Genomic DNA, 57,671 nt, shown 5'->3' on the forward strand with positions numbered 1-57,671 from the left:
CACTTTTACCTTTTAAATATCCCATAAAACTAGCTACACTCATTCGTGGTGGAATACTTACTAACATATGGACATGATCTGGCATTAAGTGGCCTTCTATTATTTCAACGCCTTTATATTGGCATAGTCTATGAAAAATCTCTCCCAGACTACTCCTATATTGATTATAGATTATTTTTCGTCTATACTTAGGTGTAAATACAATGTGGTACTTACACATCCATTTTGTATGTGATAAACTGTGAGCTTTTTGCGCCATAGTCTTAACTCCTTCCGCTTTACAATTGGCTTGAACACCTATATTGTAACTCGTTTGGAGTTTTTTTGTTATGACGGTATAACCTTCGATGCGCACCCGCATAGCGGGTGGTTTATCTGTTTCGCACCTTCGGAGCGAAACGGACTTAAAGTCACATAATGAGAGGAACGACACCAGTCGCCCCTCTCAGGAGATTTATGAAAAAGAAAAGTTTTAGGATGTTTATAGTATATAGCGACTTACTTAAACTTTCCTTAAGCTTCTATTTTTTCTTTACGTTCTTTGATTTCCATAAATGTCTGTCCGAAAATCTTTAACTCTTCAAGGATCTCATAGTCTCTCTTATTACGAACATCAAAAGTAATCTCAACTTTCCCCTTGTTGTCACTAATTCTTGCCTTTAAATGCGTCTTAGAGATAGCTTCGAAATAGTCTTGAGTCAAGAAGAATTTAAGAGAAGCTTTTTCAAAACGAACAATAATACTATCATTCTTACGATCAACTAATTCTGCAAAGGCAGCATCTAGATATGCCTTAACCAGACCAATCTCAATGAGATAGGCAACCTGGTCTGGATATTCTCCAAAGCGGTCAATAAGATCATCTTGAAGGTCTTGATAGTCTTTCTGATTCTCAATTTCTCGAATCCGCTTATAAATTTCAATTTTTTGACGCTCGTCAGAAATATAGTCGGTTGGAAGATAAGCATCAATTTGAAGATTGAACTCTGCATTTCCTTTACGGCGAACTTGAGTTTTACCTTGACGTTTATTGATAGCTTCTTCCAAGAGTTGCGAGTACATTTCAAATCCGACTGAGTCAATGAAACCACTTTGAGAAGCACCAAGAATATTTCCTGCACCACGAATCGATAAATCACGCATGGCAATTTTAAAACCTGACCCCAGTTCAGTAAAGCCCTTAATAGCATCCAAACGCTTCTCAGAGACTTCTGTTAGTACTTTGTCAGGACGATACATGAGATAAGCATAAGCAATTCGATTACTACGTCCAACACGACCTCTTAGCTGATAAAGGGTAGACAAGCCCATATGGTCTGCATTCTCAATAAAAAGAGTATTAACGTTGGATATATCAATCCCTGTCTCGATAATGGTTGTAGCTACCAGAACATCGTAATCACCATTCAAGAAGTCTAGGAGGGTGTTCTCTAGCATCGACTCACTCATCTGACCATGTACAAACCCGATACGTGCTTCAGGGACCAACTCATGTAGTTCAGAAACTTTTTGGTCAATGGTTTCAACACGGTTATAAATATAAAAAACTTGACCACCTCGGTCCATCTCTCTTAGAACAGCTTCTCTAATAAGACCAGGATTGGTTTCCATCACATACGTTTGAACTGGATAACGGTTGGTAGGCGCTGTCTCAATAATCGACAAGTCACGAATCCCCAACATAGACATATGAAGCGTACGAGGAATAGGTGTCGCAGTTAGAGTAAGGACATCAACCTTAGCTTTCAACTCCTTAAGTTTCTCTTTATGCTTCACGCCAAAACGTTGTTCTTCATCAATTACTAGCAAGCCTAAGTCAGAAAACTCAACATCTTTAGACAGTAGGCGGTGGGTACCAATAATAATATCAATACGCCCTTTAGCTAGATTTTCAATAGTCTCATTCTGCTCTTTTTTACTTCTAAAACGACTAAGTTCATCTACTTCAACGGCATGATTTTCAAAACGCTCTTTAAAATTCAAATAGTGCTGATGGGCGAGAACTGTTGTAGGAACTAGAATAGCAACTTGCTTACCATCGTTGACTGCCTTGAAGGCAGCACGCATAGCTACCTCTGTCTTACCAAAACCAACATCACCAACCAAGAGACGATCCATGGGTTTATCTGACTCCATGTCTGCCTTAATTTCTTTGATAGAACGCAATTGATCCACTGTCTCAGCGTAGGCAAAATCATCTTCGAAATCTCTTTGATTATCATCATCCGGTGAAAATGCAAAACCTTTAAGTTGACTACGCTCGGCATAGAGTTTTAAGAGATCATCGGCAATATCCTCTACCTGCTTGCTTACTTTTTGCTTGGTCCTTTGGAAGCGCCCATCATTGAGTTTATTAATTTTGGGCTCTTTACCATCTGCCGACACATACTTAGAGAGACTCTCAATCTGCTCAACAGGTAGAGAAATTGTAGCTGCATCCTGATATTGGATAGTCAGATAATCACGATGCACCCCTTTAATCTCAATGGTCTCAATACCTTTAAATTGTCCGATACCATGAGTCTGGTGTACAACATAATCACCTTTTTCAAGTTCATTGTAATCTTTAAGACGCTCAGCATTGGAAACATGACTGGCACGCACACGACGTTTCACTTTTTTATGGAAAATCTCACGTTCAGTAACTAGAACAAGCTTTTCATCCGCAAAGTAAAAACCATTTGATAAGTTTCCTAAAACTAACTGAGGCTTATTAGGTATTAAATCTTGAAAACTACTAAGAGGTAAATCTAGGTCGTATTCTTCCAAGGTTTCCTTCAAAGATTTGAGCTGCTTCTCAGATCCTACTTGTAAAATAACTGTCGCCTTATTCTTGGTATAGCGATGTATTTCATCAACTAGAAGTGGAAACTGGTTAAAGAACTCCTGCATAGGGTATTGCGTGAATTGATACAACTTATCAAATTTAAGATTCCCCAGTCCCTTATGAAAATTTGAAAAGAAACTAGCAGGATGATAGTTACGCAAAGTCTTAAATGAATCCACAAAGTAATTTAGATGACTTAGCGACTTACCTTGTTGAAGATCCTCAGTTAAAAGATTAGCCACCTCCAATTCAAGACGCCCGTGGCGGTCCACTATTTTATGAAAATCATCAATGAATACAGGAGTCCCCTTGGGCAGATAGTCAAATAAGGTATAAGCTTTGTCATAAAAGAGAGATAGAAACTTACGCAAATCTTTATGACGGTGACCATCAATCGTTACTGACAGAACTTCTTCAAGATAAGCCTTATGAGGACCTTCTGACTTTGAGACTTCACTTTCTAGGGCCTTCTCAGCACGTTGGTAATCTTCTCTTGTTAAGATAATATCATCTGCCGGTGATACGATAACATGCTCTAAATTGTCTAAAGATTTCTGACTATCACTATCAAACTGACGAATGCCATCAATCTCGTCTCCAAAAAATTCTAAACGGTAAGGTAGCTCTGCAGTCAGTTCATAAATATCTAAAATATCGCCCCTGCGACTAAACTCACCAGGTGAGAAAACCTGTTCTACTCTTTGATATCCAATATTACTCAGATGCTTACTAAGAGCTTCTAAATCATGTTCCTCCCCTAGTGCTAAGTCAATACGAGAGTCTTTATAAACCTTAGGATTAGGCAAATGTAACTTAGTACCAACTAAACTCGTAACTAAGATTCCACTTGCCTCTTTATCCATTAAAAAATTAAGACTTTCGAGACGAGAATGGGTCTTTTCTGGTGAAGCAAAGATAAATTCAGCAGCTGATACGTCATCTGCAAAAAAGGAGTAAACCTTGTCTTCTCCTAAGATAGCTGACAAGTCTCCTGTCAATTGCTCAGCTTCATTTTGTGTTGAGGTGACTATTAAAATCTTTGGAACCTGTTCAGAAAGAGCGGATGCCATGACAACTGCCTTGCTCGAACCAGAAAATCCCATTAACAGTTGTCGACTTAATAATGACACCTTATCTCGCCATTCAACCAATTGAGGATTTTCCTCAAAAAGATCTAAGATTGTATTAGCCATTATAACGCCTCATGGTGTCTTCAAAATCATTTGTTTTAAGGTAATGATTCAGTGCGGCCTCTACCTTGTCTAAAGTCAGCTGTATTGTGGCATAATCATCCTCATTAAATCTTCCAAGAACATGATTAACGACTGTCATACCTTTTTGTGGACGACCAATGCCAATTTTTATACGATCAAATTCTTGAGTTCCGGTTTCAGCAATGATAGATTTAATACCATTATGACCACCTGCTGAACCTTTTTGACGAAAACGGATTTTTCCAACTTCCATATCTAAATCATCATAAATGACGATAAAATTTTCGATTGGAATATTGTAATAAGCCAACAATGCTCTAACGGCTAGACCTGATAGATTCATAAAGGTTGTTGGTTTAACAAAATAAACTTTCTCACCGTTTAAGAAAGTTGAAGCCACTTCAGCCTTAAAGGTCTTTTCCTCAGAAAATGTTAACCCTAACCCCTTAGCAATAAGGTCTATTGCCATAAAACCAACATTGTGACGTGTCTCATGGTATTTTGAACCTGGATTGCCCAAACCAACTACTAATTTTGTCATTATTTCTCCTCTTTGATAGACAGCAAAAGGACTGAAAAATACTTTTCAGCCTGGTGCATTATTTTTTTATTTTCTATACGTTAAAGCGGAACTCCATGATGTCACCATCTTGAACAACATAATCTTTTCCTTCTTCACGAAGGCGTCCAGCTTCCCTAACAGCTTTCTCAGATCCATAGCTAATCAAATCGTCATAAGACATCGTTACAGCCCTGATAAAGCCTTTCTCGAAGTCAGAGTGGATAATTCCAGCAGCTTGTGGGGCTTTGATACCACGCTTAAAGGTCCAAGCTCTTACTTCTTTTTCACCAGCAGTGAAATAAGTTCCAAGACCAAGCAAGTGATAAGCTGCGCGTGTCAGTTTATCAACACCAGACTCTGTCAAGCCGAGGTCTTCCAAGAACATCTCTTTATCCTCATCATCCAACTCAGAAATTTCTTCTTCAACACGAGCTGAGATAACGACTACTTCTGCATTCTCAGTTGCTGCAAACTCACGAATTTGTTTAACATACTCAATATCATCTGGATTTGAGACTTGATCCTCATCAACATTTGCCACATAGAGCACCGGTTTTGTTGTCAAGAGGAAAAGTCCCTTTACAATTTTTTGCTCTTCCTCAGTAAAATCAATCGTACGAGCTGACTTGCCATCTTCCAGCACGGGCTTAAGTTTCTGAAGAACATTAAACTCTGCCACAGAATCTTTATCTTTTTGAGTACGGGCAACTTTTTCAACACGGGCATAGCGTTTGTTAACTGACTCAAGGTCAGCCAAAATCAATTCTAGGTTGATGGTATCAATATCAGCCATCGGATCAACGAAAGCATCCTCACGCCCTTGTTCACGCATAACATTTTCATCATCGAAGGCACGAACAACATGGACAATCGCATCCACTTCACGAATATTGGCCAAGAACTTATTTCCAAGACCTTCACCCTTTGATGCTCCTTTTACAATACCTGCAATATCTGTGAACTCAAATGTGGTTGGAACTGTCTTTTTAGGGGTAATAAGTTCAGTCAATTTTGTCAAACGCTCATCTGGTACTTCAACCATACCAACGTTTGGATCAATTGTTGCGAAAGGATAGTTAGCAGCTTCCGCACCTGCTTTTGTAATTGCATTGAAAAGAGTTGATTTACCAACGTTAGGCAAACCAACGATACCTGCTGTTAAAGCCATTAATATTTTTCTCCATAAAAAAGTAATTCAGTTAATTATAACACAAAAAATGTTAAAAATTGGCAGCTTCCTTTTGACAATTAGAAAAAGGAAGAAATAACAAAATGAGATCTTTTGGGGTAACTTTGACACCCTGCCAATATAGGCAATCTTCAGGATGCAGACCTCATCCTTAAACCTAGTTATAAAACTTTTTTTAGTTTCTTTTCAAAATCATGACGACTCATCATGACCACATGATCACAATTGGTACAACGAATCTTAATATCAGCTCCAAGACGGGTCACTTCCCATTCATTGGCTTTTTTTCCTGTTGCTTTGATAGTACAAGCATGAGGTTTTTTCATTTCAACGAAACTTCCAAGTTGGTACATAAAATCCCTTTCTAGTAAAAAAGTTATCCACAGTGGATAACTTTTTCGATTTTAGTTTGTTCTTACAGGTGTAATCAATTGAATAAAGTTTTCACTATCATCTGCTGGCGTCAAAGTAAATGGACGTACTGGTGAGATGAAACGCACACGTACAGTCTCACTCTTAAGTGCTTTTAAGGCGTCAATCAAGTATGTTGGATTAAAACTAATAATCAAATCACTACCCGAAACATCCTGCACATCAATGTCTTCATTGACTTTTCCGACTTCCGGAGAGTTAACATGAGCGCTAACATTACCATTAACGATTTCGAGTTTGACTGTTCCACTTTGACTTGCATTTGAAATCAGATAAGAACGCTCCATAGCAGAACGGAGGCTTGCAGTTTCAAAAACAACTTCAGTTTCAAATGAATCTGACAAGAGACGATTCGTATCTGGATAATTTCCTTCCAGTAAGCGTGTATAGAAAGAGATGGTTTCACTACGGAAAAGAATTTGATTAGCTGAGAAGAAAACTTCCAAGTTATCAATATCATCACTAAAGACTGCTGATAATTCTTTTAGAGAGCGACTTGGGATTACAACATCAAAATTATCTGCAGAATGCTCTAAAACAAGTTGGCGTTGGCTCATACGATGAGAATCTGTTGCTACAGCCTTTAAATCATTGTGGTTGGAAAGGACAAAGTGAACTCCGGTTAAAATTGGACGACTTTCTTGCGTACTTGCTGCAAATGAAGTTTCAGAAATGATGGATTTTAATACCTTAGTATTCATCATTAATGGGGTTAAGCTATCAACTTCTTGAATACGTGGATATTGTTCGACATCTTTCCCCTTTAGAGTAATTTCAGATTTCCCACTTTTTAGTAATACTTGGTATTGTTCGATTTCTTCAAAAGTAAGGGTAACATCAGGTAGGCTTGAAACAACATTAATAAAAAAGTTTGCTTCCAAAAGGATAGTACCTGATTGGGTAATCAATAAACCTGCATTTTCTTCTGAAACGGAAATGCTGTTTTCAATTGAAATTTGACCATTTGAACCAGTCAAATAGATTCCCTCACTAGTTACCTCGATTTTTATGGTTGATAGAATTGGGATAGCATTTTTAGAGGAAATAGCTCGTCGAGTTGTATGAAGTGCTTGTAGGAAATAAGCTTTATTAATCGCAAATTGAATCATGATACTCCTTTATTTTATTAGTATTATTTTAGTAGTAGTAGTAGGTCTTGTGGACACTGTGCATAAGTTCAAAATTCATAGATTTAGCAAGGCATAGGACTTGTGCACAGCTTGTGGAAAACTCTGAATTTTTTTGTTGACTTATCCACAAGGGTCATTTTATCTTATTTTTGATGGTATCAATTTCGATACGTAAACTGTCATCTTGAGAAATCATATTTTTGATTTTGTTATAGGCATGTAAGACTGTTGAGTGGTCTCTTCCCCCAAATTCTTTCCCAATTTTAGGAAGAGAGTTGTCAGTCATTTCACGCGCAAGATACATGGCAACCTGGCGTGCCAAGACAATATTTTGTGTTCTTTTGGTCGCCTTAATCTCCTTGACAGTAACATTATAAAACTTACCTACCTCAGTTTGGATATCTTCAATAGGAATGAGAGTTAGCTTAGGTCCATCCATTTTACGTGCACGAATGGCTTCTGCCGCTACTTCTACTGTGATAGTATCTAGTTGACGGACGTTAGCAACTAAACTAATATCTTTTAGGGCTCCTTCTAAGTCACGGACATTTGAGTCAAACTGGCCAGCTAAATATTCAATAGTTTCAGATGGAAAATGATAATCGTAGTCCATAATCTTATTGGTCAAAATAGCAACTCTAGTTTCAAAGTCAGGGGGTGTAATATTGACGGTTAATCCCCATTTGAAGCGCGTGACGAGACGTTCTTCCATCTCATTTAATTGATCTGGGTTACGGTCGCTAGTCAAAACGATTTGCTTGTTATTGTTGTGCAAGACGTTGAAGGTATTGAAAAATTCCTCTTGGGTAGCTTGTGTTGATTTTTTTGCCAGTGATTGGATGTCATCAATCAAGAGGACATCTAGATGGCGATATTTTAATTTTAGTTCATCCATTTTGTCTAAACGGATGTGTACGACGAATTCATTAATGAAATTTTCAGCAGTAATATATTTAATGCGAGCTTGAGGATTATCATGTAAGACTTTGTTACCAATGGCATTGAGCAAGTGAGTTTTCCCGAGACCAGGTCCTCCGTATATAAATAGAGGGTTATAAGTAGCTCCTGGTGAATCAGCTACAGCTAAGGATGCAGCTACTGACCAACGATTTTCATCTCCTTGAATAAAATTGTCAAAGGTATACTTACTATTTAAGTCTGAGTTCAATGTAGGAAGAGCAGGCGATTGCAAATCCTTATTACTGCTGAAGTCATTAGTGGTTACGTTTTGATGTACTTGATTTAAGAGTGCTTCATCAAAGACATATTCAATCTCTATTTTACTATTATAGACTTCAAATCCTGCCAGTAAAATGACAGACTGCATGTTTTTTTCCCAGAATAGTTTTTTGACCTCTTCAAGCAGAATTGTAGCAACGTTATCTTGAACTTTGATGAGCTTGGTATCTAGAACATAATAATCAAAAGTGGCTTGTGTAAGCTCCTCTTTGGCCAGCTCTAAGAGCTTATTCCAAAAAAATTGCTCTTTTTCTGTCATTCCATCAATTCTCCTTTTATATTCTTATCCTCTGATTCTATCATAAAATAAAAAAGTTTTCCACAGGTCTAAAAGAGAAGCAAGCTACGGTTATCAACAACCTAAAAAAGATAATCCACATTGTGCATATGAGTTTTCCACAGTCTGTGAATAAAAAAAGAAACCCTTTATTTTAAAAGGGTTTTTACGTTTATAATCTGTGGATAAGAGTGTATTTCTTATCGCATAAATTCACAGGTTAAATAAGTTTGTTGATAAGTCTGTTAAAATCTTCTTCTGACGAAAATTGTATCTTAATTGTCCCTGAGTGATTTTTATGATAACTAAGAGTCACAGGGAGGCCAAGTGATTTCTCAAGTTCTTTTTCTTTATCTTTTATATGTATATCTTTCTTTAGTTTTTGCTTTCTAGGTAGCTCCTGAAGTCTTTTTTCTAGAGTACGAACCGACCACTTTTCAGTAAGGACTTTATGAAAAATGTTTAATTGCTTTTCAGGATTTTGAATAGCTAAGAGCGCTCTGGCATGTCCTTGACTCAATTTTCCATGCTCGATACTCAGTTGAATTTCTCTAGGTAGTTGGAGGAGTCTAAGAGCATTACTAATATATGGCCTAGATTTTCCCATGGCTTTGGCCAGCTCCTCGTGGCTATATGATAACTCACTAATTAAATTATGATAGGCTTTTGCTTCTTCAATAGGATTTAGATTTGACCGCTGTAAATTTTCAATAATGGCTTGTTTACGGCTATCTTGGTCTGTTATTTCTTTTACAACTGCAGGGATTTCTGTCATTCCTAGACGTTTACAAGCTCGTAAACGTCTTTCTCCAGCAATTAGTTCATAACCAATAATATCAGATTTTCGAACGATGATGGGTTGTATTAAGCCATTTTCAGCTATTGATTGACTAAGCTCTGTTAACTCGTCATCTGAGAACTCTAGGCGAGGTTGAAAAGGATTAGGATAGATTTCCTGTATAGGTAAAGTTTTGAGTTGTTCTGACATAGCGTTCCTTTCCAAAAAAGACCTTTACATTATTGTAAAGGTCTTTTGACAGATTTGTCAATGATTAATCAGATAAGTCTTCTGTAGATTTTGTTAATTTAAGTTCCTCAGTCTTCTTATCTTTACCACGATAGAAGGTTACCTTAATGGTATCACCAATACTATGACTATAAAGATTTGTTTGGATATCTGTTTTTGAAGTAATTTCTTTGCCGTCAATTTCAGTAATAACATCATTTTCTTGGAGTTTACCGTCAGCTGGCATACCTTTTTGAACACTGCCAACAACAACTCCAGATTTGACATCATCAGGTAAATCTAATTTAGAAGTTGCACTGCTAGAAAGGTTACTAAGATCAACCATTGATATTCCTAGAGCTGGTCGTGTTACTTTTCCATTTTTCTCCAACTGATTAATGATTTCGACAACATCATTAGATGGGATGGCAAATCCCATACCTTCTACGGCGCTTCCAGCCACTGCTGAAGTTGATGAAATTTTACTTGAGTTAATACCGATAACTTGACCTTCAATATTGACAAGTGCGCCACCTGAGTTACCAGGGTTAATGGCAGCATCTGTTTGAATAGCGTTTGTTGAGACCGTCTCACCATTATCATTTTGCATGGTTACAGTGCGGCTCAGGCTAGATACGATTCCCTCAGTTACGGAGTTGGCGTACTCAGTACCGAGTGGACTACCGATAGCAATTGCCTTTTCCCCTACTGTTAGTGAGTTTGAATCTGCAAATTCTGCAACCGTTGATATTTTATCTGAGGAAACTTTGACAACTGCTAGGTCAGAATAAGTATCTTTCCCAACGAGGTCACCAGTAATTTTTGAACCATCTGCAAGCATGATTTCAAGCTTTTTAGCGCCATCAACAACGTGGTTGTTAGTTACGATGTAAGCCTCTTTTCCATCTTTTTTATAGATGACTCCAGACCCCTCACCGGCTACCTGCAAGCCATCAGAATCTTTTGATTTTTCTTGGCTGGAATCAGAATTATCACCCCCACCAAAAATACGTCCGTAAAGATTGTTTAGAGAATCTGATGATGATCCTTCTTGATAATTGATAACAGAAACAACGGCATTTTGCACTTTCTTAACGGCCTTAGTTGTATCTGTTGTGTTACTATAGACGGTTTTAGCTGTTTTGATACCCGTTGATGTTGTATTTGTAAAGGATATACCTGCTGCTGTTAACAGGATAAAGGCTCCAATCAAACCTCCCAGTAATCCAATAAGTAGCATTATTATAGGTGCTACTATTTTTTTCCAGTTAAATTTTTTCACGTTTAGTCCTCCTTTTTTGATAAACATATCAAAGTAAGCTTAATTATATCATAAAGTTATAGCAAAAACAGTTATCAACAACCTGTGGATAAGTTTTTATAAGTGTAGATAATAGGCTGTTTTAAAGGGATTAGTAGACAGAGTTGAAGAGGGAAAGTTGTGGATAAGGTGTTAAAAGATTGTGGATATGTGCTATAATAAATTTATGAAAGTGAAATTGATTACAGTTGGAAAATTGAAAGAAAAATATTTGAAAGATGGTATTTCGGAGTATGTTAAACGACTAGGACGCTTTACAAAATTTGAGTCTATAGAATTACCTGATGAAAAGACACCTGATAATGCAAGTGAGTCTGAAAATAAATTAATTCTCGAAAAAGAGGGGCGACGCATCCTATCTAAAGTAGGTGACCGTGATTATGTTATTGCTTTAGCAATAGAAGGTAAGCAATTTCCTTCAGAGCAATTTGCGAAAGAAATTGAGCAGGCCACTCTTAAAGGCCATTCAGAAATTACTTTTATTATTGGTGGAAGTTTAGGACTGTCATTGGAAGTCAAAAAAAGAGCTAACCAATTAATGAGTTTTGGTCTCCTAACTTTTCCTCACCAGCTTATGCGTCTTGTATTAGTTGAGCAAATCTATCGAGCATTCATGATTCAACAAGGAAGTCCCTATCATAAGTAGAAGAAGGAAACAGACATGTTCAAAATGAAAAAACGGTCTTATCGTGTTTTTGAAGGCTTACGAGTAGCTACCTTAGTCAGTTACATAGGTGGTTTTATTGACGCTTACACTTACAATACTCAAGATGGGCGATTTGCTAGTATACAGACAGGGAATCTCCTTTATTTGGTTATTCATCTCGTTGATGGTCATATCGCAAGGGCTTTTAGTTACTCTATCCCTATATTTTTCTTTATTTTAGGTCAGTTTTTTGTCTTTTTTGCAAAAAAGTGGCTTATTAACCATAAATGGGGATGGCATTTACAGGCCATTAGGCTCGCATTTCTATTGATGATAGTACTCGCAATCATCACTCCATATGTAGATTCCACTATCACTATCGCGGGCTTAGCTTTCTTCGCCTCTCTTCAAGTAGGTATTTTCAAGCGTGTCAGAGGGGTAAATTATGCCTCCTTTATGATGACTGGTAATATTACCAATACCTCTTTAACTGTTGCACGAGCCATTGATGAACATGATTCTAAAGTACTTAAACAAGCATCTTATACTACTATTATCATATTTACTTTTATGGTGGGAGTGGCGACATCAACATGGTTTTCTCATTATTTACATGAATACAGTCTCTATACGACGTTGTTGCCTTTGTTTATTTTAAATTATTTTCTATATATTGAGGCAAAAGAAAAACGCAACTAGAAACTCTAGATTGCGTTTTTTTGTATCTGATCCCAGCAGGATTCGAACCTGCGACCGTTCGCTTAGAAGGCGAATGCTCTATCCAGCTGAGCTATGAGACCAACAACTCTATTAGTTTACAAAATATATAGCAACATGTCAATACTTTGTAAAATCTAACCTAAAATCAAAATGAATTAGCAAAATTTAATATTTTTTTGAAAAAAAGTATAGACAAAATCAAATACTCTGATATAATAATAAGAGTATTAACGAGATGATTAACTCAAAATTGGTCCGTTGGTCAAGGGGTTAAGACACCGCCTTTTCACGGCGGTAACACGGGTTCGAATCCCGTACGGACTATTTTGCTACATAGCAGTTTTATCCGCCATAGCTCAGTTGGTAGTAGCGCATGACTGTTAATCATGATGTCGTAGGTTCGAGTCCTACTGGCGGAGTGATAAGACACCTCAAGTTTAATGACTTGAGTTTTTTTATTTACCTAAAAAATAAACAGGTATGGAACGACCGTTCCATACCTGTTTTAGGATAATGTATGAGTTTTAGATTAATCTTGATTTTCTGATGAAGTGAGCATAGCAACAAAATGTTAGGCTTGACAAGCAACTAATCAATAAACCTAATTTAAATCCATAAGGCACAAAGGTAAGGACTACCTTTCCTTTACCACTAGGTATATTAACCTTCATGAATCCCTTTTGAGATCGGTAAATCTTAACTTTTTTACTATTGACAGTAGCTGTCCATCCCTTATCGTATGGAATGGTGAAAAATAGTGAAGCTTCCTTTTTACTGCTATAATCAGCAAACACCTTATTTTTTGCTGTAGTGACTTTGACATCCCGTTGATTAATGGTATCCATAGCGGTCTGGTAGTTTTGAGTATTTAAGGCATAGAAGCTAGGATTGTCAAAAGATATTGCTTTATTACCATAAAACGTTAGTCCAACTGTAATTGTTTCTTCTTTTTCAAAGTAGCCAAGATCAAAGAAATCAAAGGTATTATCAGTTATTTGACTTTTTGTCACTCCATTTACAGTAGTTGACAGTGAATGGGGATTGTCATCAGACCAAGAAATATTAGGAATGCTGACATATAGTTGGCTATGTGGGGGAGTAGTAACCCGATAAGTTACCGTCACAGAATCTTTGTTTGAGTGGCTATTTCGTTTGGCTACACGTTGATTCAAAGATTTAGCATCTTTATCCAAAAGTTGCGAGGGGGCTCGTTTGAAATAAGTTAAATTTAGACCAGATAGAGCATTTAGGAGATTAGATTGATTGTCAAGTGTGTTGACAGTAAAGGGAGTGTCTTTGTATACGCCATCAGTTAATATAGCAAGCTGGGCAGCATTGTTATTTTGATAAATTCTCATGGACTTTTCAGAGTTTAGCTGATAAAACCCATACTTATTAGGATTTAAGCTCCATAAATTGTATTTTACTCCGAAAAGACTATCAGCGATAATAGTATTATTTTGATAACGAAGATTTAAATTAGTACCTTCAGATTTAAATCCTAATCTATCAAGAGTTGAACTTGAAGCTGTATTTCGAATGGATGAAAATTGAGAAATACCGTTGTAGTTGAATTTCATACTGTCATTACCAGTCTGAGATTCCATTCTCTCAGTACGGTAAAAAGTTTTATTAGTTTTTCGGGTATCTGAGACTAGTTTTGTAATTGCGGACATATTTCGAAGATAACCTTCACGACTTGGAAATACCCACTCATTTCCTAAGGCACCGACAACATAGTATGTACTTAGACTAAGCTCGAAAATGCAAAACAAGAATGTGAAATACTGAAAAATAGTTCTAGGAATCTGTTGTCTATAATAGCTAATAAATAAAATGGCGTAGGCCAAGAGAAAAGCTAGGCTTAATAGCCAGGAAGATGGTTCAATGAAGCTGTAGTGAGAGCGGAAAATCCAAGTGAATAGGAATCCAGTGGCTAGGACTAAGAAAGACATTAGGAGTCTTAATAAAGAAAACTTTTTGACTCGATTTAGAGTTTCTCCCGCTAAAAGAACACTGAGTAGAGAGAGTAGCCAAGAATAACGGTGGAGAAACATATTAGGCGCATGCATTCCTTGCCAAAATAAATCAAGGGGCTGTATATAGAAGCTAACAATAAATAAGCTGAAAAGTAATAAATAGCTTAGACGTAATGAAAGCTTGATTTCGTTACTAACAAAAAATAGTAGAAAAAGAATCAAAGGTAAGAGTCCTACGTAAATCATCGGGATCGATCCAAATTTTGTGGTATCGTAAGCTCCGATAAGATTTTTAGCAAAGAAATCAAAGTAGTAAGTGGAGTCTGTCAATAAATTTGACACACTTGTAAACTTCTCACCATGAATAGTCAAATCAAGTAGTGTTGGAAGTAACATTATAGCACTACTAAGACCAGACAATATAGAAACTACACCAAAATCTAAGAAATGGATTATTTTATTTTTCCAACCCTTAATAGATACTAGCTGTATTAAGGTGTAAAGCGTTAAGAAAATGGCCATCATATATCCAAAATAGTAATTTTGAATAAAGAGACAGGTAAGACTAATAAAGTATAATCCACGTTTATTGAATCGTAGTAGAAGGTGTAAACCTAGTATGATGAGGGGGGCTAAAATGAAAGCGTCTAACCAGGTGCTAATTTCTAACTGGCTGGTAGCAAAACTCATTAAAGAAAATCCTGTAGAAAGACAAAGGATAAAACTCCTTGACACCTTTGTAAAGAGGTGCTTAAAACTAAAGGCACCAGAGAGCCCTATAAGACCAAACTTAAGTATTGTAATGAAGTAAAAGGCATCGGCCATTTGCTTGACAGTAAAGAAATAGTAAAGCGGTGATAAAAAGGAACCTAAGTAATAGCTGGTTAAGGCGTAAAAGTTGAGACCTAATCCACTTGTAAATGTGTAAAATAGGCTCCCATCGCCATGTAATATATTTCTAAGACCAGTTGCGAATATCACATACTGATGAAAACCATCACTCGTTAAAATGGTTTGACTACTACCAGGATAGATATCTTGGCTATAAAGCACCCCTACCATGATCAGTATTGGCAATAATAAAGCGGCTAGGTAAAATAATAATGTTTTATAGTATTTTTTATTTGTCATAATGATACTAAGACAGGTTGGGATATCCCAACCTGCATCTCTTTATAGTTTAATCAGTCCATAGTGCTTTGACTTTAGCTTGAACTTCTTCATTTTCAAGGAATTCATCATAAGTTTCATCAATACGGTCAATAACGCCATTTTTAGAAACGACAACGATGTGGTTCGCTATTGTTTGGATAAACTCGTGGTCATGACTGGCAAAGATAACAGATTCTTTGAAGTCACGGACGCCATCATTTAGACTTGAGATTGATTCCAAATCCAAGTGATTAGTAGGGTCATCTAGAAGAAGGACATTGGATTTCAAAAGCATGAGTTTAGAGAGCATAACACGTACTTTTTCTCCCCCTGAGAGGACATTGACAGATTTCTTGACTTCATCTCCTGAGAAGAGCATACGCCCAAGGAATCCACGCAAAAAGGTATCATCATCCTCCCCTTTTTCTGCGAATTGACGAAGCCATTCAAGGATTGATTCACCGGATGCAAAGTCTTTAGAATTATCTTTTGGAAGGTAAGAACGGCTAGTTGTAACACCCCATTTGATTGTACCTTCATAGTCGATATCATCAGCTAGGGCACGAATTAAAGCAGTGGTTTGAATATCGTTTTGCCCGATAATAGCTGTCTTATCTCCTGGACGTAGGATGAAACTAATGTTATCAAGAATGGTTTCACCATCCATCTTAACAGTGAGATTTTCAACTGTTAGAAGGTCATTACCGATTTCACGCTCTGCTTTAAAATTGATGAATGGGTATTTACGACTTGATGGAACGATTTCTTCTAGCTCAATTTTATCAAGCATTTTCTTCCGAGAAGTCGCTTGTTTAGATTTTGAAGCATTGGCAGAGAAACGTGCAACAAATTCTTGAAGTTCTTTGATTTTTTCTTCTGCTTTTGCATTACGGTCGGCCTGCAAGCGTGCAGCCAATTCTGAAGATTGTTTCCAGAAATCATAATTACCAACGTAGAGTTGAATTTTTCCAAAGTCAAGGTCGGCCATGTGCGTACATACTTTGTTTAAAAAGTGACGGTCATGGGATACGACAATCACGGTATTTTCAAAATCAATCAAGAAATCCTCAAGCCAAGAGATTGATTGAATATCAAGACCATTGGTCGGCTCGTCAAGTAGAAGTACATCAGGTTTACCAAAAAGTGCTTTTGCAAGGAGGACCTTCACCTTGTCACCATTAGCCAATTCGCTCATGTTTTGATAGTGGAGATCTTCTGAAATATTTAGATTCTGAAGCAGTTGAGAGGCTTCACTTTCAGCTTCCCAACCACCTAATTCAGCAAAGAGACCTTCTAGTTCGGCAGCACGAACACCATCCTCATCCGAGAAGTCTTCCTTCATGTAGATGGCATCTTTTTCTTTCATGATATCGTAGAGTCGTTCATTACCCATGATAACAACGTCAATAACACGTTCTTCTTCATAGTCGAAGTGGTTTTGGCGAAGGACAGAAAGACGTTCATCAGGACCAAGAGAAATGTGTCCTGTTGTGGGTTCAATATCACCTGCTAAAATTTTCAAAAAAGTAGATTTACCAGCACCATTAGCACCGATAAGCCCATAAGTATTACCAGGTGTGAAGGCAATATTAACATCATCAAAAAGTTTGCGATCGCTAAAACGAAGCGATACATCCGATACATTAAGCATACATTATCCTTTATTTTTATTCTTATGTACTATTTTACGAGAAATTAGACTTTATTTCAATTGATTTTATAAGGGAGTTATAAAGTCATTTGGTACTCTTTGGTAGTCTTTTTGTAGGCTGAAGCCACGCCCCATAACTGTAGAAGCAGGTATAATGACAATAAAGGCAGTTTCATCTATTTTTTGAATTTCTTCTTGGACTTTTGGAACCTCATGGGTTGATAAGGTGGTCATAATCATATTTTGTGACTGTCCAGTATGTCCACCTAGAGCTGGTATTTTTGTTGCACCTCTATCTGCTACCTTAGTGATATAGTTAATAATTTGTTCGCTATTTTTTGAAATGATTAGAAGATTCCTTGAAGAGTTGAGTCCCACCATCATTTTGTCAATTGTAAGAGAGACAACTCCAAGCGATAGAATGGAATACATAACAGTGTCAGGAGAGAAGGCGATAGCACTGATAGCGACAATGACCCCATCAACAAGAAGTAACACTGTTCCTAGTGGGAGAGGTGTGTATTTATTAAGAATTTGTGTGATAATTCCAGTTCCTCCCGTTGAAGAATTCCCATAGAAGACTATGCCTAGTCCTAATCCTAGTACAATTCCACCAAAAATGGCTGCCAGCATTGGCTGTTTGGTAAGTGTTGGTAATCCCTCAGTTAATTTAATAAAAGTTGGAAAAATGATAGAACCATAGAATGTTTTGAGTAAAACTTCACGGCCTAGAAAACACCAACATAGAATTAATAAGGGGATGGTTGTAGCTAATACGAAGTTAGCATTATTCCAACCAAATAGGGCATTTAAGCTGATAGCTAGCCCTCCTACACCTCCTGAGGCAATATGATTTTTAACTAAAAGTGAATTATAACCGACTGCAGCTATAAATGAACCAATTGTAACTAAAAGTATATCTATTATTCTACGTTTCATACATTATCTCCTAGATATGATATTCTTATTATCAAGCCTTTTTTAGTTTACGTCAAGCAATGACTATTTTGAAAGTATGTACGGTTGTGTTTCACGTGAAACTAGAAAGATAACCTTGACAAAAAAGGATAAAAACATGTAGAATAATAGTCATCAGAAGAGTAGTTCTATCCTTCCTTGTAGAGAGCTGGTGGTAGCTGTAAACCAGTATGAGGGTAGAATGAATGGGCTGAAGAAAATTTGACGATTAACGTGAACACATAAACGTTAGGACTGGCACCCCTTACCGTGCAACTTCTTTGTTGAGAAGATTTGAGATGATAGCTTTAAAAAAAGTTGTCAATTGAGGTGGTACCGCGTATCATAAGTGATTAACGCCCTCACGCATATTTTTGCGTGGGGATTTTTTTGTAGTAGAAAGGTATTTATATGACGAAACCTATTATATTGACAGGAGACCGTCCAACAGGAAAACTCCACCTTGGACATTATGTTGGAAGTCTGAAGAATCGTGTCCTTTTACAAAACGAAGACAAATACAATATGTTTGTTTTTTTGGCAGATCAACAGGCCCTTACGGATCATGCAAAAGAGTCAGAAATTATCAAAGAATCAATTGGAAATGTCGCTTTAGACTACCTTTCTGTGGGTTTGGATCCTTCAAAGTCTACTATTTTTATTCAAAGCCAAATTCCAGAATTAGCTGAGCTGACGATGTACTACATGAACTTAGTTTCTTTAGCACGTTTAGAGCGTAATCCGACCGTTAAGACAGAAATTTCACAAAAAGGTTTTGGAGAATCTATTCCAACAGGCTTCCTTGTTTATCCAATTTCCCAAGCGGCTGATATTACGGCCTTTAAAGCAAATCTTGTTCCTGTAGGAAATGATCAAAAGCCAATGATTGAACAGACACGTGAAATTGTTCGTAGCTTTAATCATACCTATAATTGTGATATTTTGGTTGAGCCAGAGGGAATTTATCCTGAAAATGAAGCTGCTGGGCGTCTACCAGGTTTAGATGGTAATGCTAAGATGTCTAAATCCTTAGGCAATGGCATTTTTCTGTCGGATGGTGAAGATACTGTTCGTAAAAAAGTCATGAGCATGTATACCGATCCAAATCATATTCGTGTGGAAGATCCAGGCAAAATCGAAGGTAATATGGTTTTCCATTATCTTGATATCTTTGGTCGTAAAGAGGATGCTGCTACAATTGCTGAGATGAAAGAACATTATCAACGAGGTGGTTTAGGAGATGTGAAAACAAAACGTTATCTTCTAGAGATCTTAGAACGCGAGTTGGCTCCAATTCGTGAACGTCGTTTAGAATATGCTAAGGATATGGGAGAGGTTTTCCGTATGCTTGAAAAAGGTAGTCAAGTGGCGCGTGAAGTTGCAGGACAAACATTGTCAGAAGTTAAAGAAGCCATGGGAATTAATTATTTCTAATTAAATAATTTTAGGAACCTTGAACAATAAGGTTCCTATTTTTTTTAAAAAAAGGATTTCTTAGGAATCTTATGATAATCTGTTGACAAATCTTTTTAGCATGATATGATATTATCAATTAAAAAATAGACTGGGGTTTTTTGTACCTCCAAGCTTTGAGAAAAGAGGACGATTATAATGTCAAATTGGAACACTAAATTCTTAAAAAAAGGTTACACTTTTGATGACGTATTGCTTATTCCTGCGGAAAGTCATGTTCTACCAAACAACGTTAACTTGCAGACGAAATTGGCTAAAAATTTGACATTAAATATCCCAATCATCACTGCTGCTATGGATACTGTCACAGATAGCAAGATGGCTATTTCAATTGCTCGTGCAGGAGGTTTAGGTGTTATTCACAAAAATATGTCTATTGCTGAACAAGCTGAAGAAGTTCGCAAAGTAAAACGCTCTGAAAATGGTGTCATTATTGATCCATTCTTCTTAACGCCAGAAAATAAGGTTGCTGAGGCTGAGGAATTGATGCAACGTTATCGTATTTCAGGTGTTCCGATTGTTGAGACTCTTGATAATCGTAAATTGGTTGGTATTATTACCAATCGTGATATGCGATTTATTTCTGATTACGATACACTCATTTCAGAACACATGACCTCTGAAAAATTGATTACAGCTCCAGTTGGAACAGACCTTGAAACAGCTGAAAGTATTCTTCATGAGCATCGTATTGAAAAGTTGCCATTGGTTGATGACAAAGGACGTTTGTCAGGACTTATTACTATTAAGGATATTGAAAAAGTCATTGAGTTTCCAAATGCAGCCAAGGATGAATTTGGTCGTCTTTTAGTCGCAGGTGCTGTAGGTGTAACGTCTGATACATTTGAGCGTGCCGAAGCACTCTTTGAAGCAGGTGCAGATGCTATCGTTATTGATACTGCACATGGTCATTCAGCAGGAGTTCTTCGTAAAATCGCTGAAATTCGTGCTCACTTCCCAGAACGAACTTTGATTGCAGGAAATATTGCAACAGCTGAAGGTGCACGTGCGCTTTATGATGCTGGTGTTGATGTGGTTAAGGTTGGTATTGGACCAGGTTCAATTTGTACAACACGTGTAGTTGCTGGTGTAGGGGTTCCTCAAGTGACAGCTATCTACGATGCTGCTAATGTTGCTCGTGAATACGGCAAAACAATCATTGCTGATGGAGGTATCAAATACTCTGGTGATATCGTAAAAGCTCTTGCAGCTGGTGGTGATGCAGTAATGCTTGGTTCAATGTTTGCTGGAACCGATGAGGCACCAGGTGAAACTGAGATCTTCCAAGGTCGTAAATATAAATCATATCGTGGTATGGGATCAATTGCAGCGATGAAGAAGGGATCAAGCGATCGTTACTTCCAAGGTGCGGTTAATGAAGCAAATAAACTTGTTCCAGAAGGAATTGAAGGTCGTGTAGCTTACAAAGGTTCTGCTGCTGATATCGTATTCCAATTGATTGGTGGTATCCGTGCGGGTATGGGGTATACAGGTGCGGAAGATATTCAAGCTTTACATGACAAAGCTCAGTTTGTTGAAATGTCAGGTGCAGGACTTATTGAAAGTCACCCTCATGATGTTCAAATTACCAATGAAGCTCCTAACTATTCTGCTCACTAAAAATAAAAAAGTACTTATCGGGAGATAAGTACTTTTGCTTTACACCAAAGTTTACAAAAAATTTACACATCTGACAATCATAGTTTAGATATTTACGTTGTCAGATGTGTAAATTATAAAAAATAAGAAAGCAAGTCTATATATTGACTTGCTTTCTGCTAATACTACCAGCTTCAACTACGAAGGCCTTTAAATCAGGTGGGAGATTAGTCAGGTGGTCAAGTGAAGTTGTTGTCATGAAAGTTTGAACTTCTTTATCAATACTCTCCAATAATTTGAGTTGACGGTGATTGTCAAGCTCACTCATAACATCATCTAGGAGAAGAATTGGAAATTCACCAGTTACATTTCTAATAAGAGCAATTTCAGCCATCTTTAAAGAAAGAATTAAACTACGTTGTTGTCCTTGACTACCAAAAGATGCGTTCATGTCATTAATGTAAAACGTTAAATCATCTCTATGAGGACCAACGCCAGTATTCTTTTTGAAGATATCTCTTTTGTGATTTTGCCTAAGTGTAATTAAAAATGCTTGGCGAATACTTTTGTGGTTTTGCAAAGATATATTCGATTCATAGGAGATGTTAAGACGCTCAATTTGATTTGAGAGAAGACTATGGTGCTTGTCAGCCTCTACTTCTAGTTGCTTGATAAAGTCTAGTCTGTGTTCAATGACTCGTGCTCCGAAATCAGCGAGTTGTTCATCTAAAACCGACAAAAAATCAATGTCTACCTTGTCGGTAGATTTGAGATAGGCATTACGCTGTTTGAGGACATGATTGTAATTGGACAGATCAGAGAGGTATACAGGTTTAATCTGCCCTAAATCAATATCTATAAATTTACGTCGTAAGCTTGGAGATCCTTTAACAAGTTGTAAATCCTCAGGAGCAAATAGCACAACCGTCATATGACCAATATAATCGGATAATTTAGCTTGTTTGAGGTGATTAACCTTAGTTATGCGTCCCTTATTAGATAAACTGATTTCGAGAGGAAGTTTTCCACTACGACGATGGACAGTGCCGCTCAATTTCAGAGTACTTTGCTGAAATTGAATCAGCTCTTTGTCAGAACGAGTACGATGACTACGTGTTAATGCGAGAAAATAGATAGCTTCAAGAATATTGGTTTTTCCTTGGGCATTACGTCCCAGAAAGATATTAAGATGGGGAGAAAAAGTTACATAGGCTTCAGAATAATTTCTAAAGTGCTGGATATCAATTTTTTCAAGCCACATAATTAGGTCCCTGGGAAACGAACAGGTTTCCGTTTAGTTTTATTACTTTCTTTTGGTTGCTGTCTTTTTTGGTTCTTTTTATTATCTTGGTTCATTTTTTTAACAATAGCTGCAACACGAGCCTTTTCAGCAATCTGTTGTCTATGTTCTTCAATTTCAACCTGTGTAGGAGCCACGATAGTAATTTGAAGTTCTTGAGATGGGATTGTGATAATATCTCCAAGACGAAGTTTTTTTCCACGACGTTTTTCATCTTCACCGTTGAATAAAACGGTATTGTTAGCTAAAAAACTTTTAATAGCACCGCCACTATGAATGATGCTTAGTTCTTTGAAAAGTGCTTGCAGTGTGATGTAGTCATCAAATAATTTGTATTCCATAGTACCTCGACTTTCTCTTGAGATAAGATAGCATAAAAATGGTATAATTGAAAGCATAAACTTTTTAGAGGTTATCAATGAAAATTGCTGATGGTGTCTATGTACACTTCATTCCAACACAAAAATATAAAACTAACCGTATCGTTTTTCGAATGACGGCTTCTTTGAACAAACAAACGATTGCTAAACGAGCTTTAGCTTCACAAATGTTGGCTACAGCCAACCAGCCCTATCCAACAGTGCAAGCTTTCAAAGAGAGATTAGCCTCTCTATATGGAACACAGTTGTCAACTAGGGTGTCAACGAAAGGCTTGACACATAGCGTTGACATCGAGTTGACATATTTAAAAGAGGATTTTATCCCCTCTGATAATGGATTGTTTTGGGAAGTCCTAGGATTTCTAAAAGATTGTCTTTACAAGCCTCTGTCAAGAGTAGCTCAATACCAAAATAAAGTATTTGATATAGAAAAGCAAAACTTGATGACTTATCTGGATGTTGACAATGAAAATAATTACTATTATAGTGAGGTTAAAGGAAGGGAACTTTATTTTGTAAACGAAGGATTGAAAGTTCCTAAATATGGTCAATCGGAACTTGTTGATGTAGAGACTTCATATACAGCTTTTCAAGAGTTTCAAAACATGTTGACAAAGGATCGTATTGATATCTTTATGGTTGGAGATTTTGATGAGTATCAAGTATTACAAGGGTTACATAGATTTCCTTTAGAGGGACGTCAAGTTGATTTACAGTTCAGCTATAGTCAGCCTTTTTCCAACGTCGTAAAAGAAAAAATAGAACCTAGACAAAGTAGTCAATCTATTTTACAGTTGGGATATCAGTTTACTTGTCAATATGGTGATAAAGATTATTTTGCTTTGATTGTATTCAATGCGATGTTTGGTGAATTTGCTCACTCAGTTTTATTTACAGAGATTCGAGAAAAAGAAGGATTAGCATATTCAATTAGTAGTCAACTTAATGTTTTTACAGGTTTACTTGAAGTTTACGCTGGGATTGAAAAAGATAATAGAAATCAAGCTATCCGAGGAATTAATAGAGAATTGAATAATATTAAACTTGGGCGTTTTTCAAGCTCTCTATTAAATCAGACAAAGAAAATCATACGAATGAATACCCTTCTTTCTGAGGACCATGCGTTAACATTAGTTGAACAATGTTTCAATAAGGTTATTTTTGAAGATAAAAGTCTTTCATCAGAACAGTGGTTAGATAATATGGAAAAGGTTACTAAAAAAGATGTTTGCCGTGTGGCACGTCAAGTCAAACTGCAAAGTTTGTTCTTTTTAGAGGGAGTGTCTTAGAATGTCTGCTTTAAAAAAACGTTATTATCAAAAGATTGATGAAGAGATTTATTCAGCAACCTTAGATAATGGCTTATCTTTATCTATTATCAAGAAAAAAGGATTCTTAGAAAAAGCTGCTTTTCTATCAATAAATTTTGGATCAATAGATAATTGCTATTATCTTGATGGAGAGTTACAAACCTATCCTGCTGGTATTGCACATTTTCTTGAACATAAATTATTTGAGGATGAGCAAGGAAAAGATGTAACATTGGATTTTGTCAAACTTGGAGCTGATGTTAATGCTTTTACAACCTTGGACAGGACAACTTACTATTTTTCTACACTTGACAACTTTGAGGAGGCATTAGGCCTCTTACTTAAATTTACGTCAGGTTTTACAAGCTCTGAAAAATCTGTCAATCACGAGAAAAAAATTATCGAACAAGAGATAAATATGTATCAAGATGACCCTGATTATAGAGCTTATTTAGGTTGTTTGCAAAACTTGTATCCAAATACCATATTAGGTCAAGACATTGCTGGAAATAATGAAAGTATTGAAAAAATTACTGTAGAGGATTTGAAGAATAACTTTGATTGTTTTTATAGGCCAGAAAACTGTCATCTTGTCTTAGTAGGTGATTTTGATGTTGATGATATTTACACATTTGTAAATGAAAGACAACGAAGGTTGACAGAGTTGAAAACGATAGTAGAAAAAGAAAAAAAACTCATTGAGGCCGAGATCAAAAAAAGGGACAATCTTCAAATGGAGGTGTCTATCGCCAAATTAGCCGTGGGTTTTAAAAGTGCTACTTTTTCTGACAGTCGTATGAAAGAAAATTTACTAGTACAATTATTATTTAATTTATTGTTTGGGTGGACGTCTCCCTACTATCAAAATTGGTACTCTGAAGGAAAAATTGATGAATCTGTATCAATTGAATACGAGGTCTCTAATCGATATTCGTTTGTCATTATAACTATGGACACCGTAGAACCTATAAAAATGTCAAGTCTAATTCGTCAAGTAATGACGTCAGCGGACAAAAAAAGATTGTTGACAGAAGAAGCGTTAGATTTACAAAAAAAAGCTTTGTATGGTGAATTCTTACGTAGTTTAGACAATATCCAGGGGTTAGGAAATCAATATTTAGCATTCTTAGATAATGACAAAACTTATTTTGATTTAGGACAGGAATTGATGAGTATTACTTCTAAGGAACTAAAGGATTTTTTGAATCATTACTTGTCAAATATGGTAATTACCGACTTTGTTGTATTCCCCAAATAGGTAATTATTTGTTATAATAGAAGCACTAAAAAAGAAAAATATTAGAAAGGGGAAAAATGAAGTTATATTCTCTTGGTGAGCAGTTACGTGCGGCACGAACAAAGAAAAAATTAAGTTTATATGATGTGGAGAAACTTACTGGAGTTGAAGCACAGTTTCTTTTAGCTATGGAAATGGATCAACTTAAAGCTTTACCAGAGGACATTCAGCAAGAGGCGCTTGAAAAGTATGCCACCTTCGTAGGTTTGGATGGTAAACGATTGTATGAAGAGCAGAGACATAAGGAGCGACGATTAGCAGAAAAGAAGAATCAATCTAATCGTAAGGAAGACAGCTTAGATGCAAAAACTCCCATGTCACGCTTTTCTAAGCATAAACGTGAAGAAAAAAGAAAATCCACATACCTCCCCTTACTAATTCTCAGTGCAGTTTCGTTGCTTATTATCTGTTCGGTTGGTTATATCATTATTAGACATCTTTCTAATCAACCTCAGGTGATTAAGCTTAATACTATTTCAACAGCCAATCACCTATCAGTAGCAGGAAAAGCTAAATCGTCTAGAAATATTTCTGAAGTTACGGTTTCTGGAGCAAATGTGAAAACAACTACGCAAGGTAATCAATTAATGGTTGACCTTTCTAATGTTGCTTCTTCTGTGGTTTTAGGTGTAGAGTTGTCTGGAAATAACGAAGATACATGGTTTTCTGTAGATAACTCAGATGTTTCAGAGAGTTATCTTCTTTCAAAAACAAAAAAATCAAAATACTCCTTAGATCTTTCAGATAAAACAAGAACGACTCAAATTACCATTGCACAGTCTTCAAAAGTAACCATAAAGATAAATGGTGAGTCGCTTGATTTGTCTCAATTAGATAAAAACAAACCTAGTTACCTAACTTTAAAAATTCAATAGAATCGAGAAGAAATGTTCAAAAAAGAAAATTTACCTAATCTGCTAACCCTCGCTAGAATCATTTTAATCCCTGTCTTTTTAGTGATGACATCACTTGCTAGAAATAACGTAATGCATATTGCTGCAGCGATTGTTTTCGCAATTGCAAGTTTTACAGATTATTTAGATGGGTATTTGGCAAGAAAGTGGCATGTTGTTACTAATTTTGGAAAATTTGCAGATCCATTGGCAGATAAGATGTTAGTGATGTCAGCTTTTATTATGCTTGTTGGTATTAATCAAGCACCTGCATGGGTTGTTTCAGTTATTATTTGTCGAGAGCTAGCTGTTACAGGTCTCCGTCTTCTATTAGTTGAAAATGGGGGGACAGTTCTTGCTGCGGCTATGCCTGGTAAGATAAAAACAGTGACACAGATGCTATCTATTATTTTATTATTGTGTCATGTAAATCTTATAGGAATGATTATGCTTTATGTAGCTTTATTCTTTACGATTTACTCAGGCTATGATTATTTCAAAGGTGCAGGATTCTTATTTAGAGACACTTTTAAGTAGTACGATAAAACAATGATTGAAATAAAAAATTTAAAGTTTAAATATAATCAAGACCAGACATCTTATATTCTTGATGATGTGTCGTTTCACGTGAAACCTGGAGAGTGGCTATCCATTGTTGGTCATAATGGTTCCGGAAAATCCACGACAGCCCGTCTTATTGATGGACTACTGGTGGCTGAATCAGGTCATATTATTGTGGATGGACAAGAGTTGACAGAGGATAATGTTTGGGAGATTCGTAATAAGATTGGTATGGTCTTTCAAAATCCAGACAATCAATTTGTTGGGGCAACCGTTGAAGATGATGTTGCTTTTGGTCTTGAAAATAAAGGAATTGCTTATGAAGAGATGGTTTCTAGAGTTCAAGAAGCTTTATCTTTTGTAGGTATGTTGGAGTTTAAGGATAGAGAACCAGCTAGATTATCTGGCGGTCAAAAACAACGTGTGGCCATTGCAGGGATTATTGCTATGAGGCCGTCTATTTTGATTTTGGATGAGGCAACTAGCATGCTTGATCCAGAAGGACGTCAGGAATTGATTCAATCTATTAAAGCTATTCGTAAAGAATACGGCATGACTGTTTTATCAATTACTCATGATCTTGATGAGGTGACAATGAGTGACCGTGTTTTGGTTTTGAAGAAAGGTAAAGTGGAGTCTATTTCAAGTCCTCGTGAACTATTTAGTAGGGGCTCAGAATTGGTAGATTTAGGTTTGGATATCCCTTTCAGTGCATTATTAACTCAAAAGCTAAGAAATAAAGGTCTGATAGATTGTGAAGACTATCTGACAGAAAAGGAATTGGTAGAACAATTATGGGAATCTCTCTCGAAAATGTAAGTTATACTTATCAAGCGGGTACTCCTTTTGAGGGGCGTGCCCTTTTTGATATGACAACCACAATAAAAGATGGTTCATATACAGCCTTTATTGGACATACAGGAAGTGGTAAGTCAACCATCATGCAGTTGTTGAACGGACTTTATTTACCAACTAGCGGTCACGTCCAAGTTGATGATACTATTATAACTAGTCAATCCAAGAATAAGGAAATAAAGCCAATCCGTAAAAAGGTCGGGTTAGTTTTTCAATTTCCAGAAAGTCAGTTATTTGCAGAAACTGTTTTAGAAGATGTTTCTTTTGGACCTCAGAACTTCGGTATTTCTAAAGAGGAGGCAGAGCAGCGTGCTATTGAGAGTCTAAAATTAGTTGGTCTTCCAGAGGAGTTTTATAAACAGAATCCTTTTGATTTATCAGGAGGACAAATGCGACGTGCTGCTATAGCGGGTATTCTGGCTATGCAACCAGATATTCTAGTGTTGGATGAACCTACTGCTGGTCTTGATCCTCAGGGACGAAAGGAATTAATGACACTATTTAAACAATTACACCTTTCTGGAATGACAATTGTCTTAGTGACCCACCTGATGGATGATGTTGCTGATTACGCAACAGCTGTAAACGTTATGGAAAAAGGACATTTAGTATTGTCAGGAGCTCCTAAAGAAGTTTTCCAACAGGTCACCTTACTTAGAGAGAAGCAATTAGGCGTTCCAAAAATTACAGAGTTTGCGTTGCAGCTACAGAAAAAAGGTTATCACTTTGAAAGTCTTCCCATTACAATGGAGGAATTCGTAGAGGTATTAGCTAATGGATAAGTTAATTATTGGACGTTATATTGTCGGAAACTCTTTCATACATAGATTAGATCCTAGAAGTAAATTATTAGCCATGTTGGTTTACATTGTTATTATCTTTTTGGCCAATAATCCTTTGACTTATGTCATTATAACCCTGTTTACACTTTTCTTGGTTATCTTATCTAAAATTAAGCTTGGTTTTTTTCTAGGTGGTATTAAACCGATGATTTGGATTATTTTATTCTCTACGCTGTTTCAAGTGTTTTTCAATACAAAAGGGAATGTGCTTTGGTCTATCGGCTTTTTAAAGATTACTGAGGTTGGGTTAAATCAAGGATGGATGATTTTTCTTAGATTTATTCTTATTATTAGTTTTTCTACTTTGCTTACTCTAACGACAACACCTTTAAGCTTATCTGACGCCGTTGAATCTCTTTTAAAACCTATGACTGTTTTTAAAGTACCAGCACACGAAATTGGGTTAATGTTATCTTTAAGTTTACGTTTTGTACCAACTTTGATGGATGATACGATGCGAATTATGAATGCTCAAAAGGCGCGTGGAGTTGACTTTGGTGAAGGAAATATTATTCAAAAGGTACGCTCAATTATACCAATATTAATTCCTTTGTTTGCATCTAGCTTCAAACGGGCAGATGCTCTGGCGATTGCTATGGAAGCACGAGGCTATCAAGGTGGCGACGGCCGAACAAAATATCGTCGACTTTCATGGAATGGCCGAGATACTTTATCCATTGTTGCTATTTTAGCTTTGGGGGTAATACTTTTTTATCTTAAGAGTTAAGTGGTTAATATATATATAAACTAGGTCTTAAGACCTAGAACCATTGAAAGAACGCCCAAGTTGGCGTTCTTTTTCGTCTAATCCCAAACTGCCTGTAATATTTTTAATATCCCTAACAAGTGGATGTTATATTTGCACGGTATGATAGTTACATGGTTATAGTTCTTCAGCTTAATCTGGAATGAAAAATTCCCATATAGACTAAGCCATTTTATTTGCTTATTAGTCATCACCAAATAAAATAATAAAATATCATTGGCTAATATGGACTGAACTATAGATAGATAAAGGAGCATCATCATGCAAACAAAGAATACATCTAACACTAAAAAATTGGGTCTTTTTGGACTTGTTACAGTGGCAACGCTTGGGGCAACAGCTTTAGCTAATGCAGAAACTTACACAGTTCAAAAAGGTGATACCCTTTCAGCTATTGCCAAGAAGAATGGTACTACTGTCGATGAAATTGTTTCAAAAAATGGCATTCAAGATGCCAATAAGATTTCCGTAGGTCAAAACTTAACAATTAATGAAACTACAGAAGAGACTACAGAAGCCTCAGCTACGCCAACTACAACTGAAGCAGTTGCTGAATCAGCACAATCGGCAGAGTCTACACAAAGTGAAAGTACTCAAACAACAAATACAAGTCTTTCTTCCTCAGAGGCAGCTGCCAAGGAAGAAATTGCTCAACGTGAGTCAAGCGGTAGCTATACAGCTCAAAATGGCCAATATTATGGACGTTATCAATTGGCTGCCTCATATTTAAATGGGGACCTATCTCCTGAAAATCAAGAGAAAGTAGCAGATAATTATGTAGCAAGCCGTTATGGTTCATGGACTGCAGCTCTAGCTTTCTGGAATGCTAACGGTTGGTATTAAGCTAAATGACTTTATTTTAATGAATTGTGGGAAACTAGCTAAAACCTCATACAAATATGAAGAAAATGCCAGATTTTTGGCATTTTTTTATTTAAATGATAAATCATTGTAACATTAGACACATTACAAATAATGCACAGTAATATTACTAAGTTATGATGAATGTGGCTAGAATAAACTAGGAGGGATTTATGTTTAAAAGAAGTTATAAAGGACGTCGTGTCAAATTAGCAGCAAAAAAATCATTGACAGTGCCAGTAGCAATTGTAACAAGTTTTATTGTCGTTTTGGCAGTATCTCTTTCTACACTAATCAATAAGGGATTGGTTAATGCATTTTCAGATTCTGTTACACCGACTCCTTCACCAACGTCAACAGCGACAGAATCAACAGCAGATTTAGTCAAATCATCAACTATTAGCTCCAACAAAGAGAAAAAAGCTAACAAAGAAAACGTTGAAGAAAGTAAGCCTCAATCTGAGACAACAAGTGAAACAGTAGAAACACCTCAACAGTCTCAGCCAGAGACTACTACAACAAGTACTGAAACTACACAAACTCCAGATAAAGGGACAACACCTGCAGTTGCTGCGAGTGGCAATGGCTCAGTTATCCTTTCGAATGGCAATACTGCAGGAGAAATCGGCTCTTACGCCGCAGCACAAATGGCAGCTGCCACTGGCGTCCCTCAGTCAACTTGGGAGTCAATTATTGCGCGTGAGTCAAACGGTGATCATACCGCAGCAAATGGTTCAGGAGCATCGGGTCTTTTCCAAACAATGCCAGGATGGGGCTCAACAGCAACTGTTGAGGACCAAATTCAATCGGCTTTGAACGCCTATAATGCGCAAGGATTGTCAGCTTGGAATTACTAAGAAATTAAAGAAGTTGGGAGGAGACTCCCAGCTTTTTATTCTAGATGTAAGTAAGAGTCGTTTTATAGGGTTTTAGATTAGATTGTAACTATTATTAGGTAGGAATAGGCCTTTCTGTTATAATAGAAAATGAAAGGTTTGACAATGAAACAAATATTTAAATCAAGAGAGAGATTGTGGGTTAGTCTTTTTATTATTGGTTTTGCTATATTACTGGTTACGCCACAGCTATTTACTAGAAAAGTCATTTTAGGATCAGATTCTATATTTCACTATAACAGGTTTTATGAAGCTGCTATGCAATTAAAGAATGGTAATTTTTCTTACTTTCTATCCTTGTATGGTTTTCAACAGTCTGGACGTATTGTTAATGCCCTATATGGCCCTTTTTTTGCCTATTTACAAGGAGGGCTTATTTTAATAAGTGGTACTTGGTTCCGTTATCAGATTGTTTCCAGGGTATTGTTACATATATTGGCTGAATCTTCAATGTATGCGTTACTTAAGCAGTGTAAAGTTAAGACAAGCATTGCTTTGTCACTAGGTTTACTATATGCAACGACATTCTCTATTCAATATTGGACGATGCGTCAAGGCTTTTCTAGTTGGGGAGCTGCTCTATTACCCTATTGTTTCATTCCTGCTATTCATTATGTATTTTATCAACGAGTAGATCAAGTTAGACTAGCCCTATCAATGGCTTTAATTTTTCAGATTCATGTGCTTAGTGCTTTAATGCTAGCTATGATGTATCTTCCTTTTTATCTTTACACTTTTGTAAAGGCGACTACTTCTAAAAAAAAGGAAACTATTTTAAAAGTCTTAATAGCAGTTATTCTTTTTCTTTTATTGACTGTAAATGTATGGGGGGTGCTTCTCTATCTAAGAGGTGCGAATCATCTTTTAGATCCATTTATCAATAGGGAGATAGGTAAGAATGGAATTGATGGGACAGCAAGATATTGGCTATACACTCCAATATCCTTAATGGTTTTACTCATTTTACAGTTTATTTACGCTATTGTAAATTGGAAAAAACTAGCAAGGTGGAAGCGAATACTACATTTTATTTATTTCGTTTTCTTCTTTTTATCAACAGGTCTTTTTCCGTGGCAGTATCTGGTAGAAAATGGAAATACTTTTGCTGAGTTGATACAATTCCCATTTCGCTTTTTTGTTCCAGCTACTATATTGCTGTTGGCGATTACAGGGTTGACTGTCACACGTTTTGTAAATTGGCGAAAAAGTATTGCTGTTTTATTATTTGCCTTTGCAGGGGTTGGTCTAATTCAAAATATGATGGATACTACAGATCGTGTAAAGAGTGCAGCTCAAGATGGTGAACTTATTTCCATTGTTAAACATACTTACGTTGAAGGAGATTACCAGACGATAAGTCTTACCATGAATGACAGTGACCTGTCACAGTTTTTAAATTTAGTTGTCAAACCCACACCAGATTATGTACCTATCTATGGGACAATAGGTAAGCAAAACACTTACGATCTTTATTATGAAAACATTGTTACGAATCAAAGAACCGAAAAGTTAATCAAAGATAACTACCTCGTATTAACTTGGCAAGCTGATGAAGGGGAGGAATTGAATCTACCGATAGTTGTATATAAAGATTCCATCTTGACACTAAATGGTAAAGAACTAGACAAGGATGACTATAACTTGTCAACGATTGGTACGCCGACCGTTTCATCTCAAGAAGGAAAAAATAAACTTGAGTTACGGTATCAAGAACCAGAATGGTTATTTGTAGCAATAAGTGCCCCACTTATAGTTCTAGGAACAATAGGTTTACAGTGGCTTTACACAAAAATAAGTATAAAAAAGGTTGCCTAGTGGTAACCTTTTTGCATTATTCTTTAATCATGATATAATTAAGCTTGCGTGCTTTTACGCTTCAAAATCGACCTTCAAATCGATATTTGAATAACTAGACCCTTCAAGTCTATGTTAATTTTTATTTGATGGGAGGAGTTATCAATGACTGATAATTCAAAAACACGTGTTGTTGTCGGTATGAGTGGTGGCGTTGATTCATCAGTGACAGCCTTACTTTTAAAAGAGCAAGGCTATGATGTAATTGGTGTTTTCATGAAAAACTGGGATGACACAGATGAATTTGGTGTATGTACAGCAACCGAAGATTATAAAGATGTGGCAGCAGTAGCTGATCAGATTGGTATCCCGTATTACTCTGTCAACTTTGAGAAAGAGTACTGGGATCGTGTATTTGAGTATTTCCTTGCAGAATACCGCGCAGGTCGTACTCCTAATCCAGACGTTATGTGTAATAAGGAAATCAAGTTCAAGGCTTTCCTAGACTACGCTATGACATTGGGAGCAGACTACGTGGCTACAGGACATTATGCTCAAGTTGTTCGTGATGAAGATGGCATTGTCCATATGTTGCGTGGTGCAGATAACAATAAAGATCAAACCTACTTCCTTAGTCAGCTTTCACAAGAGCAGTTGCAGAAAACGATGTTTCCATTAGGACATCTACAAAAGCCAGAAGTTCGTGAGATTGCTGAACATGCAGGCCTTGCAACAGCCAAGAAAAAGGATTCGACAGGAATTTGTTTTATTGGTGAGAAAAACTTTAAAGAATTTCTTAGCCAATACTTGCCAGCTCAAAAAGGTCGTATGATGACTGTAGATGGTCGTGACATGGGTGAACATAACGGACTCATGTATTACACCATTGGTCAACGTGGTGGTATGGGCATTGGTGGCCAAAAAGGTGGCGATAATGCTCCTTGGTTTGTAGTTGGGAAAGATCTTTCGAAGAATATTCTTTACGTGGGTCAAGGTTTCCACCATGAGTCATTGATGTCAACTTCTCTTGACGCTTCAATGATTCATTTTACTCGAGATATGCTTGAAGAATTTGACATGGAGTGTACAGCAAAATTCCGTTATCGTCAACCTGATAGTAAAGTTACTGTAAAGGTTAAGGGTGATAAAGCAGAGGTTATTTTTGCTGAACCTCAGCGTGCGATTACACCTGGTCAAGCTGTTGTTTTCTATGATGGTCAGGAATGTTTGGGTGGCGGTATTATTGACCAAGCCTATAAAGACGGAAAAGTTTGTCAATATATCTAGATGAATGAAGTAAAAAGTATGAGTTCTCAATTTTTTTATGCGTTTATGTCCTTCTTTGCCATAATGAATCCCATTTCAAACCTTCCTGCTTATATGGCTTTAGTAGCAGATGATAGTCAAAAGATTTCACGAAAAATTGCATTTAAGAGTCTTTTAATTGCCTTTATAATTGTTACAGTCTTTGTCTTTTCTGGAGATTTGATTTTCAAAGTTTTTGGAATTACAATTGTTTCTTTCAGAATTGCTGGTGGAATATTAGTGGCCGTTATCGGTTATCATATGATTAATGGTAATCATTCACCTAGCTATAAAGGAATGGAGCAGCAAGCAGTAAATTCAGATCCAATGTCTATTGCTATTTCTCCTCTTGCAATGCCGCTTTTTGCAGGACCAGGAACAATTACAACTGCCTTAAGCTTGGCTAATGGAGGTTTGCGGAATCAACTAATAACCGTAGTTGCTTTTGCTCTACTATGTGTAATCACTTATCTCCTACTAAGAAGTGCAAAACAAATTGCAGGCTTCTTGGGAAAAAATTTGATGAAAATTATAACGAAAATGATGGGACTTTTACTATTCTCGATAGGAATACAGATGATTATCGTCAGTGTGCAGACCTTGCTCAAACAGTGATTTGCATTGACAAAATGATTTGATTTGATACAATAACTTTAACAATAGTCATGATGGTCAAAGCTCATGGGAGTTGTGCGTTTTTTTGCGTACAGTTTTCTGGAGTTTTGGCTATTTTTGTGTCGTTTTAAGGGAGGAAAAAATGCAATATCAGGATTTTCGGACGAAAATTGATTCCACTGTTTTTGGTGTGAGAGCGACTGCTTTGATTGTAAAAGACAATCGCTTGTTAGTCGTAGAAGATGAGGACAGTTTTTATACAATCGGGGGTGCTATTCAAGTGGATGAAGCTACTGAAGATGCTGTGGTTCGAGAAGTAAGAGAAGAACTTGGTGTCGCATCTAGAGCTGTTCAGTTAGCTTTCATTGTTGAAAATAGCTTTGAACAAACTGGGGTCCATTATCATAATATCGAGTTCCATTATTTAGTGGACTTGCTAGAAGATGCCCCTTTAACCATGCAAGAAGATGCGAAGCCATTACCTTGCCGGTGGCTTGCTTTAGATGACCTACATACTGTTAATCTGAAACCGGCATTTCTAAAAGCCACCTTACCAGAATGGGACGGACAATTACGACACATTCATCTTAAAGAGTAGGAGAAAAAATGACTTATAATTTTATAGAAGAGTACGATATTATTGTAATCGGAGCTGGTCATGCGGGAGTAGAAGCCTCCCTAGCTGCAGCTCGCATGGGTTGTAAGGTTTTACTAGCCACTATCAACCTCGAGATGCTGGCTTTTATGCCATGTAACCCTTCTATCGGTGGGTCAGCTAAGGGAATTGTTGTTCGTGAAATTGATGCCCTTGGTGGAGAGATGGGTAAAAACATCGACAAAACTTATATTCAAATGAAAATGCTTAATACCGGTAAGGGGCCTGCTGTTCGAGCCTTGCGTGCACAAGCAGATAAAGCTTTGTATGCTATGACAATGAAACATACAGTTGAACGCCAGGAAAACTTGACCCTCCGTCAATCAATGATTGATGACATACTTGTTGAAGATGGTAAGGTAGTTGGTGTAAGAACGGCAACAAATCAAAAATATGGAGCTAAGGCAGTTGTTGTAACAACAGGAACGGCTTTGCGTGGTGAAATTATCCTAGGAGAACTCAAATATTCATCAGGGCCAAATAATAGCCTTGCATCCGTTACTTTGGCTGATAATTTGAAAAAGCTTGGTCTTGAAATAGGTCGATTTAAAACGGGTACCCCTCCTCGTGTTAAGGCATCATCAATTAATTACGAAGAAACTGAAATTCAACCAGGTGACGAAAAGCCGAATCATTTTTCATTCTTGTCGAAGGATGAAGACTATCTTCAGGATCAAATTCCGTGTTGGCTAACGTATACGAATCAAGAAAGCCACGATATTATCAATAACAATTTACACCGTGCCCCAATGTTTTCAGGTATTGTCAAGGGTGTAGGACCTCGTTATTGTCCATCAATCGAAGATAAAATTGTCCGATTTGCCGATAAGAATCGTCATCAGCTTTTCCTTGAACCAGAGGGACGAGAAACTGAGGAAGTGTATGTACAAGGGCTTTCAACAAGTTTGCCTGAAGATGTTCAAAAAGAATTACTTCACTCAATCAAAGGTCTTGAAAAAGCGGAGATGATGCGAACTGGTTATGCGATTGAATATGATATCGTTCTCCCTCATCAATTGCGTGCAACACTTGAAACGAAGTTGATTTCGGGTCTCTTCACAGCAGGACAGACAAATGGAACGTCTGGATACGAGGAGGCAGCTGGCCAAGGTCTAGTTGCTGGTATTAATGCGGCTCTTAAAGTTCAAGGTAAACCTGAGCTTATCCTCAAACGTAGTGATGCCTATATTGGTGTAATGATTGACGATCTTGTCACGAAAGGAACCTTGGAGCCATATCGTTTATTGACATCACGCGCAGAGTATCGTCTCATATTACGTCATGATAATGCTGACATGCGCTTGACACCTATTGGTCGAGAAGTTGGTTTGGTTGACGATGAACGTTGGAATATCTTTGAAATCAAGAAAAATCAGTTTGACAGTGAGTTGACACGTCTGTCAAAAGAAAAATTGAAACCTGTCAAAGAAACGAATGAAAAAATTCAAGCCCTAGGCTTTAAGCCCTTGACAGATGCCATGACTGCTAAAGAGTTTATGCGTAGACCAGAGATTGATTATGCCACAGCTACTCAGTTTGTAGGTCCAGCTTCAGAAGATTTGGATGCTAAGATTATAGAGTTGCTTGAGACTGAAATCAAGTACGAAGGGTATATCAATAAAGCTTTGGATCAAGTAGCCAAGATGAAGCGTATGGAAGAAAAGAGAATTCCGAAAAATATTGATTGGGATGCTATTGATTCTATCGCTACTGAAGCTCGTCAAAAATTTAAGAAAATTAATCCTGAGACCATTGGTCAAGCGAGTCGTATTTCAGGGGTCAATCCAGCAGATATCTCTATTCTGATGGTTTACCTTGAAGGCAATAATAAGGCCCGTCGTAAAGTGGACTAACGGTAGTAATGCGTTTAAAAGCCTTTTAATTAGGGCTTTTTTATGTTATAATTACTAGATTAAGAGGTTTTATATGAAAAGATTTCACTTTGCAACGATTCATCTTGTAATGATAGGGTTAATTCTTTTTGGAATTGCTACCATCTTTGTTCGCGTTTTAAAATCTGAGTCTGCACTCATTTTTGCGCTTTTTATCATTATGGTAGTGGTTGTTGCCTTATTACATTACCAAAAGACAACATACGAATCCTTGGAAATAGAACAATTAGATGAACTAAATCAGGATGTTGAAGATTCTTTGAAGACCCTTCTTGGAAAAATGCCTGTTGGGGTAATTACTTTTGATGAGAATGATTATATTGAATGGTTTAATCCTTATGCGAAGCTAGTACTTTCGGATGAAAACGGAAACTTCAATAAGCAATTGGTTGCTAATTTTATTGCTCAGAAGCGTAAAGGATCACCATCCAATGTGATTACAGTTGGCGAAAACAAATATGCTGCTTTTGTTGACTTTGATAATAAGTTGATTTACTTTATTGATAATGTTTATAATCATGATACGAATACAGACCCAAATATGACACGTCCTGTTATCGGTATTATTTCAGTCGATAACTACGACGATGTGACAGGAAGTTTGCCAGATGCAGATGTTTCAAAGATCAATACATTCGTGGCAGGTTTTATTTCAGAGTTTGCCAAAGCTAAACACATCCATTATCGACGTATTGAAGGTGACCGTTTTTACTTTTTCACTAATTACAGGGTTTTGATGGAGTTCATGAATCAAAAGTTTTCTGTTTTAGATGATTTTCGTCAACAGGCTCAAGAACGTGGTTTACCACTGACACTGAGTATGGGGATCTCATTTGGAACAATTAAGCATGATCAAATCGGACAAGTGGCTTTGCAGAATCTTAACATTGCCCTTGTTCGTGGTGGGGATCAGGCTGTAGTCAAGGAAAATGACGATCACAAAGAATTACTATACTTTGGCGGAGGTTCTGTCTCAACGGTCAAGCGTTCTCGCACAAGAACAAGAGCTATGATGACAGCGATTTCGGATAAGTTGAAAACAGTCGAAAGAGTATTTGTTGTTGGACACCAGAATTTGGATATGGATGCCCTAGGTGCTACTGTCGGAATGGCTCACTTTGCTAGTCAGATTGTTCGAAAGAGCTTTGCTGTTTACGATGATGAATCTATGAATGCTGATATTGCGCGTGCAGTTAATCGTTTGAAGGAGGATGGACAGTCACCACTGATTACACTTTCAGAGGCTGAGGAACTAGTTAATCAGAATTCATTGCTGATTATGGTCGACCATTCTAAAGTAAATCTGACTTTATCTAAGAGTTTCTATACTCGATTTAACGAAGTTATTGTCGTAGACCACCATCGTCGTGATGATGATTTCCCTGAAAATGCCGTTTTGACTTTCATTGAAAGTGGAGCAAGCTCTGCTTGTGAGTTGGTTACGGAATTGTTGCAATTTCAAGGGGCTCCAGAGCGGTTAAGTAAAATTCAAGCTTCTATCCTCATGGCAGGCATAATGCTAGATACGAAAAACTTCTCTACTCGTGTAACAAGTCGAACGTTTGATGTTGCCTCATACCTTCGTAGTTTAGGAAGTGATAGTGGAGAGATTCAAACGATTTCGGCTACGGACTTTGAGGAGTATCGACGTATTAATGAGTTGATTTTAGCAGGTGATCGAATTACCAACGATATTATCGTTGCTATGGGTGAAGATCATAAATGCTACAATAATGTTGTCATTTCAAAAGCAGCAGATACGATGCTTGCTATGGCTGGAATCGAAGCCACTTTTGTTATCGCTCGTACAAGCGATTCTACGGTAAATATATCTGCTCGAAGTCATAAAACAATTAATGTGCAACGTATTATGGAAAAGTTAGGTGGCGGAGGGCATTTCAACTTAGCTGCCTGTCAAATAAGAGATTGTGGTGTTGCGCAGGTAAAAAATAAATTAATTGAAACTATTATGGGAGAGTTGGCTCCTAAGGAGGACTAAAATGAAAGTTATTTTCTTACAAGACGTTAAAGGAAAAGGAAAAAAAGGTGAAATCAAAGAAGTACCGTCAGGTTACGCTCAAAACTTCTTGATTAAAAAGAACCTTGCTAAAGAAGCAACAAACCAAGCCATCGGTGAGTTGAAAGGTAAACAAAAATCTGAAGAAAAACATGCTGCAGAGTTGTTAGCTGAAGCAAAATACGTTAAAGAGCAACTTGAGAAGGAAGAAAATCGTCTTCAATTTACTGAGAAGGTTGGACCAGACGGTCGTACTTTTGGTTCAATTACAGCCAAAAAGATTGCAGAAGGGCTTCAGAAACAATTTGGAATCAAGGTTGATAAACGTCATATTGAACTTGAACATCCTATTCGTGCGATTGGTTTGATTGAGGTTCCTGTAAAGCTTCATAAAGAAGTAAGTGCAAAAATTAAGCTTAATATCAAAAATAGTGCTGAGTAAACCTTGACACTATAAGTAAATCTTGTAAAGGAGGGAGTAATTGTGTCAGAACCTCAAGAATTACGGGTACAACCTCAGGACTTAGTGGCTGAGCAGTCTGTTCTGGGTGCTATTTTTATTAATCCTGACAAGTTGATTGCAGTTCGAGAATATATCGAAGCAGATGACTTTTACAAGTATTCCCATCGTGTCATTTTTAAAGCAATGGTGACTCTGTCGGATCGAAATGAAGCCATTGATGCCACGACAGTACGTACCATTCTAGATGACCAAGATGACCTCCAAAATATAGGGGGTATTTCTTATCTTGTAGATTTGGTCAATAGTGTACCCACATCTGCCAATGCTGAATACTATGCTAAAATTGTGGCTGAGAAAGCCATGCTTCGTCGTATTATAAGTAGATTGACAGAGACTGTCAACCAAGCCTATGAGGGTTCAACTGAATCTGATGAAATCATTGCAAATGCCGAAAAAGCCTTGGTGGATGTTTCGGAGCATAGTAATCGTAGTGGTTTTCGTAAAATATCTGATGTTCTTGATGTCAACTTTAATACTTTGGAGATGCGTTCACAACAAACGTCGGATGTTACCGGATTGCCAACTGGTTTCCGTGATCTTGACAAAATTACAACAGGTTTACACCCTGATCAATTAATTATTTTAGCAGCTCGTCCTGCTGTTGGTAAAACAGCTTTCGTTCTAAACATTGCTCAGAACGTTGGCACCAAGCAAAATAAAGCTGTTGCAGTTTTCTCACTAGAGATGGGGGCGGAAAGTTTAGTAGATCGTATGTTGGCTTCAGAAGGTATGATTGATTCCCATGCTTTACGTACAGGTCAATTGACAGAGCAAGATTGGAATAATGTTATGATTGCTCAGGGAGCTCTGGCCGAGGCACCTATTTACATTGATGATACTCCTGGTATTAAGATTACTGAGATTCGGGCACGGTCTCGTAAATTGTCACAGGAAGTAGAGGGTGGTCTAGGTCTTATTGTCATTGACTATTTACAGTTGATTACAGGGACACGGCCAGAAAATCGCCAACAAGAGGTATCAGATATTTCTAGACAGTTAAAAATTTTGGCCAAGGAGCTCAAAGTTCCTGTAATTGCCTTGAGTCAGTTATCTCGTGGCGTGGAACAACGTCAGGATAAACGTCCTGTGTTGTCTGATATCCGTGAGTCAGGATCTATCGAGCAGGATGCCGATATTGTTGCCTTTTTATATCGTGAGGATTACTATCGAAAAGAAGGCAAAGAACCAGAGAACGAGATTGAAGATAATACAATTGAAGTTATTCTGGAGAAAAATCGTGCTGGAGCGCGTGGAACGGTTAAATTGCTATTTCAAAAAGAGTATAATAAATTTTCATCGATTGCTCAGTTTGAGGAATCATAACTTTCAGATTTAAGGAGATATATATGAGTGATGCATTTGCAGATGTTGCCAAGATGAAAAACATCAAGGAAGCTATTAAGGCCCATGAAGGTCAGTTGGTGGAATTGACCCTAGAGAATGGTCGTAAACGTGAAAAGAACAAGATTGGCCGTTTGACGGAAGTCTATCCATCGTTGTTTATTGTTGAATATCAAGACTTCAGTTCTCAAGCAGGAGCTATTAACAATAGTTATGTTGAGTCTTATACTTATTCAGACATCTTGACTGAAAAGACCCTTATTCGCTATTTGAGTCCTGAGGAACAGGCTGAAATTGAGAATAAATAATAAAAAGCCTTTACTTGGGCTTTTTTTCGTGGTAAACTATTAAAGTATGTGAAATAATAGCAGGATAAAATGAAGCTCGTCAACAGGAAGTCAGCTAAAAAAGTAACCTTTGCTGTTTGGGCGAAGTCTTTCTGAACGAATCAGGTTTATCTAAAACGTTATTTCCTAAAAAATATTTTTTATAGGAGGACATTATTAATGTCACGTTATACAGGTCCATCATGGAAACAATCACGTCGCCTTGGTTTCTCACTTACAGGAACAGGTAAAGAATTGGCACGTCGTAACTACGTACCAGGTCAACACGGTCCAAACAACCGTTCAAAACTTTCAGAATACGGTTTGCAATTGGCTGAAAAACAAAAACTTCGTTTCTCATACGGTTTGGGTGAAAAACAATTCCGTAACTTGTTCGTACAAGCTACTAAAGTTAAAGGTGGAACACTTGGTTTCAACTTTATGGTTCTTTTGGAACGTCGTCTTGACAACGTTGTTTACCGTCTTGGTCTTGCAACTACTCGTCGTCAAGCACGTCAATTCGTAAACCACGGTCATATCCTTGTTGATGGTAAACGTGTTGATATCCCATCATACCGCGTTGAAGTTGGTCAAGTAATTTCAGTTCGTGAAAAATCAGCTAAAGTTCCTGCTATCCTTGAAGCAGTAGAAGCTACTATCGGACGTCCAGCATTCGTATCATTTGATGCTGAAAAACTTGAAGGTTCATTGACACGTCTTCCAGAGCGCGATGAAATCAACCCAGAAATCAACGAAGCACTTGTCGTTGAATTCTACAACAAAATGCTTTAATTTTAAGATTATTGTATTAAAGCCCATTTTTATGGGCTTTTTCTTTGTTTTCAAAGACTATTTCGACAATTTGCTTACCTTTTTGCTTACTTTTATATAGATTTTAGAGCCATTTCATAGAATGAGACGGCTTTTCTGTTTTCTAATATTAAAAATCCCCTAGTCTATCTAATACAAGTGACTAGGGGTTTGAAATATTATGATAGATGACTTTGAGGTATTGATTATTTATTATCCAATCCCCCTTCAAAATCTGCTGAAACATTCTCAACGTAGTTAGTGAAGTAGGTTTCAAAATCATTTTTTAGTTGGTCGTACTCCTCTTCGGAGTAATCTCTATCCTCTATATAAGCCTGAAATCTAGGGATTTTCAAATCTTTTTGGAGACGCTCAATTACTTCTGTCTTTGTCATAAAAACCTCTCTTTCACACTTTATTTTACCATATTTTAAATCGAATAAAGTATTTAGGTTGTTTTAGAGTTTTACTTTTAATATACTGTCAAAGTTACTCAAGAAGGGAGATATCATGTCTATTATTACACTAATCTTAGCTGGGATTGTTGCTTTGGAACATCTCTATATCATGTATTTGGAAACTTTTGCGACGCATTCGTACACGGCTAGTCGTGTTTTCAATATGAGCAAAGAAGAACTTCAACGTGATTCTGTTACAAACTTATTTAAAAATCAAGGAATTTACAATGGTTTGATTGCTGTGTTCCTCTTGTATGGTATTTTTACAAATAGTCAACTACTTGTAACGATTTTTATCCTTAATGTTTTCTTTGCTGCTGTTTATGGTGCTGTAACTGCTAATAAGAAAATTATTTTAACTCAAGGTGGACCTGCAATTTTGACCTTGTTTTCACTTATTATCCCTTTATTTTAGGGACTTAATTGTAGAAGAAAAAAGCTGCTTTAACCATTGAGATGGTTAAAGCAGCTTTTTGTGTACTTCTATATATTGCTTTATTGAGGAATAAATCGTAGAAGAAAGTCTGTCATTTCTTGAGGAGATTCTTTTTTTCCTTTATTTATCCAGGCTTGACAAGCGCCAAAAATAGCATGCGCAAAATAAATACTGGCATAGTCTTTCTCGAATCCTTTGAGAGCCCTTTCTTCAGCAGTAGGGACAATGAAGTCCTCAGCTATCATACGCTGAAGTTTATGTATCAGAAAATCTTGAATTTCTTTTGATCCATTTGTAGACAATAGAGCTGACAGGAGCTTTTCACGAGTGAGAAAATCAAAGATTTCGAGAAAGGCTCCCTCTTTCTTTCCTTCATATTTATCAAAGATGTATTCTAGTTTATGAAAAAGCTCTTTTTGATAACTATCAATCATCTCATACTTATCTTTGTAGTGAGTATAGAAACTAGAACGGCTAATCCCAGCTGTTTGAACTAGACGAATAGTTGTAATCTCATTGAAATCTTGGTCCTTAAGACATATTACTAAAGCATCTAAAAGTGCTTTTTTAGTTTGCTCGCGCCGTTGATCTTGTGTCATATGTTTCTCCTTTTATACACTTTTAGACGTTGTGTCCAAAAAATAATTCTTTAATATTGATTTTCATATAAATGAGTTTATAATTGATTATATCATAAAAATAAACACACTGTCTAAAAAGGAGAAATATGTTAGCAGAATTAAAGGCTCTTATTAAAAGTCCAAAGCTATGGATAACTATTATTGGGGTCTCATTGATACCCGCTTTGTATAATCTAATCTTTTTATCTTCTATGTGGAATCCTTATGGCAATGTCAAACATTTGCCAGTGGCGGTAGTAAATAAAGATAAGAGTGCTAGTTTTCAGAATAAAACTCTAAATATTGGTCATGATATGGTAGACAATATGTCTAAAAATAAAAATCTGGACTATCATTTTGTGACTGAAAAGGAGGCACAAAAAGGAATAGATGATGGTAATTACTATATGGTGATTACTTTCCCAGAAAACCTCTCAAGTAATGCAGCAAGCCTTTTGACTAATGATCCTAAGAAACTGGAAATTTCTTATCAAACAACAGCAGGACATAGCTTCGTTTCTTCAAAAATGAGCGATTCTGCCATATCTAAGTTAAAGGATACCGTTTCTAAAAATATTACATCAACTTATGTTGGAGCTGTCTTTAAGAGCATGTCTCAACTTCAGGGTGGTATGGGAACTGCAGCGAATGGGGCCAGTCAATTATATGCAGGTGCAGGTGCACTTCAATCTGGAAGTCAAACCTTATCAAATGGCCTAGGAACTCTTGCTGGTTCGACACAAACATTGGCGACAGGTGTAGATACCTTGAGTTCAGGCGCATCTGCTTATACTTCAGGTGTGTCAACTTTGTCAGGTGCTTTGTCACAGTTAAATAGTAACTCTGAGGCTGTCAATTCTGCTGCAGGTCAATTTGCTTCAGGTGCAGAAGCTATGAACGCTCTGGTAACTGGTGCAGATTCTTTGTCTACAGCACTTAGTCAAATGGCTACAGCAACAAGTTTATCTGAAGAACAGCAAGCACAGTTGTCAACCTTGTCAACTAATTTAACTGATTTGAATACAGCAATTCAAAATCTTAATACAGCAGTAAGTAATACATCATTACCTAGTGGAACATCAACAACATCAGTAGATACAAGTTCAATAGCGACTTATCTTTCAAATATCTCTTCTGCAGCTAGCTCTATAGCCACAGCTAGTGCCACTGACAAAGCGAACGATTTAGCTGCGGTACAAGGAACAGCTGCATATCAGAGCTTGACAGCAGATCAACAAGCAGAGATTACATCAGCAATTAGTAATGCAGGATCGACAGCTAGTAGTTATGCTTCAACTATTGCATCAGATGTGTCAAGTATGTCAACAGCTTTATCTAGCTTGACAGGTACGACAACTACAGGTAGTGGAGATTCAAGTAATTTAGCTACTTTACAAACGTCGATTTCAGGTATTGCTAGTTCAGCCAATGCCCTTCTTCCAGCAGCCTCATCGACTGTATCATCAATGCAATCTAATATTGCTAGTCTCAATTCAGTACTTGTCAATCAATTGTCACCTGGAGCAAGTCAGGTTGCCTCAGGTGTGTCAACAGCTCAAAGTACTTTAGCTACAGGTGCAAGCAATCTCTCAACAGGTTTGTCAACCTACACAGGTGCTGTGTCAACAATTGCCAGTGGCGCTCAAACTCTAGATGCTAATAGTAGTAGCTTGTTGTCTGGATTTGCCAGTCTTCAAAATGGTACAAATGCTCTCAATACAGGTACCCAACAATTAGCAACCGGAGGAAATACTTTGACAAGTGGATTGACAAGTCTGTCAACCAACCTCTCTACATTGTCTGACTCGTTAAATAAGGCTAATCAGCAACTATCTCTTGTTTCGGTAAAATCAGACAATGCAAAAATGGTTAGTGCTCCGCTCAATGAGAAGAAAACAGATAAGGATAAGGTTGACACAAATGGTGTGGGAATGGCTCCATATATGATTTCTGTTTCTCTTATGGTTGTAGCTCTTTCAACCAATGTCATCTTTGCTAAGAGTCTGACAGGAAGAAACTTTACTAGCCGTTTTGACTGGGCTAAGAATAAGTTATTTATCAATGGTATTATTACGACAATGGCTGCTATTGCCCTTTATATTGCTATTCGATTTGTGGGGGTTGTACCAAATCATCCATTAGCTACATTTGGTATGATTCTCCTTGCAGCATGGACTTTGATGGCTCTGGTTACAGCCCTTGTAGGTTGGGATGATAGATATGGTGCATTTGCTTCCATGATTATGCTACTTTTGCAGCTAGGTTCTAGTGCAGGAACTTATCCGATTGAACTAAGTCCTAAGTTCTTTAAGGTCGTTCAACCATTCCTACCAATGTCTTACTCCGTGTCAGGTCTTCGTCAAACGATTTCTATGACAGGACAAATCTCAAATCAGGTACGCATGCTATTCATTTTCTTACTTATTTTTGTAGTTGTAGGTATTGTTATTTATAGACCAAAGTCTGAGAATGTATAAACTAAAAGTCAGCTCTAATTAGAGCTGACTTTTTTACGTTATTCGATGTAGATATCACCTAGATCAGAGGTAATGGTAAGTGTGTTGTCTTTTGAGTTCTTAAGGTTATTCGTAATCTCTGTTTCTCCCGAATGACTGTCAGCTTGAACATTAATAGTATGATTTTTAAGACTTATTTCAACGTCACCTGAAGTAACATCAAGCTTGTTATGCCCATTAAATACCAAGTTGTTACCGGTATAATCCCCTAATGCAATAGATAAATCAGAGTTAGCGAAAAGCGTATCATTACTTTCAACACTACCGACAGCAAGATGGGCCTCTAGGTTATTAACAGTCATCTCGGTAAATGTTAGGTCACCTACTTTAAGGTCAATATTTGACTGTTTAATTGTGCTATTATTTAAATCTAAATTTCCAGATGCCAAATCTGCCTTTAGAAAATCAATCGTTTGTTTTTTAGGGAGTGTAATGATTATGGTATCGCTTTCGTTGAGAGTAGATAGATTTATTAAATCTTTTAATCCGAATAAGTTGAAATGATTATGGGAAGTTAGAGATTTATCAGAATAATTCTCGTTGATGCTTAATTGACGTTCCTTTACAGTAATGTCAATTGGATTTTTCTTTTTTTGATAATAAGTGATAGTTGCTTTACTAACGTTTCCAGTTTTAATAAGGATATTGTAGCTGTTACTTTTTATATCCATTCGATTGAAGTCGTTAACTTCTTTCTTTACAAAATCCAGATCATTTTTGGGCTGATTTTGTAAATCAGTTAAGGCTCCATGGCTGTAGCCCCAAATTGCTAATCCCCCACCTAAGAATACAGAAATGAGAGATATTCCAAGGACGACTTTTTTCCAAGTTTTCATGATTTTCTTCCTTTCTTGATGAGCCATTTAATCAATAGAGTAGTTAGCTTTACAAAAAGTTTACAGATTTCAAATGAAGCAAAAAGTAGTAAGAGCGCTCCCCCAAACATCAATAGTCCTAGACCTACTCCAAACAGTGTTGAAGCCAGTGAAACACTTAAGAGAGAGAAGCTTGTAAAGAAAGTGTAAACACCACTAATGAGTAAGGCAAAGGTAAGAGCTAAGGCAGTCACTATGACTGCGAAAATAATCATAAGAAGTGTCATTAGCATAGCTAAGAAGAATAGTAAAATTGGTAAGGCGACTGGACTGGCTAAAACAGCTAGGATAGCAATCCAAAGGATAGTCGTTTTATTGCGTAAGCTGCTCTTATCCTCAATAATCTTTTCATCAAGCAGACGAGTGATGACTTCATGAGCGGCTTCCTTAGGTGTACCCAATTCTGCAATAACTTGAGCTTCATTTTCAGGTCCAGCCTCCTCAAAGTACTCCATAAAATATTCTAGAGCCTCTTCGTAGTCCTTTTGTGGTAATTTTCGTAGATATTTTGTTAATTTGGCTAGATATTCAGTCTTTGTCATGTCTTAATCTCCCTTCCACAATACCGTCCAGAGTTTCTTTATAGGTTAACCATTCCTTATTAAGAAATTCTAACTGTTCTTTTCCCTCCGAGGTAATACTGTAGTATTTACGTTTTCTACCTTGATATTCTTGACTATAGGTCGTCATATAGCCGGCCTTTTCAAGTTTTTTAAGAATAGGATAAAGTGTTGATTCCTTGATATTAGATGCAAGTTTTATGGTTTGACTGATCTCATAACCATAGGAGTCTTCTCTATCGATAATAGCCAGTATTAAGAACTCTATCAGGATTGATGATGTTGGAAAATACATAGTCTACTCCTTCGCTTTTAGGATATGTATAAAAATTATATATAATTATTTTACATATTGAGTGTACCTCTTTTAGAAATATATGTCAATATTTTATATATAAAAATTTTATATAATAGGGCTATCTTGTTTTTTATGATAAGATGAAGTTAAGGAGTTCTTATGATTATTAAAGATAAATTGGCTCACTATGAGCCTAAGCCCTTGGGAGAATCTGGTCGCTATGCAGTACTCTTACCTTTGCTATACAATGAAAAAAATGAGAAGTATCAGGTTCTTTATCAAGTACGAAGTGAACATATTTCTCAGCCGGGAGAAGTTTCTTTTCCAGGTGGACATGTCGAAGATGGCGAGACTTTTCAAGAAGCCGCCATACGAGAAACTTGTGAGGAATTAAATATAGTTCCTAATCAAATTGATATTTGGGGAGAGATAGACTATCTTGTTCATCAGGGGAGAACCGTTCATTGCTTTGTAGGAAAACTGAATATAGATAATTGGGAAGATATTTCACCTAATGAAGAAGTGGCTCGTCTATTTACAGTAGATATTGACACCTTGTTGACAGAAAATCCAGTTTATTATACAGTGACTTCTACCTTGAGTGATGCGAAAGACTTCCCGTTTTTCCTGGTAAAAAACAGAGATAGATATAATTTTGGGTACAGTGAACGTCATATTCCTTTTTACAGAAACTTGACAGAAAATATATGGGGGATGACAGCTATGTTTACACATAGATTTACAGATATTTTGAAAGATTTAGATTAAAAATAAAAGATCAACATATTATCGTTGATCTTTTTGTTATTAGTTAGATTGTTTAATAGGGGAAAAGAAGTGAAATTCATTTCTGATATAGGAGTTTAGATTATTGATAAATAATATAAAAAGCAATCAACTTTTAAATTGATTGCGTTCTGTTTAGTTTTATTTTTTTTCATAAAGGTAACGACTAGCAATTAACCAAGTAGCAATATACATTATCACGTTAACCAAAAATGCGACAACGATGACTATATTCCAATCATGGGATAAATTAGTAGTTACAATCCCCATAATTGTTGTACCAAAAAGTCCACCAATCTGTTTGTTAGCGTTTAGAGTTGCACCAGCAATTCCAGATAATTCTTGACCAGCAGCTTCCATAAGAATGGTTGTAGTTGCTGGAGTTAACACTCCGATACCTAGACTCATTAAAGAAAATAAAGGAATTAGGATGTATAGTTGAATTTCATGAAAAAGAACTCCAATTCCAAAAATTCCTGCTGCTCCTACAATGGCAAAAATAATTGAGACAGTAGCGAGGCTTCCCACGGAAAATCGTTTTACGGCACGTGCGTAAAATAAATTACCAATAATTAAGACAATCATTCCTGGTAGAATGAGGAGTCCAGAAACCATTGAGGAAAGGTTTAAATAAGTTTGAAAATAGAGTCCTAGCACCAAAACAATGCCATATAGTGAAATGTTAACTACTAAACCTAATAGATTAGAGACAATAAACTTAGCATTTTTTAATAGTTGGTGGGGAACAATAGGTGCTTTACTTTTTTTATCGTGGACTACTAAACCAATAGCAAATAATATAAATAGGAGAAGAAACAATAAAAGATTTGAGTTACTATAACCATATTGATTCCCTTCAACAAGGTAAATAACTAGACTTCCGATAGTTGTAACCAGAAATATATTACTAAAGATGTCAATTCTGGTCTTTAGATTGGCAATATTATTTTTCACGAGAAGTAATATTGAAATTACTGTCAAAATTCCAAATGGAATATTGACCAAGAAAATACCCCTCCATCCGAAGTAGTTAATAATTAGTCCACCAATAAAAGAACCAGTACCGGTTGCAACAGAAATAATTGCTGTCCAGATTCCTAACATACGTGCTCTTTTAGTAGAATCGGGGTATGAAATGAATAAAAGTGCTAATGAACTTGGCATGAACAACGAAGCACCGAAACCTTGAATGAATCTAAGTATAATTAATGTTTCAATATTTGGTGAAAAAGAGCACCCTAACGAGGCAAGTGTAAAAATTGTCATTCCAATTAATAAAATTCGTTTAGCACCATATTTTGTTGTTAAATTTCCTGAAAGTAGGAGCAAAGACCCTAAAGCTAGTGTATAGGCATTAATAATCCAAATGGATTGCTCTAATGAGACGCTTATAGCTGTTTCAATATGAGGCACTGCAAGAACAACTCCGGTTGTATCTAGGACTGCCATAATGTATCCTAGCGAAAGAATAAAAAGTAGATAAGCTGGTGCTTTTGTATTTGTTTTTTTCATCAAGCTTCCTCCGTTATTTCATCAAACTAATTTTTATTTATCAATCAAAAGCAATATGTTTAACTTTCTGAAAATATTTTACTTGAGTATGTCCAGTACTAAAGTATCTTCCATCAGCGCAACCGAGAATATCTTCGATACGGTCAAACATAGTTGTAATATCCATAGTAATTTCTCCCTTCAAGTGATACAATTAACTTATCATGTAATTATTTATGAAACAAGAAGGGAAAAAAAGTATAGTAACTATCAAAAAAGGAGAAAATGAATGGAGACTTGCAAGATGCAACCTTTGAAAAAATCAATTTGTCCAGCAAGAAGGGTCTTGAATTTACTAAAGGGTAAATTTACTCTTGAGATTTTATCTGAAATTATTGATGGTAATATACATTATGGTAGTCTTCTGCGTAGTGTAGAAGGTATTAATCCTAGAATATTAGCGCAACGGTTACATGATTTCGAGCAAGAAGGCATTTTATCAAGAAAAGTTTTACCGACATCGCCTCCACAGGTTGAATATAAAATGACAAAAAAAGGTATTGCTCTAAGAAGCATCGTTGAAGAAATGAAAAAATGGGAGCAAACTTATAGTAATTAGATTGAATTTACATAATTTATTACTAATATTTTTCTATAAATAGAAAATGTAATTCTGAAAGATTTGGTAACCTTGTTAATCAAGGCAACGTAAAACACTAGTTCAAATGTGTGACTAGATTTTTTGGCTCTATAATTTTTGTCTAGGGTAAAACCATAGGTAGGAACAGGAAAAATAAAAAATCATCTAAATAGTTGTGTGAATTTTTGGTATAGATTAGCTCGATTCAATGATTTTAGGGTAAGATTCACACCATTCAGATGAAATAAGTTGAGATTGATTGGAATAACGCTTTCAGAAAAGTGTATAGATGCTTGATATTAAAGGCTTTTGATTTTCAGTCAAACAGAAGTTGTTAAAACCAGAACTAAAAAAGCTCATAAAGCAAGTTGATTTTCAAAATGTTAAAAGACGCTCTAGTTAGTCATAAAACTAGAGCGTCTTTTATTTGGTTATCCTATTAAATTTTTCAAACCTAAAAAGGTAGAGAAAAAGGTAGAGTTTGAATTGAAATACAGTGCAATATATCGCATTTGGCAAAAAGAAAAAACGCTTGAAATCAGCGTTTTTCTTATGTATTGATTCGTATTGAATGCTTACTTCACCTCTGTAAAGATTACGTGTTTACGCAATTTTGGTGAGTATTTTTTCAATTGAAGACGGTCTGGAGTGTTACGTTTGTTTTTTGAAGTAAGGTACAAGCGTTCACCAGATTCTTTGTGTTCAAGTGTAATATTTACGCGCATGGTATCTCCCTTCTATTATTTAGCTGCGTTAGCTTTAGCGATTTTACGTCCTTTGTAGTATCCTTTAAGTGATACACGGTGTGAACGTGAGTAATCTCCAGTTGTTTCGTCAAATTGTACTGATGGAGCAGTCAATTTGTAGTGTGTACGACGTTTGTTTTTCTTCGCTTTTGAAGTGTGACGTGCAGGTACTGCCATTTCTTTATTTCCTCCGAATTAATATTTATGTTCTTGATTTTAAATCAACTATAACAGAATAACATATCTTTTTTGTAAAGTAAAGTTACTTGACAAAAAACTTTTTAGGAAGTCTCATAGTTAATAGCTATATCAATGGATAATATTTATATATTTCACAGCTATAACTGTAAGTGCTAGAATAGGATTATTATAGTAAGAGAATCAAAAGGAGTAAATAGATATGAGTAAAGTACATTATCATTTTGACCATGTTGGGTCTTACCTTCGTCCGCAAGCTTTAAAAGAAGCACGTGAAAAATTTGCAGATGGGGACATTTCTCAAGATGAATTGTTGAAAGTACAAGATGAGTTGGTTAAAGATTTGGTACACCATGAGGTGGAAAATGGTCTTCAAGTGGTCTCTGATGGTGAATTTGGTCGTTCTTGGTGGCATCTTGACTTCCTTTGGAATTTGACTGGTTTTGAAGCCTATCAACAAGAAGATTCATATAAATTCCATGGAGCTAAGACACGTACAACCAACGTTCGTATCAATGGTAAGATTGCTGAAAACCCTAATCATCCTTTCTATCGCGACTTTGAATATCTTAAATCAGTGACTCCTGAAGGAATTACTCCAAAAGTAACTATTCCAAGTCCATCACTCATCATTAATCGTGACCACCGTAGTGATCTTTATGCTGATTACTATGATTCATGGACAGATTTCCTTGATGATTTGGCTAAAGCTTACCATGATACCATCCAACATTTTTACGATTTGGGTGCACGTTATGTACAGTTGGATGATACGACTTGGGGTTATTTGATTCAACAGTTTGAGAATGAAAAAAATAATCCTGAAAAAACAGCTGAGTTGGCAAAAATTGCTGAAGACGATGTGTATACTATCAACAAAGCCTTAGAAGGTCTTCCAGAAGATTTGACTTTGGCTACACATATTTGCCGTGGAAACTTTAAATCTACATACCTTTTTGAAGGCGGCTATGATTCAGTGGCTAAATATCTTGGTCAATTAAACTATGATATCTTCTTTTTGGAATACGACGATGCGCGTTCAGGTAGCTTCGCTCCACTTCCAACAATTTGGAATAATCGTGATCATGTTGAATTGGTCCTTGGTGTGATTACTTCTAAGGATCCTGCTTTGGAAGATGTAGATGCTGTTATCGCTCGTATCCATGAAGCAGCAAATCTTGTACCACTTAAGAACCTCGGTATTTCAACTCAATGTGGCTTTGCATCGACTGAAGAAGGTAATATTTTGACAGAGCAAGATGAGTGGAATAAGTTGCAACTGATTAAATCAATTACTGATAAAGTTTGGTCATAATAGAACAAGTGTATAGGATGGGGTTAGCCTGTCCTATTTTTAATAGCAAGAAAGGTATCATGGAAGACAAAGAGACAAAACAAAGAATTCTATAGGTTTTTGGAAAAAGGAGAGCCCCTCATAATTTCACTACTTGTTTGTTGATGAGTAAGATTAACCATTATACATACCGGGAGTTTTGTTTCTTCTTTCAAAAATACTCTACCATTTCCCAAATGCCATGCAATTTATGTTAGAATAGAGTGATTATATCTGTAATAACGGAAAAGGAGGGCAGGCCCATTTGAGGTCTGTATCATTATTATGAAACTTCAAAAACCTAAGGGCACGCAAGATATTTTGCCTGCTGATAGTGCCAAATGGCAGTACGTGGAAAATGTTGCACGTGAAACATTTAAAAAATACAATTATGGTGAGATTCGTACACCTATGTTTGAACATTATGAGGTTATTTCACGTTCAGTAGGTGATACAACTGATATTGTGACTAAGGAAATGTACGATTTTCATGATAAGGGAGATCGTCACATCACTCTGCGTCCGGAAGGAACAGCGCCCGTTGTACGTTCTTATGTAGAAAATAAACTTTTTGCGCCAGAGGTTCAAAAACCTGTTAAAGTATATTATATTGGTTCAATGTTCCGTTATGAACGTCCTCAGGCAGGTCGTTTGCGTGAGTTCCACCAATTGGGGGTAGAGTGCTTTGGATCAAAAAATCCAGCAACAGATGTTGAAACCATTGCTATGGCCTATCAACTCTTTAATACGCTTGGAATTAAGGATGTTACCCTTCATTTGAATAGTCTTGGAAATACTGAAAGTCGTCAGGCTTATCGTCAGGCCTTGATTGACTATTTGACACCAATGCGTGAGAGTTTATCAAAAGATAGTCAACGTCGTTTGGATGAAAATCCCTTGCGAGTACTCGATTCAAAAGAAAAAGAAGATAAGCTTGCAGTTGAAAATGCTCCATCTATCCTTGATTATCTAGATGAAGAAAGTCAAGCTCATTTTGACGAAGTGCGTACCATGCTTGAGAGTCTTAACATTCCTTACGTGATTGATACCAACATGGTACGTGGTCTAGATTACTATAATCACACGATTTTTGAATTTATCACTACTATTGATAAGTCTGAATTGACAATCTGTGCGGGCGGTCGTTACGATAGTTTGGTGGAGTACTTTGGTGGTCCAGAAACAGCTGGTTTTGGTTTTGGACTTGGTTTGGAACGTTTGCTCTTGGTTCTTGATAAACAAGGTATTACTCTTCCTGTAGAAGAAGGTTTGGATGTCTACATTGCAGTTCTAGGTTCAGAAGCCAATGGTAAAGCACTCGAGTTAGCTCAAGCTATCCGTCATCAAGGATTTAAGGCCGAACGTGATTACCTTGGACGCAAGATTAAAGCACAATTTAAGTCAGCAGATGCCTTTAAGGCTAAAACTGTCATCACCTTAGGTGAGAGTGAATTAGAGTCAGGTCAGGTTAGTGTTAAAAATAATACCACTCGAGAGGAAGTAACTGTAAGTTTTGAGGAGCTAACAGAGAATTTTGCAGCAGTTCTGGACCAATTAGAAAAGTAGGAGGCTTATGGTTAGTATAGTTGATATGCTTAAAAGAAGTGAAAACTTTAGTTTGGCTTTTAATCGTAGTATGCCTATTCACTTTCAACAACAGTTTTGGCAGTTGATTGCTCTTCTGGATAAACATGAAATTACCTGGTTTAATGACGAGCCTGCAAGTGATCATGCAATGTGTCAACAGTTACTTGGCCAAGTTTGGCGTCAAGATTGCCAAGATGTGGTCTTAAGTTTTGAAACTCAGGAACGTTATTTAGGGTGGCAGGTAGATGAAGAAACTGATGAACTTAGTGTTATTATTGAAGATGTTTATGGTTTCCGATGGAATAGCTTACTTGATTTAGAGACTGCTGATTATCATTTTGAAGATTTTGACGAGTTTGCTGAAGATTACGTAGATACTAGTGATTTGTTGAAACAATTTGGTAAATAGTTTGATAAAAAAGAAAGTCTATTAAAATTCTAACCCGAAATGGGTGGGGTTTTGATGGGCTTTTTGCTATAATAGTTAAGACTAAAAAATTAACGAAAGAAGTGTAATTATGAAACGTTCTATGTATGCCGGACGTGTTCGAAGCGAACATATCGGAACTACTATTACTTTGAAAGGTTGGGTATCTCGTCGTCGTAACCTCGGAGGTTTGATTTTCATTGACCTTCGTGACCGTGAAGGTTTGATGCAATTGGTTGTTAACCCTGAAAATGCAGATGCAGCTGTTGTTGAAACAGCCGAGAGCCTACGTAGCGAATTTGTTATTGAAGTAACAGGAACAGTTGAAGCACGTGAACAAGCTAATGACAACTTGCCTACAGGTGCTGTTGAACTAAAAGTTGAAGACCTCAAAATCCTTAATACTGCCAAAACAACACCGTTTGAAATCAAAGATGGTGTTGAGGCTAGTGATGATACACGTATGCGTTACCGTTACTTGGATCTTCGTCGTCCAGAAATGTTGGAAAACTTTAAGCTTCGTGCTAAGGTAACTCACGCTATTCGTAATTATCTTGATGACTTGGAATTTATCGATGTCGAAACACCAATGTTGACAAAATCAACACCAGAAGGTGCACGTGATTATTTGGTGCCAAGTCGTGTTAGCCAAGGTCATTTTTACGCTCTTCCGCAAAGTCCTCAAATCACTAAACAATTGTTGATGAATGCTGGTTTTGACCGTTATTATCAAATTGTTAAGTGTTTCCGTGATGAAGATTTGCGTGGAGACCGTCAACCTGAGTTTACACAAGTTGACTTAGAAACATCATTCCTTAATGAGCAAGAAATCCAAGATATTACAGAAGGATTGATTGCCAAGGTTATGAAAGAAACTAAAGGAATTAATGTCACACTGCAATTCCCACGTATGTCTTATGATGATGCCATGAATAACTATGGATCCGATAAGCCAGATACACGCTTTGATATGCTTTTACAAGACTTGACAGATATTGTAAAGGGTGTAGACTTCAAAGTGTTTGCTGAGGCACCAGCTGTTAAGGCAATTGTTGTCAAAGGAAATGCAGATAAGTACTCACGTAAAAGCATTGACAAGTTGACAGAGTTTGCTAAACAATTTGGTGCTAAAGGTCTTGCTTGGGTTAAAATGACTGATGGTGCTCTAGCAGGTCCAGTTGCTAAATTCTTGACAAGTATTGAAGGTAAGTTGACAGATGCTTTACAACTTGAAGAGAATGATTTAGTCCTTTTTGTAGCAGATACTCTTGAAGTTGCTAATAATACACTTGGCGCTTTACGTAATCAAATTGCTAAAGAACTTGACATGATTGATACCACTAAGTTCAACTTCCTTTGGGTTGTTGATTGGCCAATGTTTGAGTGGTCTGAAGAAGAAGGACGTTATATGTCTGCTCACCACCCATTCACCTTGCCAACAGAAGAGTCTGCATCAAATCTTGAAGGGGATCTTTCTAAGGTACGTGCTGTGGCTTATGATATTGTCTTGAATGGTTATGAGCTTGGTGGGGGTAGCCTACGTATCAATCATAAAGACCTACAGGAACGTATGTTGAAAGCCCTTGGCTTCTCTGAAGAATCAGCCTACGAGCAATTTGGATTCCTTCTTGAAGCTATGGACTATGGTTTCCCACCACACGGTGGTTTGGCTATCGGTCTTGACCGTTTTGTTATGCTTCTTGCAGGTAAAGATAATATTCGTGAGGTGATTGCCTTCCCTAAAAATAATAAGGCATCAGATCCTATGACTCAGGCTCCAAGTCTTGTGGCTGATAAACAGTTGGAAGAACTTGCTCTTCATGTAGAATTAGAAAATGAATAAAACACGTCTTCACAAACATGTTAAATTTGTAGCGAAAAAATCTGCGAAGAAGATAGGTGTTTGGCAGGCTATTCGTAGTATTTCTCGTGAAAAATATACTGAGAAGGTCTCAGCATCGTTACTATACGGACTCTTATCATCAATCGCTGTGAATTTCTTTTTTCAACCAGGTCACGTCTATTCAAGTGGGGCAACAGGGTTGGCACAGGTTTTATCAGCATTGAGTGTTAGAACTCTTGGTTTT

At 36.8% G+C, this 57,671-nt stretch carries 55 protein-coding genes, 3 tRNA genes and 1 other annotated feature (1 of these 59 running past the window's edge); of the genes, 34 read left to right on the forward strand and 24 right to left on the reverse strand.

Features of this window, described 5'->3' with window-relative positions; genetic code table 11:
• The 9 genes from tnpA to HMPREF0848_RS08500 form a co-directional block, all read right to left on the reverse strand.
• A partial coding sequence (tnpA, locus tag HMPREF0848_RS08460; protein ID WP_037609459.1) for an IS200/IS605 family transposase occupies positions 1-259 on the reverse strand: 259 nt, incomplete at its 3' end.
• Between the two features lie 254 nt (positions 260-513).
• Positions 514-4,020, reverse strand: coding sequence for a transcription-repair coupling factor (gene mfd / locus HMPREF0848_RS08465; protein WP_008535962.1), 3,507 nt, complete (start codon positions 4,018-4,020; stop codon positions 514-516).
• The gene (pth, locus tag HMPREF0848_RS08470; RefSeq protein WP_002887360.1) at positions 4,013-4,582 is read right to left on the reverse strand and encodes an aminoacyl-tRNA hydrolase; all 570 of its coding nucleotides are present in this window, start codon (positions 4,580-4,582) and stop codon (positions 4,013-4,015) included. The genes mfd and pth overlap by 8 nt, the downstream gene beginning before the upstream one ends.
• A gap of 73 nt (positions 4,583-4,655) precedes the next feature.
• Positions 4,656-5,771 (reverse strand): redox-regulated ATPase YchF, encoded by a 1,116-nt coding sequence (ychF, locus tag HMPREF0848_RS08475; RefSeq protein WP_008535963.1) that lies wholly within the window; start codon positions 5,769-5,771, stop codon positions 4,656-4,658.
• A 182-nt stretch (positions 5,772-5,953) separates the two neighbouring features.
• Positions 5,954-6,145, reverse strand: a complete 192-nt coding sequence (locus HMPREF0848_RS08480) for a DUF951 domain-containing protein (RefSeq protein ID WP_008535964.1) — start codon at positions 6,143-6,145, stop codon at positions 5,954-5,956.
• A gap of 51 nt (positions 6,146-6,196) precedes the next feature.
• Entirely contained in the window at positions 6,197-7,333 is a 1,137-nt protein-coding gene (gene dnaN / locus HMPREF0848_RS08485; protein WP_008535965.1) for a DNA polymerase III subunit beta, read from the reverse strand.
• A gap of 154 nt (positions 7,334-7,487) precedes the next feature.
• On the reverse strand, positions 7,488-8,852 hold the full coding sequence (gene dnaA, locus HMPREF0848_RS08490) for a chromosomal replication initiator protein DnaA (RefSeq protein WP_008535966.1): 1,365 nt from the start codon (positions 8,850-8,852) through the stop codon (positions 7,488-7,490).
• 238 nt (positions 8,853-9,090) lie between these two features.
• Positions 9,091-9,858: a ParB/RepB/Spo0J family partition protein gene (locus tag HMPREF0848_RS08495; RefSeq protein ID WP_008535967.1), complete on the reverse strand. Its 768-nt coding sequence runs from the start codon at positions 9,856-9,858 to the stop codon at positions 9,091-9,093.
• 64 nt (positions 9,859-9,922) lie between these two features.
• A complete protein-coding gene (locus HMPREF0848_RS08500) occupies positions 9,923-11,158 on the reverse strand; it encodes a S1C family serine protease (RefSeq protein ID WP_008535968.1) in 1,236 nt (411 codons plus the stop codon).
• A gap of 205 nt (positions 11,159-11,363) precedes the next feature.
• On the opposite strand from HMPREF0848_RS08500, the gene rlmH reads away from it, so the two are divergent.
• Both rlmH and HMPREF0848_RS08510 read left to right on the forward strand, forming a co-directional pair.
• Positions 11,364-11,843, forward strand: coding sequence for a 23S rRNA (pseudouridine(1915)-N(3))-methyltransferase RlmH (gene rlmH / locus HMPREF0848_RS08505; RefSeq protein ID WP_002887366.1), 480 nt, complete (start codon positions 11,364-11,366; stop codon positions 11,841-11,843).
• Positions 11,844-11,858: 15 nt separating this feature from the next.
• Positions 11,859-12,542, forward strand: a complete 684-nt coding sequence (locus HMPREF0848_RS08510) for a YoaK family protein (protein ID WP_002887367.1) — start codon at positions 11,859-11,861, stop codon at positions 12,540-12,542.
• 27 nt (positions 12,543-12,569) lie between these two features.
• Here HMPREF0848_RS08510 and HMPREF0848_RS08515 read toward each other — a convergent pair.
• Positions 12,570-12,643 (reverse strand) — tRNA-Arg (locus HMPREF0848_RS08515).
• A gap of 172 nt (positions 12,644-12,815) precedes the next feature.
• Between HMPREF0848_RS08515 and HMPREF0848_RS08520 the strand changes: the two genes are divergently transcribed.
• A tRNA-Glu gene (locus HMPREF0848_RS08520) sits at positions 12,816-12,887 on the forward strand.
• 21 nt (positions 12,888-12,908) lie between these two features.
• Positions 12,909-12,982, forward strand: a tRNA-Asn gene (locus tag HMPREF0848_RS08525).
• 105 nt (positions 12,983-13,087) lie between these two features.
• Here HMPREF0848_RS08525 and HMPREF0848_RS08530 read toward each other — a convergent pair.
• From HMPREF0848_RS08530 to HMPREF0848_RS08540, 3 genes are all read right to left on the reverse strand, one after another.
• Positions 13,088-15,673, reverse strand: a complete 2,586-nt coding sequence (locus tag HMPREF0848_RS08530) for a YfhO family protein (RefSeq protein WP_008535970.1) — start codon at positions 15,671-15,673, stop codon at positions 13,088-13,090.
• Positions 15,674-15,722: 49 nt separating this feature from the next.
• Positions 15,723-17,345, reverse strand: coding sequence for an ABC-F family ATP-binding cassette domain-containing protein (locus HMPREF0848_RS08535; RefSeq protein ID WP_002887369.1), 1,623 nt, complete (start codon positions 17,343-17,345; stop codon positions 15,723-15,725).
• Between the two features lie 66 nt (positions 17,346-17,411).
• Positions 17,412-18,284 (reverse strand): YitT family protein, encoded by an 873-nt coding sequence (locus tag HMPREF0848_RS08540; RefSeq protein ID WP_008535971.1) that lies wholly within the window; start codon positions 18,282-18,284, stop codon positions 17,412-17,414.
• Positions 18,285-18,427: 143 nt separating this feature from the next.
• Positions 18,428-18,669 (forward strand) — a binding site (T-box leader).
• 44 nt (positions 18,670-18,713) lie between these two features.
• Here HMPREF0848_RS08540 and trpS point away from each other — a divergent pair.
• Both trpS and guaB read left to right on the forward strand, forming a co-directional pair.
• On the forward strand, positions 18,714-19,736 hold the full coding sequence (trpS, locus tag HMPREF0848_RS08545; RefSeq protein ID WP_008535972.1) for a tryptophan--tRNA ligase: 1,023 nt from the start codon (positions 18,714-18,716) through the stop codon (positions 19,734-19,736).
• Between the two features lie 177 nt (positions 19,737-19,913).
• Positions 19,914-21,395, forward strand: a complete 1,482-nt coding sequence (gene guaB / locus HMPREF0848_RS08550) for an IMP dehydrogenase (RefSeq protein WP_008535973.1) — start codon at positions 19,914-19,916, stop codon at positions 21,393-21,395.
• Between the two features lie 136 nt (positions 21,396-21,531).
• Here the strand turns inward: guaB and recF are convergent, their stop codons facing one another.
• Complete coding sequence (gene recF, locus HMPREF0848_RS08555) at positions 21,532-22,635, reverse strand: DNA replication/repair protein RecF (RefSeq protein ID WP_008535974.1); 1,104 nt, start codon at positions 22,633-22,635, stop codon at positions 21,532-21,534.
• Between the two features lie 2 nt (positions 22,636-22,637).
• A complete protein-coding gene (yaaA, locus tag HMPREF0848_RS08560) occupies positions 22,638-23,015 on the reverse strand; it encodes a S4 domain-containing protein YaaA (RefSeq protein ID WP_008535975.1) in 378 nt (125 codons plus the stop codon).
• A 77-nt stretch (positions 23,016-23,092) separates the two neighbouring features.
• Here yaaA and yfmF point away from each other — a divergent pair, with 77 nt between their 5' ends.
• From yfmF to rpsD, 19 genes are all read left to right on the forward strand, one after another.
• Positions 23,093-24,343: an EF-P 5-aminopentanol modification-associated protein YfmF gene (gene yfmF / locus HMPREF0848_RS08565; protein ID WP_008535976.1), complete on the forward strand. Its 1,251-nt coding sequence runs from the start codon at positions 23,093-23,095 to the stop codon at positions 24,341-24,343.
• A gap of 1 nt (position 24,344) precedes the next feature.
• Positions 24,345-25,622, forward strand: coding sequence for an EF-P 5-aminopentanol modification-associated protein YfmH (gene yfmH / locus HMPREF0848_RS08570; protein WP_008535977.1), 1,278 nt, complete (start codon positions 24,345-24,347; stop codon positions 25,620-25,622).
• Between the two features lie 56 nt (positions 25,623-25,678).
• Positions 25,679-26,536: a helix-turn-helix domain-containing protein gene (locus tag HMPREF0848_RS08575; protein ID WP_008535978.1), complete on the forward strand. Its 858-nt coding sequence runs from the start codon at positions 25,679-25,681 to the stop codon at positions 26,534-26,536.
• Between the two features lie 12 nt (positions 26,537-26,548).
• Positions 26,549-27,091 carry a CDP-diacylglycerol--glycerol-3-phosphate 3-phosphatidyltransferase gene (gene pgsA, locus HMPREF0848_RS08580; RefSeq protein ID WP_008535980.1) on the forward strand — a complete coding sequence of 181 codons (543 nt, stop codon included), beginning with the start codon at positions 26,549-26,551 and terminating at the stop codon, positions 27,089-27,091.
• A 12-nt stretch (positions 27,092-27,103) separates the two neighbouring features.
• Positions 27,104-27,934 (forward strand): energy-coupling factor ABC transporter ATP-binding protein, encoded by an 831-nt coding sequence (locus tag HMPREF0848_RS08585; protein ID WP_008535981.1) that lies wholly within the window; start codon positions 27,104-27,106, stop codon positions 27,932-27,934.
• Positions 27,910-28,752 carry an energy-coupling factor transporter ATPase gene (locus HMPREF0848_RS08590; protein WP_008535982.1) on the forward strand — a complete coding sequence of 281 codons (843 nt, stop codon included), beginning with the start codon at positions 27,910-27,912 and terminating at the stop codon, positions 28,750-28,752. Before HMPREF0848_RS08585 ends, HMPREF0848_RS08590 begins: the two co-directional genes overlap by 25 nt.
• A complete protein-coding gene (locus HMPREF0848_RS08595; protein ID WP_008535983.1) occupies positions 28,745-29,539 on the forward strand; it encodes an energy-coupling factor transporter transmembrane component T family protein in 795 nt (264 codons plus the stop codon). Before HMPREF0848_RS08590 ends, HMPREF0848_RS08595 begins: the two co-directional genes overlap by 8 nt.
• A gap of 300 nt (positions 29,540-29,839) precedes the next feature.
• Positions 29,840-30,421, forward strand: a complete 582-nt coding sequence (locus tag HMPREF0848_RS08600) for a LysM peptidoglycan-binding domain-containing protein (RefSeq protein WP_002888141.1) — start codon at positions 29,840-29,842, stop codon at positions 30,419-30,421.
• Positions 30,422-30,612: 191 nt separating this feature from the next.
• Entirely contained in the window at positions 30,613-31,296 is a 684-nt protein-coding gene (locus HMPREF0848_RS08605) for a transglycosylase SLT domain-containing protein (protein ID WP_050788008.1), read from the forward strand.
• Between the two features lie 144 nt (positions 31,297-31,440).
• Positions 31,441-33,150, forward strand: a complete 1,710-nt coding sequence (locus HMPREF0848_RS08610; protein ID WP_037609461.1) for a hypothetical protein — start codon at positions 31,441-31,443, stop codon at positions 33,148-33,150.
• A gap of 144 nt (positions 33,151-33,294) precedes the next feature.
• Positions 33,295-34,416: a tRNA 2-thiouridine(34) synthase MnmA gene (mnmA, locus tag HMPREF0848_RS08615; RefSeq protein WP_008535986.1), complete on the forward strand. Its 1,122-nt coding sequence runs from the start codon at positions 33,295-33,297 to the stop codon at positions 34,414-34,416.
• An 18-nt stretch (positions 34,417-34,434) separates the two neighbouring features.
• Positions 34,435-35,049 (forward strand): MarC family protein, encoded by a 615-nt coding sequence (locus HMPREF0848_RS08620; RefSeq protein WP_008535990.1) that lies wholly within the window; start codon positions 34,435-34,437, stop codon positions 35,047-35,049.
• A gap of 142 nt (positions 35,050-35,191) precedes the next feature.
• Positions 35,192-35,647 (forward strand): NUDIX hydrolase, encoded by a 456-nt coding sequence (locus HMPREF0848_RS08625; protein ID WP_008535991.1) that lies wholly within the window; start codon positions 35,192-35,194, stop codon positions 35,645-35,647.
• Positions 35,648-35,655: 8 nt separating this feature from the next.
• Positions 35,656-37,557 carry a tRNA uridine-5-carboxymethylaminomethyl(34) synthesis enzyme MnmG gene (mnmG, locus tag HMPREF0848_RS08630; protein WP_008535992.1) on the forward strand — a complete coding sequence of 634 codons (1,902 nt, stop codon included), beginning with the start codon at positions 35,656-35,658 and terminating at the stop codon, positions 37,555-37,557.
• A 73-nt stretch (positions 37,558-37,630) separates the two neighbouring features.
• Positions 37,631-39,595, forward strand: coding sequence for a DHH family phosphoesterase (locus HMPREF0848_RS08635; RefSeq protein ID WP_008535995.1), 1,965 nt, complete (start codon positions 37,631-37,633; stop codon positions 39,593-39,595).
• A gap of 1 nt (position 39,596) precedes the next feature.
• Positions 39,597-40,055, forward strand: a complete 459-nt coding sequence (gene rplI / locus HMPREF0848_RS08640) for a 50S ribosomal protein L9 (RefSeq protein WP_008535997.1) — start codon at positions 39,597-39,599, stop codon at positions 40,053-40,055.
• A gap of 42 nt (positions 40,056-40,097) precedes the next feature.
• On the forward strand, positions 40,098-41,459 hold the full coding sequence (dnaB, locus tag HMPREF0848_RS08645) for a replicative DNA helicase (protein WP_008535998.1): 1,362 nt from the start codon (positions 40,098-40,100) through the stop codon (positions 41,457-41,459).
• A gap of 23 nt (positions 41,460-41,482) precedes the next feature.
• The gene (locus HMPREF0848_RS08650; protein WP_002888157.1) at positions 41,483-41,785 is read left to right on the forward strand and encodes a Veg family protein; all 303 of its coding nucleotides are present in this window, start codon (positions 41,483-41,485) and stop codon (positions 41,783-41,785) included.
• Between the two features lie 198 nt (positions 41,786-41,983).
• Positions 41,984-42,595: a 30S ribosomal protein S4 gene (gene rpsD, locus HMPREF0848_RS08655; RefSeq protein WP_002885833.1), complete on the forward strand. Its 612-nt coding sequence runs from the start codon at positions 41,984-41,986 to the stop codon at positions 42,593-42,595.
• Between the two features lie 224 nt (positions 42,596-42,819).
• Here the strand turns inward: rpsD and HMPREF0848_RS08660 are convergent, their stop codons facing one another.
• Entirely contained in the window at positions 42,820-43,008 is a 189-nt protein-coding gene (locus tag HMPREF0848_RS08660; protein WP_008535999.1) for a hypothetical protein, read from the reverse strand.
• Between the two features lie 115 nt (positions 43,009-43,123).
• Between HMPREF0848_RS08660 and HMPREF0848_RS08665 the strand changes: the two genes are divergently transcribed.
• The gene (locus tag HMPREF0848_RS08665) at positions 43,124-43,486 is read left to right on the forward strand and encodes a DUF1304 domain-containing protein (RefSeq protein WP_008536000.1); all 363 of its coding nucleotides are present in this window, start codon (positions 43,124-43,126) and stop codon (positions 43,484-43,486) included.
• Positions 43,487-43,566: 80 nt separating this feature from the next.
• Here HMPREF0848_RS08665 and HMPREF0848_RS08670 read toward each other — a convergent pair whose 3' ends face one another.
• Positions 43,567-44,106: a TetR/AcrR family transcriptional regulator gene (locus HMPREF0848_RS08670; protein WP_002888160.1), complete on the reverse strand. Its 540-nt coding sequence runs from the start codon at positions 44,104-44,106 to the stop codon at positions 43,567-43,569.
• A gap of 128 nt (positions 44,107-44,234) precedes the next feature.
• Between HMPREF0848_RS08670 and HMPREF0848_RS08675 the strand changes: the two genes are divergently transcribed.
• Positions 44,235-46,604: a YhgE/Pip domain-containing protein gene (locus tag HMPREF0848_RS08675; RefSeq protein ID WP_008536001.1), complete on the forward strand. Its 2,370-nt coding sequence runs from the start codon at positions 44,235-44,237 to the stop codon at positions 46,602-46,604.
• Between the two features lie 38 nt (positions 46,605-46,642).
• Here HMPREF0848_RS08675 and HMPREF0848_RS08680 read toward each other — a convergent pair whose 3' ends face one another.
• Genes HMPREF0848_RS08680 through HMPREF0848_RS08690 form a run of 3 tightly spaced genes read right to left on the reverse strand, consistent with a single transcriptional unit; the run spans position 46,643 to position 48,373 of the window.
• Positions 46,643-47,479: a DUF4097 family beta strand repeat-containing protein gene (locus HMPREF0848_RS08680; RefSeq protein WP_232203293.1), complete on the reverse strand. Its 837-nt coding sequence runs from the start codon at positions 47,477-47,479 to the stop codon at positions 46,643-46,645.
• Positions 47,476-48,060, reverse strand: coding sequence for a DUF1700 domain-containing protein (locus tag HMPREF0848_RS08685; protein ID WP_002888164.1), 585 nt, complete (start codon positions 48,058-48,060; stop codon positions 47,476-47,478). The genes HMPREF0848_RS08680 and HMPREF0848_RS08685 overlap by 4 nt, the downstream gene beginning before the upstream one ends.
• Positions 48,047-48,373, reverse strand: coding sequence for a PadR family transcriptional regulator (locus HMPREF0848_RS08690; protein ID WP_008536003.1), 327 nt, complete (start codon positions 48,371-48,373; stop codon positions 48,047-48,049). Before HMPREF0848_RS08690 ends, HMPREF0848_RS08685 begins: the two co-directional genes overlap by 14 nt.
• A 162-nt stretch (positions 48,374-48,535) precedes the next feature.
• Between HMPREF0848_RS08690 and HMPREF0848_RS08695 the strand changes: the two genes are divergently transcribed.
• Entirely contained in the window at positions 48,536-49,144 is a 609-nt protein-coding gene (locus HMPREF0848_RS08695) for an NUDIX hydrolase (RefSeq protein WP_037609433.1), read from the forward strand.
• A 159-nt stretch (positions 49,145-49,303) separates the two neighbouring features.
• Here the strand turns inward: HMPREF0848_RS08695 and HMPREF0848_RS08700 are convergent, their stop codons facing one another.
• The gene (locus tag HMPREF0848_RS08700) at positions 49,304-50,674 is read right to left on the reverse strand and encodes a DHA2 family efflux MFS transporter permease subunit (RefSeq protein WP_008536007.1); all 1,371 of its coding nucleotides are present in this window, start codon (positions 50,672-50,674) and stop codon (positions 49,304-49,306) included.
• A 40-nt stretch (positions 50,675-50,714) separates the two neighbouring features.
• The gene (locus HMPREF0848_RS08705) at positions 50,715-50,840 is read right to left on the reverse strand and encodes a hypothetical protein (protein ID WP_037609435.1); all 126 of its coding nucleotides are present in this window, start codon (positions 50,838-50,840) and stop codon (positions 50,715-50,717) included.
• A gap of 102 nt (positions 50,841-50,942) precedes the next feature.
• Between HMPREF0848_RS08705 and HMPREF0848_RS08710 the strand changes: the two genes are divergently transcribed.
• Positions 50,943-51,272 carry a winged helix-turn-helix transcriptional regulator gene (locus HMPREF0848_RS08710; protein ID WP_008536009.1) on the forward strand — a complete coding sequence of 110 codons (330 nt, stop codon included), beginning with the start codon at positions 50,943-50,945 and terminating at the stop codon, positions 51,270-51,272.
• A 596-nt stretch (positions 51,273-51,868) separates the two neighbouring features.
• Here the strand turns inward: HMPREF0848_RS08710 and rpmG are convergent.
• Both rpmG and rpmF read right to left on the reverse strand, forming a co-directional pair.
• Positions 51,869-52,018: a 50S ribosomal protein L33 gene (rpmG, locus tag HMPREF0848_RS08715; RefSeq protein ID WP_002262412.1), complete on the reverse strand. Its 150-nt coding sequence runs from the start codon at positions 52,016-52,018 to the stop codon at positions 51,869-51,871.
• A 15-nt stretch (positions 52,019-52,033) separates the two neighbouring features.
• A complete protein-coding gene (gene rpmF, locus HMPREF0848_RS08720) occupies positions 52,034-52,216 on the reverse strand; it encodes a 50S ribosomal protein L32 (RefSeq protein ID WP_002885630.1) in 183 nt (60 codons plus the stop codon).
• A 223-nt stretch (positions 52,217-52,439) separates the two neighbouring features.
• On the opposite strand from rpmF, the gene HMPREF0848_RS08725 reads away from it, so the two are divergent.
• The 5 genes from HMPREF0848_RS08725 to HMPREF0848_RS08745 all read left to right on the forward strand — a co-directional run.
• Positions 52,440-53,552, forward strand: a complete 1,113-nt coding sequence (locus HMPREF0848_RS08725) for a vitamin B12 independent methionine synthase (RefSeq protein ID WP_002887481.1) — start codon at positions 52,440-52,442, stop codon at positions 53,550-53,552.
• A 303-nt stretch (positions 53,553-53,855) separates the two neighbouring features.
• The gene (gene hisS / locus HMPREF0848_RS08730) at positions 53,856-55,136 is read left to right on the forward strand and encodes a histidine--tRNA ligase (RefSeq protein ID WP_008536040.1); all 1,281 of its coding nucleotides are present in this window, start codon (positions 53,856-53,858) and stop codon (positions 55,134-55,136) included.
• A 7-nt stretch (positions 55,137-55,143) separates the two neighbouring features.
• Positions 55,144-55,566, forward strand: coding sequence for a hypothetical protein (locus tag HMPREF0848_RS08735; RefSeq protein WP_008536042.1), 423 nt, complete (start codon positions 55,144-55,146; stop codon positions 55,564-55,566).
• 109 nt (positions 55,567-55,675) lie between these two features.
• A complete protein-coding gene (gene aspS / locus HMPREF0848_RS08740) occupies positions 55,676-57,427 on the forward strand; it encodes an aspartate--tRNA ligase (protein WP_008536043.1) in 1,752 nt (583 codons plus the stop codon).
• Positions 57,420-57,671, forward strand: the 5' end (the start) of a protein-coding gene (locus tag HMPREF0848_RS08745; protein WP_002887485.1) for a YitT family protein. 690 nt of this gene lie beyond the right edge of the window; 252 of the gene's 942 nt are visible here — the first part of the coding sequence; the start codon lies at positions 57,420-57,422; its stop codon lies beyond the right edge, outside the window. Before aspS ends, HMPREF0848_RS08745 begins: the two co-directional genes overlap by 8 nt.

The sequence above is a fragment of the Streptococcus sp. C150 genome (assembly GCF_000187445.1).
Lineage (GTDB): Bacteria > Bacillota > Bacilli > Lactobacillales > Streptococcaceae > Streptococcus > Streptococcus raffinosi.

Coding starts and splice junctions, on each gene's coding strand:
- HMPREF0848_RS08530 (WP_008535970.1), bottom strand. CDS start 15,673: ATGACAAATAAAAAATACTATAAAACATTATTATTTTACCTAGCCGCT.
- HMPREF0848_RS08695 (WP_037609433.1), top strand. CDS start 48,536: ATGATTATTAAAGATAAATTGGCTCACTATGAGCCTAAGCCCTTGGGA.
- rpmF (WP_002885630.1), bottom strand. CDS start 52,216: ATGGCAGTACCTGCACGTCACACTTCAAAAGCGAAGAAAAACAAACGT.
- HMPREF0848_RS08635 (WP_008535995.1), top strand. CDS start 37,631: ATGAAAAGATTTCACTTTGCAACGATTCATCTTGTAATGATAGGGTTA.
- HMPREF0848_RS08605 (WP_050788008.1), top strand. CDS start 30,613: ATGTTTAAAAGAAGTTATAAAGGACGTCGTGTCAAATTAGCAGCAAAA.
- yaaA (WP_008535975.1), bottom strand. CDS start 23,015: ATGGAATACAAATTATTTGATGACTACATCACACTGCAAGCACTTTTC.
- HMPREF0848_RS08650 (WP_002888157.1), top strand. CDS start 41,483: ATGAGTGATGCATTTGCAGATGTTGCCAAGATGAAAAACATCAAGGAA.
- rlmH (WP_002887366.1), top strand. CDS start 11,364: ATGAAAGTGAAATTGATTACAGTTGGAAAATTGAAAGAAAAATATTTG.
- HMPREF0848_RS08590 (WP_008535982.1), top strand. CDS start 27,910: ATGGGAATCTCTCTCGAAAATGTAAGTTATACTTATCAAGCGGGTACT.
- HMPREF0848_RS08575 (WP_008535978.1), top strand. CDS start 25,679: ATGAAGTTATATTCTCTTGGTGAGCAGTTACGTGCGGCACGAACAAAG.
- HMPREF0848_RS08690 (WP_008536003.1), bottom strand. CDS start 48,373: ATGTATTTTCCAACATCATCAATCCTGATAGAGTTCTTAATACTGGCT.
- HMPREF0848_RS08680 (WP_232203293.1), bottom strand. CDS start 47,479: ATGAAAACTTGGAAAAAAGTCGTCCTTGGAATATCTCTCATTTCTGTA.
- aspS (WP_008536043.1), top strand. CDS start 55,676: ATGAAACGTTCTATGTATGCCGGACGTGTTCGAAGCGAACATATCGGA.
- rpmG (WP_002262412.1), bottom strand. CDS start 52,018: ATGCGCGTAAATATTACACTTGAACACAAAGAATCTGGTGAACGCTTG.
- HMPREF0848_RS08620 (WP_008535990.1), top strand. CDS start 34,435: ATGAGTTCTCAATTTTTTTATGCGTTTATGTCCTTCTTTGCCATAATG.
- dnaA (WP_008535966.1), bottom strand. CDS start 8,852: ATGACAGAAAAAGAGCAATTTTTTTGGAATAAGCTCTTAGAGCTGGCC.
- HMPREF0848_RS08670 (WP_002888160.1), bottom strand. CDS start 44,106: ATGACACAAGATCAACGGCGCGAGCAAACTAAAAAAGCACTTTTAGAT.
- pth (WP_002887360.1), bottom strand. CDS start 4,582: ATGACAAAATTAGTAGTTGGTTTGGGCAATCCAGGTTCAAAATACCAT.
- HMPREF0848_RS08480 (WP_008535964.1), bottom strand. CDS start 6,145: ATGTACCAACTTGGAAGTTTCGTTGAAATGAAAAAACCTCATGCTTGT.
- HMPREF0848_RS08610 (WP_037609461.1), top strand. CDS start 31,441: ATGAAACAAATATTTAAATCAAGAGAGAGATTGTGGGTTAGTCTTTTT.
- rpsD (WP_002885833.1), top strand. CDS start 41,984: ATGTCACGTTATACAGGTCCATCATGGAAACAATCACGTCGCCTTGGT.
- HMPREF0848_RS08700 (WP_008536007.1), bottom strand. CDS start 50,674: ATGAAAAAAACAAATACAAAAGCACCAGCTTATCTACTTTTTATTCTT.
- HMPREF0848_RS08675 (WP_008536001.1), top strand. CDS start 44,235: ATGTTAGCAGAATTAAAGGCTCTTATTAAAAGTCCAAAGCTATGGATA.
- HMPREF0848_RS08705 (WP_037609435.1), bottom strand. CDS start 50,840: ATGGATATTACAACTATGTTTGACCGTATCGAAGATATTCTCGGTTGC.
- trpS (WP_008535972.1), top strand. CDS start 18,714: ATGACGAAACCTATTATATTGACAGGAGACCGTCCAACAGGAAAACTC.
- HMPREF0848_RS08625 (WP_008535991.1), top strand. CDS start 35,192: ATGCAATATCAGGATTTTCGGACGAAAATTGATTCCACTGTTTTTGGT.
- mnmA (WP_008535986.1), top strand. CDS start 33,295: ATGACTGATAATTCAAAAACACGTGTTGTTGTCGGTATGAGTGGTGGC.
- HMPREF0848_RS08600 (WP_002888141.1), top strand. CDS start 29,840: ATGCAAACAAAGAATACATCTAACACTAAAAAATTGGGTCTTTTTGGA.
- yfmH (WP_008535977.1), top strand. CDS start 24,345: ATGTCTGCTTTAAAAAAACGTTATTATCAAAAGATTGATGAAGAGATT.
- yfmF (WP_008535976.1), top strand. CDS start 23,093: ATGAAAATTGCTGATGGTGTCTATGTACACTTCATTCCAACACAAAAA.
- ychF (WP_008535963.1), bottom strand. CDS start 5,771: ATGGCTTTAACAGCAGGTATCGTTGGTTTGCCTAACGTTGGTAAATCA.
- HMPREF0848_RS08510 (WP_002887367.1), top strand. CDS start 11,859: ATGTTCAAAATGAAAAAACGGTCTTATCGTGTTTTTGAAGGCTTACGA.
- HMPREF0848_RS08495 (WP_008535967.1), bottom strand. CDS start 9,858: ATGTCAGAACAACTCAAAACTTTACCTATACAGGAAATCTATCCTAAT.
- HMPREF0848_RS08725 (WP_002887481.1), top strand. CDS start 52,440: ATGAGTAAAGTACATTATCATTTTGACCATGTTGGGTCTTACCTTCGT.
- HMPREF0848_RS08735 (WP_008536042.1), top strand. CDS start 55,144: ATGGTTAGTATAGTTGATATGCTTAAAAGAAGTGAAAACTTTAGTTTG.
- pgsA (WP_008535980.1), top strand. CDS start 26,549: ATGTTCAAAAAAGAAAATTTACCTAATCTGCTAACCCTCGCTAGAATC.
- HMPREF0848_RS08710 (WP_008536009.1), top strand. CDS start 50,943: ATGGAGACTTGCAAGATGCAACCTTTGAAAAAATCAATTTGTCCAGCA.
- HMPREF0848_RS08595 (WP_008535983.1), top strand. CDS start 28,745: ATGGATAAGTTAATTATTGGACGTTATATTGTCGGAAACTCTTTCATA.
- HMPREF0848_RS08540 (WP_008535971.1), bottom strand. CDS start 18,284: ATGAAACGTAGAATAATAGATATACTTTTAGTTACAATTGGTTCATTT.
- HMPREF0848_RS08660 (WP_008535999.1), bottom strand. CDS start 43,008: ATGACAAAGACAGAAGTAATTGAGCGTCTCCAAAAAGATTTGAAAATC.
- HMPREF0848_RS08585 (WP_008535981.1), top strand. CDS start 27,104: ATGATTGAAATAAAAAATTTAAAGTTTAAATATAATCAAGACCAGACA.
- HMPREF0848_RS08685 (WP_002888164.1), bottom strand. CDS start 48,060: ATGACAAAGACTGAATATCTAGCCAAATTAACAAAATATCTACGAAAA.
- mfd (WP_008535962.1), bottom strand. CDS start 4,020: ATGGCTAATACAATCTTAGATCTTTTTGAGGAAAATCCTCAATTGGTT.
- mnmG (WP_008535992.1), top strand. CDS start 35,656: ATGACTTATAATTTTATAGAAGAGTACGATATTATTGTAATCGGAGCT.
- HMPREF0848_RS08535 (WP_002887369.1), bottom strand. CDS start 17,345: ATGCTTAATGTATCGGATGTATCGCTTCGTTTTAGCGATCGCAAACTT.
- dnaN (WP_008535965.1), bottom strand. CDS start 7,333: ATGATTCAATTTGCGATTAATAAAGCTTATTTCCTACAAGCACTTCAT.
- hisS (WP_008536040.1), top strand. CDS start 53,856: ATGAAACTTCAAAAACCTAAGGGCACGCAAGATATTTTGCCTGCTGAT.
- HMPREF0848_RS08665 (WP_008536000.1), top strand. CDS start 43,124: ATGTCTATTATTACACTAATCTTAGCTGGGATTGTTGCTTTGGAACAT.
- rplI (WP_008535997.1), top strand. CDS start 39,597: ATGAAAGTTATTTTCTTACAAGACGTTAAAGGAAAAGGAAAAAAAGGT.
- recF (WP_008535974.1), bottom strand. CDS start 22,635: ATGTGGCTTGAAAAAATTGATATCCAGCACTTTAGAAATTATTCTGAA.
- guaB (WP_008535973.1), top strand. CDS start 19,914: ATGTCAAATTGGAACACTAAATTCTTAAAAAAAGGTTACACTTTTGAT.